We start from the raw sequence: 53,725 nt of genomic DNA, 5'->3' as shown, positions 1-53,725 counted from the left end.
CAATGGGATGTCACAACGCCGCTGGCTCATCGGCGGCCTGGCCGTGGCGGCACTGGCGGCCGTGCTGTGGGCGGCCTATCGCCCGCGCCCGCTGGTGGTGGAAACCGCTACCTTGGCCGAGGGGCGCTTTGAGCAGGTGATCGAGGAAGACGGCCGCCTGCGCCTGCAGCAGCGCTACACCGTCACCGCGCCCACGGCGGCGCAACTGCAGCGGCCCACCCTCAAGGTGGGCGACGCGGTGCAGGCGGGCGACGTGGTGGCGGTGCTGGCGCCCTCGGCGCCGTCGATGATCGACGCGCGCACCCGCGGCGTGCTGCAGGAGCGTGTGGGCACCGCCGACGCCTCGCTGGCCGCCGCCGTGGCCAACGTCAAACGCCTGCAGGCCGCGCTGGCCCAGGCCACGCTGGAGGCCGAGCGCGCCGATCAACTGGCCAAAGACAACTTCATCGCCGCTTCGGCGCGTGACCAGGCCCGCCTGGCACGCGAGGCCGCGCAGCAGGCGCTGCGCGCCGGCCAGGCCCAGCAAGCGGCGGCCGACCATGCACTGGGCGAGGCCCGCGCCGCGTTGCAGCGCGCCCAGCCCGGCAGCGGTGCTGTGGCGCAAGGTCTGTGGTCGCTCACCAGCCCGGTCACCGGCCGTGTGCTCAAGCTGCACAAGGAAAGTGCCGAGCCCGTTGCCGCCGGCCAGCCGCTGCTGGAGATTGGCGACACCGGCGCGCTCGAAGCCGTGGTGGACGTGCTCTCGGGCGACGCGCCGCGCATCCCGCCCGGCGCCGTGGTGCAACTGGCCACCGGCCGCGCCCAGCCGCCGCTGGCCGGCACCGTGGCACGCATCGAACCCCAGGCCTTCACCAAGGTCTCGGCCCTGGGTATCGAGGAGCAGCGCGTCAACGTCGTCGTGGCGCTGGACGCCAAAGCCGACGACCTGCAGCGCCTGGGCGACGGCTTCAGGGTGGACGCGCGCATCACCCTCTCGGCACAGGACGGCGCCCTGCTCGTGCCCTCGGCCGCGCTGGTGCGCCAGGGCGACGGCTGGCAGGTCTTCGTGGTCGAAGGCGGCAAGGCACGCACCCGCACCGTTACCTTCAAGGACCGCCACGCCGACAGCGCCTGGGTACAGGATGGCCTGAAGGCCGGTGATGTGGTGATCCTGTATCCCGGTAGCGCGATGACGGATGGTCGGCCGGTACGGGTGAGGTCAGCGCCTTGATACAGGCGGCCAGGGGGATGGAGGCGATGGCAGTCATGCACGTGATATCGCAGGCAGAATCGCACCATGACAGAACCTTCACCACCCGCTGACCAGCCACGCAACCCCCTCCACGGTGTGACGTTGGAGGCCATGGTTCGCGCCCTGGAGGCGAACTACGGTTGGGATGAGCTGGCGCGAAGAATTCCCATCCGCTGTTTCACACACGACCCTAGCGTCAATTCCAGCCTGAAGTTTCTTCGCAAGACGCCCTGGGCCCGCGACAAGGTGGAGGGCCTGTATCTGTTCATGTTGCGGGAGGCCCGCCGATCGGGGCGGGGTTAGGTCAGGCCAGAAGCGCCTGTTGCTTCACCACTTACTGCACGATCTCGTCCGCCGGCCCGCGGTGCGCCTTGGACGTTTGCGTGGCTGCGCTGCCCACAGCGGCGCCCATCACCAGCACGATGGCCAGCCATTGCAGTGCGGTCAGTTGCTCGTCGAGGATCAGCAGGCCCAGCAGAGCGGCCACAGCGGGCTCCAGGCTGATCATCACGCCGAAGGCGCCGGGCGTCAGGCGCTTGAGGGCCACCATTTCGAGCGAGATGGGGATGGCGCTGGAAATGGCGGCCACCACCAGACCCAGGGCCAGCACGCCGGGTTGCAGCAGGTCGGCACCCGCATGGGCGATGCCAAAGGGCACCACCGTGAGGGCGGCCACGCTCAGGCCCAGGGCCACCGAGTGCCCGGCGTGCAGATGCCCCACGCGCTTGCCGAACACGATGTAGGTGGCCCAGCAGAAGGCGGCCGCCAGCGCATAGGCCACACCCACCGGGTCCAGTGTGCTCACGTCATGGCCGAGGGGCAGCAGCAGGCCCAGCCCGGCGATGGCCAGCGCGATCCACACAAAGTCGATGCGGCGGCGTAAGCCGAAGCAGGCCACGGCCAGCGGCCCGCTGAACTCGATCGCCACGGCCACACCGAAAGGAATGGTCTTGAGCGACTGGTAGAACAGCAGGTTCATGAAGCCCAGCGCCACGCCGTAGCGCAACAGGCTGATGGCATCGGCGCGGCTGAGCGCCCAGCGCCAGGGTCGCCAGATCAGGAGCATGAGCAGGGCCGAGAAGCCGACGCGCAGCGCGGTGGTGCCCAGCGAGCCCACTTGCGGAAACAGTTGCTTGGCCAGTGAAGTGCCCAGGCCCAGCGCGGTGACCGAGCCGAGCACCGCCAGCAGGGGCAGCGCCTGCGCCCAACGGGAAGAAGCGTTCATGTGTCAGCAGAGACGACCCGCCGCCGGGCCGCCCCAAGGCGGGTCAGCCCCCTTGGGGGGCAGCGACCCGCGCAGCGGCGGAGCGTGGGGGCGCTCATTCGAGGGGGACGGTCAGCCGCTTGATGACCGCTTGGGTGTCCGGCCGCACGCCGCGCCACCATTCAAAGGCCTCGGCCGCCTGCTCCACCAGCATGCCTACGCCGTCCACCAGTTGTGTCACGCCAGCGGCGCGGGCCTGCTTCAGGAAGGGTGTCAGGCCCTTGCCGTACACCAGCTCGTAGGCCAGTGCGCCGGGCGCGAACACGCCGGCGGGCAGTGGCAGCTCGGCCTGCGAGAGGCCGGTGGAGGTGGCGTTGAGCACCACGTCGAAGCTTTCACCGGCCAGGTCGGCGTAGCCACCCGTCTGCAGCGTGGCGTGGGCCGCGAAGTCGGCCTTGAGTTCGTGCGCCTTGTCGGCACTGCGGTTGGCCACCGCCAGCAGGGCCGGGTGCTGCTGCGCGATCGGCAGGATGGCGCCGCGCGTGGCACCGCCCGCGCCGCAGATGAGCACGCGCTTGCCGGTCAGCAGCACGCCCAGGTTGCGCTGGATGTCGTTGACCAGACCCAGGCCATCGAAGTTCTGGGCGTAAATGCGGTCAGCCTCGAACTTCAGGGCGTTGACTGCGCCAGCCAGTCGCGCCGACTCCATGGGGTCGGTGGCGATGTCGAAGGCCTGCAGCTTGAAGGGCAGAGTGACGTTCATGCCCCGGCCGCCGGCCGCAATGAAGGCGCGCACCGTGTCGGCAAAACCGTCCAGCGGTCCTTCGATGGCGGTGTATTCGATGTCCTGCCCGGTGGCTTGCGCGAACAGGCCGTGGATCAGGGGCGACTTGCTGTGAGCAATGGGTTTGCCGATGACGGCGTAGCGGTCGGTCATGGTGGGGTTCCGGGATTGCATCGATTGTCCCTCAAGCCGGCGGGTGATCCGCTCCCCTGCAAGGTTGGTCACATCGGGCTAACATGCCTTCATGAACACGCCCGTATCCCTGCGCATCGACTTCGTCTCGGACATTGCCTGCCCTTGGTGTGCCGTGGGTCTTTCGGCCCTGGAGCGGGCCCTTGAGCGACTGGACGGCACCGTCAGCGCCGAGCTCCATTTCCAGCCCTTCGAACTCAATCCCCAGATGGGGCCGGAGGGAGAAGATGTCACTGAGCACCTGACGCGCAAATATGGCAGCACCAGCGAGCAGCAGGCGCAGATCCGCGAAACGATCCGCCAGCGCGGCGCGCAGGAGGGCTTTGCCTTCAACGCGGAAGGCCGCGGCCGGATCTGGAACACGTTCGACGCGCATCGGCTGCTGCATTGGGCCGGAGAAGAGGGGGCACCCGTCCAGCAGCACGCCCTGAAGAAGGCCCTGCTGGTGGCCTATCACGGCCGCGCCGAGAACCCGTCGGACGCTACGGTGCTGCTGGCCTGCGTCCGGGAGGTTGGCCTGGACGAAACCCGTGCCCGGGCCATCCTGGCGGGTGACGACTTTGCCGATGAGGTGCGCGAGCGCGAGCAGTTCTACACCAGCCACGGCATTCATTCGGTGCCGGCGGTCATCATCAACGAACGCCACCTGATCTCGGGCGGGCATCCCTCCGAGAGTTTCGAGCAGGCCTTGCGGCAGATTGCACAGCAGGCCTGACTCGCCCGGGTCAGTCGCGCAACGTCAGCGCTTTGGCAATCTTTCCCCGTTTGACCGTGGGACGCGGCACGGGGCAGGGCAGGTGCTCGAACCAGCGGCGCACATCGTCCTCCACGCACAGCCCGTGCATGTAGTTGTAGATGGCCTTGCGCAGGCCCTGTCCCAGCACATCGTGGTCCACGCCGGGTGGCATGGGGGTGGGGTCGATGAAGCCAATGTCGTTTTTGGCGAAGCTCACCTCGGGCAGCGGGATGAGTTCGATGCCGTAAGCGGCCGGGTCCATTCCCACCGGTGAGTGCACCGTGCAGCTGAAACGGTGGAAGAAACCACTCTGGATGCAGCCGTTTTCGAACAGCTGACGCACGTATTCCAGCGCGTCCACGGTGTCCTGCAGCGTCTGTGTGGGAAAGCCGTACATCAGGTAGGCGTGCACCAGGATGCCGGCGTCGGTGAAGCCTTTGGTGACGCGGGCCACTTGCTCGACCGACACGCCTTTCTTCATGAGGTTGAGCAGCCGGTCGCTGGCGACCTCCAGGCCACCGCTCATGGCGATGCAGCCGCTTTGTGCCAGCAGCTCGCTCAGCTCGGGCGTGAAGGTCTTCTCGAAGCGGATATTGCCCCACCAGCTGATCTGCAGGTCACGGCGGATCAACTCCTCTGCAAGCGCCTTGAGCGACTTGGGCGGTGCTGCTTCGTCCACGAAATGGAAGCCCGTCTGACCGGTTTCCTCGACGATGCGCTGGATGCGGTCGGCCAGCGTGGACGCGGTCGCGGTTTCGTAGCGGCCGATGTAGTCCAGGCTCACGTCGCAGAAGCTGCATTTCTTCCAGTAGCAGCCATGCGCCACGGTCAGCTTGTTCCAGCGCCCGTCGCTCCAGAGCCGGTGCATGGGGTTGAGCATGTCCAGCAGGCTCAGGTAGCGGTCGATGGGCAGGCCGTCCCAGGTGGGCGTGCCCACATCCTCGAACGGGATGTCGGGCTCGGCCAGGTTCACATACTTCACGGCGCCGTTCTCGCGCAGGAAGGTGCGCTGCAGGCGCTGCCTGCCGCGCGCGCCGTGCAGGTGCTCGATCAGCGAGAGCACGGGCCGCTCGCCCGCGTCCAGCGTCACGTAGTCGACGAAGTCGAACACGCGCGGGTCTTTCAGCTCGCGCAGCTCCGTGTTGACGAAGCCGCCGCCCAGGCCAATGCGGATGTGCGGGTGCTGCGCCTTGATGGTCTGCGCGATGCGCAGGGCCGCGTACATGGCGCCCGGGAAGGGCACGGACAGCAGCACCAGCGTCGGCTGGTGGCGGTGGATGGCCGACAGGGTCAGGTCGTGCAGCAACTGGTCGACCAGCGTGGGTGGCTTGGCCAGCGCGTCGGCCAGCGGGTCGAAGCTGGGCTGGCTGCTGGCCAGCGACTCGGCGTAGCGCACGAACTCGAAGCGCTCGTCGGCCGCGTCGCGGATCACGTCCGACAGGTCGTTGAGGTAGAGCGTGCACAGATGGCGCGCCTTGTCCTGCACACCCAGCGCGCCAAAAGCCCAGCCCAGTGGATCGCCGCTGCCGTCGTCGACGTAGTTGTCCAGCGCGGAAAAACGCGGCCCCTCGGGCAGCAGGCCACGCGCGGCGATGCGGTAGGCCAGCGTCGAGTCGCGCCCCTGCAGGTAGGCGATCACCGGGCCAATGGTGGCGCGGTAGGCCTCGAACTGGTCGAGGAAGCTGTGCACGCTGGCCGTGCGCTGCGCCTCGGGCTGGGCGAGCGCGCAGCTGCGCAGCGCCTCCAGGCCGGCCGGCGTGAACAGCTGGAGCACCAGCGCCAGCGCCAAATCTTCCTGCACCGCGTCGATGCCGCGCGAGCGCAGGAAGCCAGTGAGGTAGGCGGTGGAGGGGTAGGGCGTGTTGAGCTGCGTCATCGGCGGGATGAGGCTCAGCACACGGAACGAGGTGCTCATGCGCTGGTCAGCGTTGCTCGGTGGCACCCTTCATTGGACCTTCCTTGGCCGAGGCGAGGTCGATGCCGACGACTCCTTGGGCGTCTGCGCGCAGCGGACCGGGGCAGGCCATGCGCACCGCGTTGGCGTCCCGGCATGCATAGCTGCGCACCACCAGCTGCAGATCCGAACAAGCGGCTGTGTAGCCATTCATGCTAAGGTCCTTTTTGCGACCGGCGGCGAAGGGTTCAATGATGCTGCCCAGGGCCGCAGCGGGTTCGAGCACCTTGCCACCGCGTGTGCGCCATTCCACCTGCACCAGCAGCGCGCCCACGTTCTTGCCGGTCTCATTCGAGATGGACCATTGCGGCATGCAAAACCCCGGGTTCTTGCCGCCTTCCTTGGCGCTGATGACGATGGCACCGGTCTGGGCCGACACCAGCGCGGGTGCAAGGAGAGCTGTGCCGACAGCGGCGGCACCCAGAGCGGCGGTCAGAAGTGAGCGAACGGACATGGCGTGTGGCACCTTTCATGGAAATGGGGTGTGGGGTGGTGCGCAGCGTGTGCGCACTTCGGTGCACCCATTGTCGTGGAATGTGCCGCTGAACCAGGACGCGCTCAACACTCCACGATGTTCACGGCCAGCCCGCCGCGCGCCGTTTCCTTGTATTTGGTCTTCATGTCCGCCCCGGTCTCGCGCATGGTCTTGATGACCTTGTCCAGGCTGACGTGGTGGGTGCCGTCGCCGCGCAGCGCCATGCGCGCGGCGTTGATGGCCTTGACCGAGGCGATGGCATTGCGCTCGATGCACGGAATCTGCACCAGGCCGCCGACCGGGTCGCAGGTCAGGCCCAGGTGGTGCTCCATGCCGATTTCGGCGGCGTTCTCCACCTGTTCGGGTGTACCGCCGAGCACCGCACACAGGGCACCCGCCGCCATCGAGCAGGCCACGCCCACCTCACCCTGGCAGCCCACCTCGGCACCGCTGATGCTGGCGTTTTCCTTGTACAGGATGCCGATGGCCGCCGCCGTGAGCAGGAAATCAACCACGCCGTCGTCGGAGGCGCTGGGGACAAAGCGGCGGTAGTAATGCAGCACCGCCGGGATGATGCCGGCTGCACCGTTGGTGGGCGCCGTCACCACCCGGCCGCCGGCAGCGTTTTCCTCATTGACCGCCAGTGCGTACAGATTCACCCAGTCGAGCACGGCCAGTGGATCGGTCAGGGCCTTCTCGGGGTGACCGGTCAGGTCACGATGCAGGCCTGGAGCCCGCCGGCGCACCTTGAAGCCACCGGGCAGGATGCCGTCGGTGGCGCAGCCACGTTGAACGCAGGCCTGCATCACGTCCCAGATGCGCAACAGGCCGGAGCGCACCTCTTCATCGCTGCGCCAATAGTGCTCGTTGACCCGCATGACGCCCGCGATGCTCAGGCCATGCTCGCGGCAGCGCTGCAACAGTTCTTCCCCGGTGCGGAAGGGAATGGGCAACTGGGTGGGGTCGGGTGCGATCACTTTCTGCCGTTCGCCATCGGCGGCCACGGCTTCGCTGACCACAAATCCGCCGCCGACCGAGTAGTAGGTCCGTTCAGCCAGCAGCGTCCCCTCCTTAGACCAGGCCGCCAGACGCATGCCGTTGGCGTGGAAGGGCAGGGGCTGGCGATAAAACGACAGGTCTTCCCGTTCATTCCACGCGATGCTGTGCTGCCCCATCAGCGCGATCCGACCTTGCTGGCGAATCGCCGAAATGGTGGGTTCCACCGACTCGATGGGGACCGTCTCTGGCTCCAGGCCGCACAGGCCGAGCAGCACCGCCTTGTCGCTACCGTGGCCCTTGCCCGTGGCCCCCAGCGATCCATGCAGACCGCACTGCACGCGAACCACCTGTTCGAGCTGGCCACTGGCCTGCAGTCCGCTCACAAACAGCCGGGCGGCCCGCATGGGCCCCACCGTGTGAGAACTGCTGGGGCCGATACCGATCTTGAAAAGGTCGAACGCGGAGATGGCCATGGGCAAGGTCCTTTCTGGCAGGCTCAGGCGGTGGCAGGGACCAGCAACTGGCTGGGCGCCATCGTACGTGCCTTTTCTGCGATCTGGCTGCCGATCATGTCGGCAGTGACGGCCGACAAGGTCCAGCCCAGGTGACCGTGCCCGGTGTTGTAGAAGACGTTGGCCTGTCGACCCTGCCCGACGCGCGGCATCATGTTGGGCATCATCGGACGCAGACCGGCCCAGGGCACCACCTGGCGGGTGTTCACACCCGGGAAGCACTGGTTGACCCAGTCGATCAGCGGTTTGATGCGATCGGCGCGGATGTCCCGGTTGTAGCCGTTGAACTCGGCGGTGCCGGCCACGCGGAAGCGGTCAACGCCCAGGCGGCTGGTCACCAGCTTGGTTTCATCGTCGAGCAGGCTGACCGTCGGCGCCGCCTGCTGGCTCTGTGCGTCCAGCAGGTTGACCGTGATGGAGTAGCCCTTGACCGGGTAGATGTTGACGCGATCGCCCAGCTGAGCGGCCAAGGCGCGGCTGCCCACACCGGCACAGACCACCATGGCGTCGAAGTGGTGCGGCTCCTCGCCGACGTCGGTGCGCAGCGTCACCGTGGCGCGGCGGCCGTCGCTGGAGACGCGGGCCACCTCGCTGCCCCACAGGCAGCGCACACCCAGGCGTTCGATGGCCGCCGCCAGACCGTTGGTGAACTTGTGGATGTCGCCGGTGGAGTCGCTTTCGGTGTAGAAGCCGCCGTAGTATTGGCCGGCCAGCGTGGGTTCGATGGCGCGCATCTCCTCGGGCGTGACCGCCTGGCGCGGCAGACCGCCGGCGGCCAGCAGCTTGCTCACGCTGGCGGCATGGTCGTAGCCCTTCTTGTCGCGGTAGATGTGCAGGATGCCCTCTTTCTTCAGGTCGAAGTCCACGCCCTCGGCGTCGGCCCAGCTGAAGAGGTGCTCACGTGCGGCAATCGCCAGACGAGCCGTGTCGATGGTGTTCTGCCGGTAGTGGGGAATGTTGGCGATGAACTCGGCGAACCAGCTGATCTTGTGCCAGCTCGGCTTGGGGTTGACCAGCAAAGGCGCATCGCTCTTGAGCATCCACTTGATGCCCTTGAGGATGGTGGACCAGTGGGTCCACACCTCGGCGTTGGAGGCCGACAGCTGACCGCCGTTGGCGAACGAGGTGTCCATGGCGGCGTAGCGGTGCCGCTCGAACAGGGTGACGGAGAAGCCGCGCTTGGCCAGCGCGTAAGCCGTGGTGACACCGGTGATGCCACCGCCAATGACAGCGATCGTATGCATGAGACAGGCTCCAGAACGTCAGAGGGGAAAAGCGCGCTGCGCGCACCATGCGTGCGGCGTGCGCCCCCTCTGTTTGGAACCTGAGAGATTCATGACGGCCGTGGCCGCCACTTGCTCCTGCGGTGGACCGGGTGACGGAACCCGATCGCTCTTCAGAGATGGAAACGTCGACCGGTCCTTTTGCCTGAGAGTTTCCGGGGCGGTTGCTCCTTCGGCGCCGGTTCCCCCTGCGGGGCCGGTCTCTCCCGATCGACGGAAGAAAGACGCTTATTGTGCCTGCAGTCCGATGGATTTGACGATAGCCCGGAACTGTTGCATGCCATCGGCATAGGCCTTGTCGGCTTCGGCCAGGGTTTGCGGCTTGGGCAGCAGCAGGCTGTTGGCTTCCAGCGCGGCGTGCACGGCCGGGTCGCCCAGCGTACCGGTAATGGCCTTGTGCAGCGCAGTCACCACGGGTTCCGGGGTGTCCTTCTTGACGAAGTAGCCGGTCCAGATCTTGAAGGTGAAGTCCTTGAGCTGCTTGCTCTCGCTGATCGCCGGGTACTGCTTCACGCTGTCCAGCCGCTCGCCGTTGAGCATGGCCAGCACCTTGACGCGGCCGGTCTTGTGCATCTCGTCGTACTTCTTGCCATAGGGCGTGAGGAAGAAATCGACCTGGCCGGCCATCAGGTCCTGCTCGGCGGGGGCCCCGCCCTTGTAGGGCACGTGGATTATCGGGATGCCGCTGACCTTGGACAGGTGCTCGCCCAGCAGGTGGTAGAACGAACCGGGGCCGACGCTGGCAAACGTCAGCGGCTTGCCGTCCTTGGCGGCCTTGCGCGCGTGGTCCAGGAACTCGTCCACGCTGTTCACCGGCAGGTCCTTCTTGGCGAGGAAGGCGATCTGCGCGGTGGCGATCATCTGCACCAGGCGGAAGTCCTCGCTCTTGAACTTGATGGACGAAATCGCCAGAGGCGCGAGGATCAGCTCGTTGGGTGAACCCTGGAAGATGGTGTAGCCGTCGCTGGGACCACCGAGCACCTTTGTGGCGGCGATGGAGCCGCTGGCGCCGCCCAGGTTTTCCACGATCACCGGCTGGCCCAGTTGCTTGCCCAGGGTGGTGTTGACCGAGCGTGCGATCACGTCCGACAGGCCGCCTGCAGGGTAGGGCACCATCAGCGTGACCGGTTTGGCCGGGAAGGTCTGGGCGGCGGCGGTGCCGGCCAGGCCGAGGGTGGCCAGCGCGGCGGCGGCCAGAGCGAAGTGGATGCGGATGCGGGCGTTCATGATGTGTCTCCGGTGTGGTTGTCGAGGGGCAAAAACTCAGGGGGCGGGGGAAAGCAGGTCCTGCACCAGCGCGATCCAGTAGGCTGCGCCGGGGGCAATGTTCAGGTCGTTGAAGTCGTAGGCCGGGTTGTGCACCATGCAGGCACCGGGCTCGCCGTCGACGCCGTTGCCGATGAAGAGGTAGCTGCCGGGCACGCGTTCGAGCATGAAGGCGAAGTCCTCGCTGCCGCTGACGATCGGGCCCTGCGGGTTGATCTGCTCCGCGGGGAAGTGCTTCTGCGCCACCGCCAGCGCGCGGGCGGTCTGTGTGGCGTCGTTGACCAGCACCGCGTAACCGGGCCGCCAGACGATCTCGGCGCGCACGCCGAAGCTCTCGGCCTGCAGGCGCACCAGCTCGCGGATGCGCTGTTCCACGCTGCGCCGCACCTGCGGGTCCAGCGTGCGCACGCTGATCTCCAGCCGCGCCTCGGCCGGGATCACGTTGTTGGCCTCGCCCGCGTGGATCGCGCCCACCGTGACCACGGCCGGCTGCATCGGGTCCACATGGCGCGAGACCACGGTCTGCAGCGCCATGATCAGCGAGGCCGCCGCCACCACCACGTCGGTCGCCTTGTGCGGCATGGCGCCGTGCCCGCCGTGGCCATGCAGGGTGACGGTGGCGTAGTCGGACGAGGCCATGGCCGGGCCGCCGCGGAACACCAGCTGGCCCTGCGGGATGCCCGGCATGTTGTGCATCGCAAAGATCGCGTCGCAGGGGAAACGCTGGAACAGGCCGTCTTCCATCATCTGGAGTGCGCCACCGCCGCCTTCTTCGGCGGGCTGGAAGATCAGGTTCAGCGTGCCGTCGAAGCGGCCGTGCTGCGCCAGGTGGTGCGCCGCGGCCAGCAACATGGCGGTGTGGCCGTCGTGGCCGCAGGCGTGCATCACGCCGTGCTCGCAGCTGGCCCAGGCCACGCCCGTGGCCTCGGCAATCGGCAGGGCGTCCATGTCGGCGCGCAGGCCGAGCGTGCGGGTGGAGGTGCCGCGCTTCAGTTGGCCGACGACGCCGGTGCCGCCCAGGCCGGTCGTGACTTCGTAGCCCCAGGCTCCCAGCTGGGCCGCGACCAGGGCGGCGGTGCGGCGCTCGCTGAAAGCGAGTTCGGGGTGGCGGTGGATGTCGCGGCGCACCGCGATGAACTGTTCGACGGCGGCGTCACTGAGGCGATCCATGCAAAGCGCTCCTGAAACATGAACTTTGTTGCATGTTAGGAAGCGGCTGGATTAAAGTCCAATGCATTGATCATCAACGATCCATGCATTTCGATGGAGGGTTTGAGCATGACACTGGTGCAGCTGAGGCACTTCGTGGTGCTGGCCGAACTCGGGGCTTTCGTGCAGGCGTCCAAGGCCCTGTACCTCACGCAGCCTGCGCTCACGCGCAGCATCCAGGGGCTGGAGGACGAACTGGGCGGGCGCCTGTTCGACCGGCTCGGGCGGCGCATCGGGCTCACGCCCTTCGGCCACGAAGTCCTGCAACGCGCGCGCCGCCTGGTGGCCGATGCCGAGGCGCTGAAGCAGACCGGCAAGGGCCTGCACGCGGGCCTGACCGGCACGCTGCGCATCGGCCTGAGTTCCGGCCCGGGCGCGCTGCTGTCCACGCCGCTGATGTTGCACATGGCCGAGCATCACCCCAGGCTGCGGTTGCAGATTTCGCGCGGCAATACGGCTGTGCTGGTCGACGAACTGCGCGACCAGCACCTAGACGCCGCCGTGCTGGACGTGCGCTCGGTGCGGCCGGCGGCCGACCTGGCGATCGCGCAGGTGTTCGAGCTGCCGGCCGGTTTTCTGGTGCGGCCGGACCATCCGCTGATGCAGCTCGGGCGGCCTGCGGCCATCGAGGACGTGCTGGCTTACCCCATCGCGTCCACACCGCTGAGTGACGAGGTGGCGCGCATGCTGATCGGCCGCTACGGCCCGCAGGCCAACCCCGACGACATGGTGACCCTGCGCAGCGACGAGACGCTGAACATCGTCGAGGTGGCGCGCCGCAGCCATGCGGTCGTGCTGACGCCGCGGGCCGCCGCCGAAGGGCTGGTGCCGCTGGACATGGCCCCGGCGCTGGACGCCACGGCGCGCTTCGGCCTGGTCACGCTCGGGCAGCGCCAGGAAGCGCCGGCCCTGCGCATCCTGCGCGAGTGGCTGGCCGGGTGGCTGGTCCAGAATGGGGTCGAATGAAACTCACGGCTTTGCTGATCGCGATCGAGGTGGGCGGCACGGTGGCCTTCGCCATGTCCGGACTGATCGAGGCCATGCGCAAGCGCATGGACGTGGTCGGCGTGTTCTCGGTGGCCTTCGTCAGCGCCTTCGGCGGCGGCACGGTGCGCGACCTGCTGCTCGACCGCCGTCCGCTGTTCTGGGTCGAGCACGAGGCCTACCTCTGGCTGGTGCTCGCCATGGTGATTACCGCGCCCTGGTGGCTGCGGGCCGCGCTCAAGGACGCCGGCGCGCGGCTGATGGAGTGGGCCGACGCCTTCGGTCTCGGTCTGTTCGCCATCTCTGGCACCAGCATCGCCCTGGGCGCCGGCATGTCGCCGGGCGTGAGTGTGCTGATGGGCGCCACGACGGCCATCGTCGGCGGCGTGGCGCGTGACGTGCTGTGCAACGAGGTACCCAAGGTTTACCAGGACCACCGCCCGTACGCGCTGTGTGCGGTGGCCGGCAGCATGGTCTTCCTCGGTCTCGGGGGGCTGGGACTCGGCTCGGAACTGGCGAGTCTGGCCGGCATTGCCGTGGCGACCGGTAGCCGCCTGCTGGCGGTGGCTTTCGACTGGCAATTGCCCGGCTGGCGCCTGCCGCAGAAATGAACAACGCCGGTGAGGGCAGGCCCCTCCGGCGTTGGCATTCATGAGGCCTGGGCGGTCAGGCCAGTTCGGAAACGGGCACGCAGCTGCAGAACAGGTTGCGGTCGCCGTAAACGTTGTCCACCCGGCCCACCGACGGCCAGTACTTGGTGTTGACCGCGTGGCCGGCCGCCACCGCGGCGACTTCGCGCGGGTAGGGGTGTGGCCACTCGCTCTTGAGCACGCTGGCCGCGGTGTGCGGCGCATTCTTCAGCGGGTTGTCGTCCTGCGGCCACTCGCCCTTCTCGATGCGGCGGATCTCTTCGCGGATCGCGATCATCGCGTCGATGAAGCGGTCCAGCTCCTCGCGGGTTTCGCTTTCGGTCGGTTCGACCATCAGCGTGTTGGCCACCGGGAAGCTCAGCGTGGGCGCGTGGAAGCCGTAGTCCATCAGCCGCTTGGCGACGTCCTCGGCCATCACACCGCAGGTTTCCTTGAAGCCGCGCAGGTCCAGGATGCACTCGTGCGCCACATGGCCGTTGGCCGATGCGTAGAGCGTGGGGTAGTGGTCTGCCAGGCGCTTGCTGATGTAGTTGGCCGACAGGATGGCGGCTTCGGTCGCGTGCTTCAGGCCGTCGGCGCCCATCATGCGGATGTACATCCAGCTGATCGGCAGGACGGCTGCGTTGCCCAGCGGTGCGGCCGACACGGCGCCCACGCCGCTCTTCACGCCGCCCGTCGCGTGGCCGGGCAGGAAGGGCACGAGGTCTTCGACCACGCAGACCGGACCGACGCCCGGGCCGCCGCCGCCGTGCGGGATGCAGAAGGTCTTGTGCAGGTTCAGGTGGCTCACGTCACCGCCGAACTCGCCCGGTGCGGCCACGCCCACCAGCGCGTTCATGTTGGCACCGTCCACGTACACGCGACCGCCGTGCTGGTGCACCAGGGCGCACAGCTCCTTGACCGTGGTTTCGAACACACCGTGTGTCGATGGGTAGGTGATCATCACCGCGGCCAGGTTCGCGCTGTGCTGTTCGCACTTGGCCTTGAGGTCGGCCATGTCCACGTTGCCGTTGTCGTCGCACTTGGTCACCACCACGGTCATGCCCACCATCTGGGCCGACGCGGGGTTGGTGCCGTGCGCCGACGAGGGGATCAGGCAGATGTTGCGGTGGCTCTCGCCGCGCGAGGCATGGAAGGCCTGGATCGCGAGCAGGCCAGCGTACTCACCTTGGGAGCCAGCGTTCGGCTGCAGGCTGATGCCGGCGTAGCCCGTGGCCTGGCACAGCCAGGCGCGCAACTGCTCGTCCAGTTCCTTGTAACCCTGCAGCTGGTCGGCCGGGGCGAAGGGATGCACGCCCGCGAACTCCGGCCAGGTGATGGGAATCATCTCGCTGGTGGCGTTGAGCTTCATGGTGCATGAGCCCAGCGGGATCATGCTGCGGTCCAGCGCCAGGTCCTTGTCGGACAGGCTGCGGATGTAGCGCAGCATGCCGGTCTCGCTGTGGTGGCTGTCGAACACCGGGTGCGTCATGTAGGCGCTGGTGCGGCGCAGCTCGGCCGGGATCAGCGGCTCCACGCCTTTTTCGAAGGCGTTGAAGGAGGGCAGGGCCTGACCGTCTTTGGCGAACACCGACCACAGCAGGGCAATGTCCTCGCGCGTGGTGGTTTCGTCCAGAGACATGCTGACGTATTCACCCCAGGACAGGCGAAGGTTGGCACCCTTGGACAGGGCCTTGGCGATGATGGCGGTGGCCTGGTCGCCAGCCTTCACCGTCAGGGTGTCGAAGGCAGAGTCGCTGGTCATCGTCCAGCCCAGTTGCTGCAGGCCAGCGGCCAGCACGGCGGTGTAGCTGGCCACACGCTGGGCAATTCGCTTGAGGCCCTGCGGGCCGTGGTACACGGCATACATGCTGGCCACCACGGCCGGCAGCACCTGCGCGGTGCAGATGTTGGAGGTGGCCTTCTCGCGGCGGATGTGCTGCTCGCGCGTCTGCAGCGCCAGGCGGTAGGCCGGGTTGCCGTGAGCGTCCACGCTCACGCCCACCAGACGGCCGGGCAGCGAACGCTTGTACTCGTCACGGCAGGCCATGTAGGCGGCGTGCGGGCCGCCCGCGCCCATGGGCATGCCAAAGCGCTGGGTGGTGCCGACCACGATGTCGGCGTCGAACTCGCCCGGAGGCACCAGCAGAGTCAGCGCCAGCAGATCGGCGGCCACGATGAAGGCGGCCTGTTTGGCGTGCACGGTCTGCACGTCGGTGCGCAGATCGTCGATGCGGCCGCTGGTAGACGGGTACTGCGCCAGCACGGCGAAGTAGTCGTCACCCTGAAGCGCCTCAGCCCATTCAGCGGCCGAATTCGCCAGTTTGACCGTCAGGCCCAGCGGCTTGGCACGGGTCTGGATCACCTCGATGGTCTGCGGGTGGCAGTCTCCACCCACGACAATGGTGTTGCCCTTGGCCTTGACCGAGCGCTTGGCCAGGGTCATGGCTTCGGCGGCAGCGGTGGCCTCGTCGAGCATGGACGCGTTGGCGATCGCCATGCCGGTCAGGTCGGTGACCATGGTCTGGAAATTGACCAGGGCTTCCATGCGGCCCTGCGAAATCTCGGCCTGATAGGGCGTGTAGGCGGTGTACCAGGCCGGGTTTTCCAGGATGTTGCGCAGGATCACGCCCGGCGTGTGGGTGCCATAGTAGCCCTGGCCGATGAAGTTGCGGTAGAGCTTGTTCTTCTGCGCGATGGCCTTGAGTTCGGCCAGCGCGGCAGCTTCGGTGGCCGCAGGCGGCAACTGCATGCCGGCGCTGCGCGCAATGCTGCGCGGCACGATGGAGTCGATCAGCGCGCGCCGCGAGGCCTCGCCGATGACAGACAGCATGTGGGTCTCATCGGCTTCGCTGATGCCGATGTGGCGGGCGATGAACTCGCTGGCGTTTTCGAGTTCACCCAGGGGTTTGACGGAAGGCATCAGCATGGCGCGTGTCCTGGCGGGTGGAGGCGATCAGGCGTTCTTGGAAAATGCTTCGTAGGCGGTGGCGTCCAGCAGGGCGTCCACCTGGGCCGGGTCGCTGAGCTTGACCTTGAAGAACCAGCCGGCGTTGAGCGGATCGCTGTTGGCCAGCGACGGGTCGGCGCGCAGGGCTTCGTTGACTTCGGTGATCTCGCCGCTGACGGGCATGTACACATCGGCCGCGGCCTTGACAGACTCGACCACGCCGGCCACGTCCTTCTGGGCGAAGGTCTTGCCCACTTCGGGCAGGTCGACGAACACCACATCGCCCAGCGCGTCCTGCGCGTGGTGGGTGATGCCGACGGTGGCGATGCCGCCGTCAACGGTGATCCATTCGTGGTCTTCGGTGTACTTGGTGGTCATGGTGGGCTCCGGTTAGAAAGGTTGAATCGGGGGCAGGTACGCAGCGGCGCAGGGGGTCATCCCCTGAAATAGCGGTTGGGCACAAAGGGCATGGGCGCGACTTCCATCGGCACGGCCTTGCCGCGCACCAGCGCCTGGATGCGGGAACCGACGGCGGCGAACTCGGGCTTGACGTAGCCGATGGCCACCGGTTTGTCGGCGCTGGGGCCGAGCAGGCCGCTGGTGATCTCACCGATGGTCTCGCCCTGCAGGTCCTGCAGTTCGGTGTGCTCGCGCACCGGCACGCGCTCCAGGGCGATCAGGCCGACACGCTTGCGCGTCAGGGCCTGAGTGCCGTCGAGTTGGGCCAGCACCAGATCCGAACCCGGGAAGCCGCCAGCGCGCTCGCCGCCGGTACGCCGCACTTTCTGCATGGCCCAGTTGAGCGCGGCCTCGACCGGGGTGGTCGTCACGTCGATGTCGTTGCCGTACAGGCACAGGCCGGCTTCCAGGCGCAGCGAATTGCGCGCGCCTAGGCCGATCGGCTTGACCTCAGTCTGCGCCAGCAGGGCGCGGGCGAAGGCGTCGGCGCGGTCGGCCGGCAGGGAGATCTCGAAGCCATCCTCGCCGGTGTAGCCGCTGCGGGTGATGTACAGATCGCCCCCGTTCCAGGTGGCGGGCATGCCGGTCATGAACACCAGCTGCTCGACACCCGGCAGCAGGCGGGCCAGCGCCGTTACAGCCTGCGGACCCTGCAGGGCGAGCAGGGCGCGGTCGAATTGGGGGGTCACGGTACAGCGGCCGCCAATGCGCGCCTGGATGTGTGCCAGGTCGCCATCCTTGCAGGCGCCGTTGACGATGACAAAAATGTCCGAACCGCGGTTCACGAACATCAGGTCGTCGATGATGCCGCCCTGGTCGTTGAGCAACAGGCCGTAGCGCTGCTTGTTCACGCCCAGGCCGATCACATCGACCGGCATCAGGCTCTCGAACGCAGCGGCCGCATCCGGGCCGGACAGGGTCAGCTGGCCCATGTGCGACACGTCGAACAGACCGGCGGCACTGCGGGTATGGTGGTGCTCGGCCATCAGGCCGGCGGGATACTGCACCGGCATGGCGTAGCCGGCAAAGGGCACCATGCGGGCACCGAGTTCAAGGTGCAGCGCGTGCAGCGGGGTCTTGTGCAGATCGTTCAGGTCGGACATGGCGGACTCTTGACATGGGGCAGTGGCCGCGAGCCATGGCTGCGCGGGACAAGCACGGTGCATCCGTGCGCTGCCCCACTGTCCGCTTTACCTGAGAGATTCGCGCGGGCGATGCCGCACTTGCTCCTTCGGTGGGCGGTCTGCAAGACCACCTCTCTCCAGTGGGGGACACCAGCCAGCGGCCGATGTTTGCCAGTCCTTTTGCCTGAGCGTTCAGGGCCACTTTCGCGACCGCCTGCGCCTTCGGCGGCTGCCCGGGGGCAGCACTCTCCTGACCTGCCGAGTGTACCGGATTCGGGTCCGGGCGGGGTCAGGCCGCCTGCTCCAGCAGGGTCGCCGGCAGCAGCCTGGCCAGGCGCTCGCTGATGCCGTCGGCCCGGCTGGGGCCTGCCAGCGCTTCAATGTCGCTGATCAGTGCACGGCCCACGGCCAGCATGGCGGCCGGTTCCCTGGCCTGGCGCAGGGCGTCGCGGTACCGCTGGGCCAGCACCGGATCCCGCCGGGCGAACATGCGTTCGCTGATGTCAAACAGGAACATGCGCGCCGTGGCCAGCGATCGGGTACCGGCAAACTGGTCGCCGTGGCCACCTTCTTCGGACGGTGTCTGTCGGGCCGGCACAGCTTTGGCAACTGTCGTACGGGGAGAGGTCCTGACCAGGTAGCCTTGCTCGATCAGATGCTCGATGAGCGTGGCACCTGCGCCGCCGAACAGGCCAGCCAACCCTTCTTCGTCCTGTTTGCCATCGGCCAGCAGCAGCAGGGACCGCTCCCGCTGGCCGAGCGTGCGGCTGCCGGGTTTGAGTTCTTCCTTTGCTTTCTCGGTTCTGGTCAGCATGGTGTTCTCCGTCAACGGACACCGAATCTGCCAGCCGTACGTGTCAGGTGTATGAAAAAGTAACGCCGGCGTGAGGCCGGCGTTCTGCAGGGAGAGAAGGCTTACTTACATGCCCGCGTAGGTGGGGCCGCCGCCGCCTTCGGGTGTGACCCAGACGATGTTCTGTGTCGGGTCCTTGATGTCGCAGGTCTTGCAGTGCACGCAGTTCTGTGCGTTGATCACCAGCTGGTCCTGTCCGTCCTTCTCGACGAACTCGTACACCCCGGCCGGGCAGTAGCGGCTCTCGGGGCCGGCGTACTTCGCCAGGTTGATCTTCACTGGCACGCTGGCGTCCTTGAGCGTCAGGTGTGCCGGCTGGTTCTCCTCGTGGTTCGTGTTGGACATGAACACGCTGGAGAGCCGGTCGAAGGTGATCACGCCGTCCGGTTTCGGGTAGGCGATCTTGGGCATCTCGGCCGCCGGCCTGAGCTTGGTGTGGTCCTTGGTCGTGTTGTGGATGGTCCAGGGCGGCACGCTCACACCCACCTTGGGCAGGAACCAGTGCTCCACGCCGGTCATCAGTTTGCCCATCAGCGGGCTCTTCTTGAACCAGTTCTTGAAGTTGCGGTAGGTCCAGAGCTCCTCGTGCAGCCAGCTGGCCTTGAAGCCGGTTTCGAACGCGGTGAGTTCGTCGGACTGGCGGCCGGCGACCACGGCTTCAAACGCCGCCTCGGCGCACAGCATGCCGCTCTTGATGGCCGCGTGGCTGCCCTTGATGCGCGCAGCGTTGAGGAAGCCGGCGTCGCAGCCGACCAGCGCACCGCCCGGGAACACCGTCTTGGGCAGGGCCTGGGGGGTGCCGTTGTTCAGGGCGCGGGCACCGTAGCCCAGGCGCTTGCCGCCTTCGATGTGCGCCTTGATGGCCGGGTGGGTCTTCCAGCGCTGCATTTCCTCGAACGGGCTCATCCAGGGGTTCTGGTAGTCCAGACCGATGACGTAGCCCAGCGTGACCTTGTTGCCTTCGAGGTGGTACAGGAAGCCACCGCCGAAGGTATCGTCGCCCAGCGGCCAGCCGGCGGTGTGCACCACCAGGCCAGGTTTGGCCTTCTCGGCCGGGATTTCCCACAGTTCCTTGATGCCGATGGCGAAAGTCTGAGCGTCCTTGCCGGCGTCCAGCTGGTACTTGGCAATCAGCTGCTTGCCCAGGTGGCCGCGGGCGCCTTCGGCGAACACCGTGTACTTGGCATGCAGCTCCATGCCGATCTGGAAGTTTTCGGTCGGCTCGCCGTCCTTGCCAATGCCGAGGTTGCCGGTGGCCACGCCCTTGACCGAGCCATCCTCGTTGTACAGCACCTCGGCGGCGGTGAAGCCGGGGAAGATTTCCACGCCCAAGGCTTCGGCTTGCTCACCCAGCCACTTGGTGACGGCACCCAGGCTGATGACGTAGCAGCCTTCGTTGTGGAAGTTGCGCGGCATCAGCCAGTCGGGCGTGCGCTGGGCACCGGTTTCCGACAGCACCAGCAGGTCGTCACCGGTGACCGGCTGGTGCAACGGGGCACCCAACTCTTTCCAGTTGGGGAACAGCTCGGTGATGGCCTTGGGGTCCATCACGGCGCCGGACAGGATGTGGGCGCCGGGTTCCGAGCCTTTTTCCAGCACGCAGACGTTGATCTCGCCGCCTTTTTCGGCGGCCAGTTGCTTGAGGCGGATCGCGGTGGACAGACCGGCCGGACCGCCACCAACGACGACCACGTCGTACTCCATGGCTTCGCGCGGGCCGAACTGGGCAAGGATCTCGTCTGGTGTCATGGGGGTCTCGCAGATAATGGTTTTCAGATCGGTTCCACCAGCACAGGCGGATGTCATCGGGCGGACAGCATTTTATGTCGATCAGCCGCAAAATCGAACGACCGTGCTAATTTGATGTTTCAGGAGATTATCCCGTGTCCTATCAAATCGACCTTTCGGGCCGTGTCGCCCTGATTACCGGCGCCTCCGGCGGTCTCGGTGAGCAGTTCGCCAAGACGCTGTCCAAGGCGGGTGCCGCGGTGGTGCTGGCCAGTCGCCGCACCGACCGTCTGATGGCCTTGCGTGCCCACATCGAGGCCGAAGGCGGGGATGCCCACGTGGTGGCAATGGATGTGACGGATCTGGCCTCCATCAAGGCGGCGATTGCCCATGCCGAGACGGAGGTGGGGCCGATCGACATCCTGGTCAACAATTCCGGTGTCAGCACCACGCAGCGTCTGCAGGACGTGACCGAAGAGGATTACGACTTCGTCCTGAACACCAACACCAAGGGTGCCTTCTTCGTGGCCCAGGAAGTGGCCAAGCGCATGCTGGCGCGTGCCAAGGGGCAGGCGCCGGGCACCTGGGTGGGGGGGCGCATCATCAACATCGCCTCGATGGCGGGCCTCAAGGTACTGCCGCAGATCGGCATCTATTGCATGAGCAAGGCGGCAGTGGTTCAGATGACCAAGGCCATGGCGGTGGAATGGGGCAAGTTCGGCATCAACGTCAACGCCATCTGTCCCGGCTACATCGACACCGAGATCAACCACCACCACTGGCAGACCGAGCAGGGCCAGAAGCTGATCAACATGCTGCCCCGCAAGCGGGTAGGGCAGCCCGCCGACCTTGATGCGGTGCTGGTGATGCTGGCCAGCAACGAAAGCCATTTTGTCAACGGTGCGGTGATCGCGGCAGATGACGGTTTCGGCGTCTGAGCGTTTGCCGGCGGCCCTGCCGCCGGGCATGGCGGCTGGTGTCGCGGCGGGTCTGGGGGCCGGTGCCTTCTGGGGGACGACCTTCGTCGCGCCGCTGATTGCGCCTGGCTTTTCGTCGGCCGACTACACCGCCGGACGTTTCGTGGCCTGTGGCCTCTTTTCCCTGGCCTGGCTGCTCTGGCAGTCCCTGCGCGCGCCCACCGGGCAGCGCCGGGCCCTCTGGCCGGACGCGGCGCAGGCTTGGGGCGCGCTGTGGCTCAGCGTGCTGGGCTACACGGGTTACTACCTGCTGCTGGTCTACGGCATTGCCGACGCTGGCGCCGCGCTGCCGGCGTTGATCATCGGGACCTTGCCGGTGTGGATGATGCTGCTGGGCAAGCCGGACCACCTGCGCTGGGCTGCCCTGGCGCCCGGCTTGCTGCTGACCGCCGCCGGCATGGTGCTGATGATGGACGCCACCGCCAGTGAGCTGGAGGCCAGTGGTTCCGGCCACTTCTGGCGCGGTGTCCTGCTGGCCATCGGGGCCATGCTCAGCTGGCTGGCCTTCGGTCTGCTCAACGCCCGCTGGATCCGCAGTCATCCGGGTGTCTCGTCAACGGCCTGGGCCAACTGGCTGGGCCTGGCGGCCGGGCTGGGGGGGCTGGTGCTGTGGCTGGGCTGGGGTACCGAATGGAGCGAACTGGTGGCCCGCCCGGGTTTTGGCGCGTTCGTGCTGGTCTGCGCCTTCACCGGCATCGGCTCGGCGTGGATCGCGTCGGTGCTGTGGAACGTGGCCTGCCGGCGACTGAGTACCAGCCTGGCCGGGCAACTGGTGGTCAGCGAGACCGTGTTTGCCCTGATCTACGCGTTTGCCTGGCTCGGTGACTGGCCCGAGACCACCCAGCTGGTGGCCTGTGCCATGTTCCTGCTGGGCGTGGTGGCCTCGATCAGGGCACACCGCTGAGGCCGGCCCGAGGCATCGACACAAGGAGACTTTGGTGAAACTCGAATTGCCTGAAGACAAGAAACTGGTGCATACCATCGTCGTCCCGATCCGCTGGGGCGACATGGATGCCATGGGTCATGTGAACAACACGATCTACTTCCGCTACATGGAGATCGCCCGGCTGGACTGGTTCTTCGGCATGGGCCTGCCAGCCGATCCCAAGGGCGAAGGCCCCGTGATCGTCAACGCGTTCTGCAACTTCATCCGGCAGTTCGAGTTTCCGGGGGAGGTGCTGGTGCGCACCTATGTGGGGGCCATGGGGCGCACCTCCTTCGACACCTTCCACGAGATGCTGCGCACCGACGATCCGGACACGGTCTATGCCAACGGCGGCGCCACCGTGGTGTGGGTGGATTTCCCGAAGCAGAAATCGGTGCCGATGTCTGACCAGGCTCGCGCGCTGATCGAAGCGGCCGGGGGGCCGCCCCGACTCACTTCGACTTAGGGACGCGTCCCATCAGGTAGAACTCGGGGTTGGGCATCATGCCGCTGAAGCTCGCCATGCGGTTGGACAGGCCGAAGAAGGCGGTGATCGCGGCAATGTCCCAGGCGTCCTCGTCGCTGAAGCCGTGCGCATGCAGGGCTTCGAAGTCGGCGTCTTCGATTTCGTCCGAGCGCAGGCACACCTTCATCGCAAAGTCGAGCATGGCCCGCTGGCGCGGGGTGATGTCCGCCTTGCGGTAGTTCACAGCCACCTGATCCGCCACCAGAGGTTTTTTCTCGTAGATACGCAGGATCGCACCGTGGGCCACCACGCAGTACAGGCAGTGGTTCGCGGCACTGGTGGTGGTGACGATCATTTCACGGTCACCCTTGCTCAGGCCCGAGGTGCGGCCCACGGTCTCGGGCGTCATCAGCGCATCGTGGTAGGCAAAGAAGGCGCGCCACTCGGCCGGCCTGCGGGCCAGCGCCAGGAAAACGTTGGGCACGAAACCCGCCTTCTCCTGCACTTCCAGGATCTTGGTCTTGAGGTCTTCGGGCAGGGTGTTCAGGTCGGGCAGGGGGTAGCGGGGCGTCTGGCTCATGGCGCGTGTCTCCAGTTTCAGGGTCCATAAAGAAAGTGAGCTTATCCTTGCGCCTTGACCGATCTCTGACACTTGGGGAACAGCACATGCAGGATGAGCAATACCACCGTGGCCTGGCCACACGCCGGCAAGTCATTGGTGACGATTTCGTGGACCGTGCACTGGCCGGGGCCACCGATTTCACCCAGCCGATCCAGGACCACATCTCACGCGCTGCCTGGGGCGATGTCTGGCAGCGCGACGGCCTGGACCGAAAGACCCGCAGCCTGATTACCGTGGCCATGCTGACCGCGCTGGGCAAGCAGCACGAGCTCAAGGGGCATGTGCGCGGTGCGCTCAACAATGGGGCCACCGCCAAAGAGATCCAGGAAGTGCTGCTGCACGCCGCCGTGTATTGCGGCATTCCCACCTCGGTCGAAGCCTTTCGCACCGCGTCTGAAGTCATCGACGCACCGCGACCCTGATTCTTTTTTTCCCTTCAAGGAGCTCATGATCATGAACACACGTCGTCAATTTGCCCTGCGCACCACCGCCGTGGCAGCCGCCATCGGCCTGGGGTCGGTCCTGTCGCTGGCGCAGGCGCAGACAGCGGTCACCACCAAGATCATGGTGGGTTTCCCGGCCGGTGGCGGCACCGATGCCATCGCCCGCATCCTGGCCGAGCGCCTGCAGGCCGAGCTGGCGGCGCCGGTGGTGGTGGACAACAAGCCCGGTGCCGGTGGCCAGCTGGCCGCTCAGGCACTCAAGGCGGCGCAGCCCGACGGGCACACCCTGTTCCTCAGCCATGACCACAGCATCACCATCCTGCCCATGGTCATGAAGAACGCAGGCTACGACTCGGGCAAGGACTTCGTGCCGGTGGCCGGCTTCGCCACCTTCGTCAATGCGATTGCGCTGTCGGCTGGCACGCCGGCCACCAGCTTCAAGGGCTATGTCGATCTGGTCCGTCAGGGCGGTGGCAAGGCCAACGTCGGCATTCCCGCGCCGGCATCGGTGCCCCAGTTCCTGGTGCAGGAGATCGCCAAAAAGAACCAGCTGGATCTGGTGTCGGTGCCGTACCGCGGCAGCGCGCCGATGATGGCCGACATGCTGGGCAACCAGATCCCCGCTGGCGTGGCGTCGATTCCCGATTTCATCGAAAACCACAAGGCGGGCAAGCTGCGCGTGGTGGCGGTGATGGGCAAGCAGCGTCAGGCCGCGATGCCCGAAGTGCCTACGTTTGCCGAACTGGGCCTGGCCGGTTTTGAGGAGGTGCCTTACTACGGGGTGTTCGCGCCCGCCGCCACGCCCAAGGCGACCCTGGAAAAGCTGGCTGGTGCCATCCAGAAGGCCATTGCGGTCCCTGAGGTCAAGGACCGGCTGACGGCCATGGGCCTGACGGTGGGCTTCATGACCGGTGAGCAACTGGCCGCACGCGAAAAGGCCTACGCCCAAGTCTGGTCGAAGATTATCAAGGACAGCGGCTTCCAGCCCCAGTGAACTGTTGACCCCCACGCTCCGCCGCTGCGTGGGTCGCTCCCCACCGAGGGGGCTGGCCTGCCTTGGGGCGGCCCGGCGGCAGGCCTTGTCGCCGCTGCATACACGTGGATGGCCGTCTAACCGGCCAGCAACCGGTGCACCAGATCGGGGGTCCTGTGGGCCTGGTACTTGCGCATCAGCCGCGCCCGGTGAATTTCCACCGTGCGGTGGCTGATGCCCAGATGCTTGCCGATCTGCTTGCTGGTCAGGCCGTCCATCAGGCAGGCGGCCACCTCACGCTCGCGCGGGGTCAGTGCGGCGCCCACCGGCCGGCGCGCGCTCAGGTCCTCGAAGCTCCAGATCCCGGCCGCGTGCGGGTCGGCCGGGTCCAGAGCCCGCCCGGTCACGTGGCACCAGAAGGTCTCGCCCTTGAAACGGCCGTCCACCCGTTGCATGATGCGTTCGTCGGCGTAGGTGCCGCCTCGGCCCAGGATGGGCACGATGCGCTCGCCGGTGCGTTCGTATTCATCGGCACTGGGGTAGAGGATGCGAAAGCTCTGTCCCACCAGCTGTTCGCGTGAGGCGCCGAAGATCTCGCACAGTGCCTGGTTGCAGTCCACCATGGTGCGCTGGCGTGAGAGCGCCAGGCCCACCGGCGCCAGGTCGAAAGCCAGTCGGTAGTCGATGTGCTCCATGGCCGGGTCCGGGTTAGTCTCTAGGTCAAACTACGTATGTGGATACGTAGTATCGTAGCGGCTTCCGATTGTTCAACCCCAGGAGTCATTCGACGTGAACAAGATCTATCCCAGCGCGGCCGAAGCCCTCAAGGGCGTGGTGGCCGACGGTCAGCTGATTGCCGTGGGCGGTTTCGGCCTGTGCGGCATCCCCGAGGCCCTGATCGATGCCCTGCGCGATACGGGCGTGAAGGACCTGACGGTCATCTCCAACAACGCCGGCGTCGATGACTTCGGCCTGGGCAAGCTGCTGACCACGCGTCAGATCAAAAAGATGATCTCGTCCTACGTGGGAGAGAACAAGGAATTCGAGCGCCAGTACCTGGCCGGCGAGCTGGAGCTGGAGTTCACGCCCCAGGGCACGCTGGCTGAGAAGCTGCGCGCCGGCGGCGCCGGCATTCCGGCTTTCTTCACCAAGACCGGCGTCGGCACGATCGTGGCCGAGGGCAAGGAACTGCGCGAGTTCAACGGCGAAACCTACGTCATGGAGCAGGCCCTGTTCCCCGAGGTGGCGCTGGTCAAGGCCGATGTGGCCGACCGTTCGGGCAACCTGCGCTTCAACCTGACGGCGCGCAACTTCAACCCGGCCGCCGCCATGGCCGGCAAGATCTGCATCGTCGAGGTCGAGCGCATCGTGGCCACCGGCGAGATTGCGCCGGACGACGTGCACCTGCCCGGCATCTATGTGCACCGCATCGTGCACAACCCGACGCCCGAGAAGCGCATCGAGAAGCGCACCACCCGCGACCGCAAAGTTTGATTGAGGAGTACGGACATGCCCTGGACCCAAGACCAGATGGCCGCGCGCGCGGCCAAAGAACTGCAGGACGGCTTCTATGTGAACCTCGGCATCGGCATTCCGACGCTGGTGGCCAACCACGTGCCCGACCACGTCGAGGTGTGGCTGCAAAGCGAGAACGGCATGCTGGGCATCGGCCCTTTTCCGTATGAGGACGAGGTGGACGCCGACCTGATCAACGCCGGCAAGCAGACGGTGACCACCATCAAGGGCTCGTCGATCTTCGGCAGCCACGACAGCTTCGCCATGATCCGTGGTGGCAAGATCAACCTGTCCATCCTGGGCGCCATGCAGGTGACCGCTCAGGGCGATCTGGCCAACTGGATGATCCCCGGCAAGATGGTCAAGGGCATGGGCGGCGCCATGGATCTGGTGGCCGGCGTCAAGCGCGTGATCGTCCTGATGGAACACGTCGCAAAGAAGAAAGACGGCACCGAAGACCTGAAGATCCTGCCCGAGTGCACCCTACCGCTGACGGGCAAGGGTGTGGTCGACCGCATCATCACCGACCTGGGCGTGATGGACGTGACGCCCGAAGGCCTGAAGCTGGTGGAACTGGCCGACGGCGTGACGCGCGAGTTCATCCAGAGCAAGACCGGCGTACCGCTGATCTGACCGGATCCGTGCATCGAAAAGCAAAAGGCCCCGTGAGGGGCCTTTTGCTTTGGTGCGATTACGCTGCGAATTCTGGAGCGGGTGAAGGGAATCGAACCCTCGTATGAAGCTTGGGAAGCTGCCGTTCTACCATTGAACTACACCCGCACAGGTGCATAGTTTACTTGAGGATGTCGCCCATGCAGACGTACTTGATCTCGACATAGTCGTCCATGCCGTGGTGTGAGCCCTCGCGGCCCAGGCCGGACTGCTTGACGCCGCCGAAGGGCACGTGTTCGGTGGCCAGGATGCCCACGTTGACGCCCACCATGCCGTACTCCAGCGCCTCGGTTACGCGGTAGATCCGGCCGATGTCGCGGCTGTAGAAATAGCTGGCCAGACCGAACTCGGTGTTGTTGGCGGCATCGATGGCCTCCTGCTCGGTCTTGAACTTGAAGACCGGCGCGAAGGGTCCGAAGGTTTCCTCGCGGGCGCACAGCATGTCGGGCGTGGCATCGGCCACCACGGTGGGCTCGAAGAACTGGCCACCCAGTCGCTTGCCGCCCACCAGCACCCGGCCACCCTTGGCCATGGCGTCCTCGACGTGACGCTGAACCTTCTCCAGAGCGGCTTCCTCGATCAGCGGGCCCTGGTTCACCCCGTCCTCGAAGCCGTTGCCGACCTTGGCGGTCTTGACCTTGGCGGCGAACTTCTCGACGAAGGCGTCGTACACGCCTTCCTGCACGTAGATGCGGTTGGAGCAGACGCAGGTCTGGCCCGCGTTGCGGTATTTGCTGGCGAAGGCGCCTTCCACGGCAGAGTCGATGTCGGCGTCGTCAAAGACGATGAAGGGGGCGTTGCCGCCCAGTTCCAGCGACATCTTCTTGACCGTGGGCGCGCTCTGCGCCATCAGGATGCGGCCGACCTCGGTCGAGCCGGTGAAGCTGATGTGGCGCACCACGTCGCTGGCGCACAGCACCTTGCCAATGGCGATCGAGTTGTCGCTGTCGGCGCTCAGGATGTTGAGTACACCGGCCGGGATGCCGGCCCGGATGGCCAGTTCGGCCGCCGCCAGGGCGGTCAGCGGGGTCAGTTCGGCCGGCTTGATGACCACCGGGCAACCGGCGGCCAGCGCAGGCGCGACCTTGCGCGTGATCATGGCCAAGGGGAAGTTCCAGGGGGTGATGGCCGCGCAGACGCCGATGGGCTGTTTGAGCACCATCAGGCGGCGGTTGTTGTCGAACTGGGGCAGGGTCTCGCCGTTGACGCGCTTGGCCTCTTCGGCGAACCATTCGACGAAGCTGGCGCCGTAGGCCACTTCGCCCTTGGCCTCGGGCAGGGGCTTGCCCTGCTCGGCGGTCATGATGCGGCCCAGGTCGTCCTGGTTGGCCATCAGCAGGTCGAACCACTTGCGCAGGACGATGCTGCGCTCCTTGGCGGTTCTGTTGCGCCAGCCCGCCCAGGCCGCATTCGCCGCGGCAATGGCCTTCTCGGCGTCGGCGGGCCCCAGATTGGCCACGTCGGCCAGCTTCAGACCCGTGGCGGGGTCATGCACGTCAAAGCGGCCGCTGCCCTTGACCCATTCGCCATTGATCAGGCCGTCGGTCTTGAGCAGGCTGGGGTCCTTCAGCAGGGCCAGGGGAGAGGTCTTCATGTCCATGGTGTCTCCAGAGGAAAATGATTCGAGAAATTATTTAACTTGTTAATCAATTGTGCCCGATGACGGGCCGCCAAGCTGTGCAAGCCGTAGCTTATCCCCTGGATCGTGCCGCCGCAGTACCGGCGGCGACGCCCGGCGCGGAGCCAATGGGGCTGCCGAAAACCAACAAAGCTGGGCAGCGGGTCGCGGCATGATGGAAAATGGAAGGTTACAGACGCCAGACCGGTGTCCTTCGACTTTCACGATCCAGACCATGACCCGTCCGATTTCCGTCGCCGACATCCGCAAATCCTTCCTGGACTTCTTTGCCTCCAAGGGCCACACCGTGGTGGCGTCCAGCCCGCTGGTGCCGGGCAACGACCCGACGCTGATGTTCACCAACTCGGGCATGGTGCAGTTCAAGGATGTGTTCCTGGGCACGGACAAGCGCAACTACGTGCGCGCTGCGTCTGTCCAGGCCTGCCTGCGTGCCGGTGGCAAGCACAACGACCTGGAAAACGTGGGTTACACCGCCCGCCACCACACCTTCTTCGAGATGCTGGGCAACTGGTCCTTTGGTGACTACTTCAAGAAGGAAAGCCTGAACTGGGCCTGGGAACTGCTGACCCAGGTTTACAAGCTGCCTGCCGAAAAGCTGTACGCCACGGTCTATCAGGAGGACGATGAGGCCTACGCCATCTGGGAAGACATCTTCGTCAAGGCAGGCTGGACGCCGGAGCGCGTGAAGCAAGAGGGCCGCATCATCCGCATCGGCGACAACAAGGGCGGCCGCTACAAGAGCGACAACTTCTGGATGATGGCCGACACCGGCCCCTGCGGACCGTGCTCCGAGATCTTCTATGACCACGGACCCGAGATCCCCGGCGGCCCGCCCGGCAGCCCCGATGAAGATGGCGACCGCTTCATCGAGATCTGGAACAACGTGTTCATGCAGTTCGACATGAAGGAAGACGGCTCGGTCACGCCGCTGCCTGCCCCCTGCGTGGACACCGGCATGGGCCTGGAGCGCCTGGCCGCCATCCTGCAGCACGTGCACAGCAACTACGAAATCGACATCTTCGACGTGCTGATCAAGGCCGCCGCGCGCGAGACCGGCACCACCGACCTCAGCAACCCCTCGCTCAAGGTGATTGCCGACCACATCCGCGCCACCTCATTCCTGATCAGCGACGGCGTGATTCCGTCGAACGAAGGCCGCGGCTACGTGCAGCGCCGCATCATCCGCCGCGCCATCCGCCACGGCTACAAGCTGGGCCAGAAGACCCCGTTCTTCCACAAGCTGGTGCCTGATCTGGTCAAGATGATGGGCGAGGCCTACCCCAACATGGCCTCACAGGCCCAGCGCATCACCGAGGTGCTCAAGGCCGAGGAAGAGCGCTTCTACGAGACCCTGGCCAACGGCATGGAGATCCTCGACGCAGCCCTGGCCGACGGCGCCAAGGTGCTGCCGGGTGAGGTGGCCTTCAAGCTGCACGATACCTACGGCTTTCCGCTGGACCTGTCGGGCGACGTCTGCCGCGAACGCGGTGTCGCCGTGGACGAGGCTGGCTTCCATGCCGCCATGGAAGCGCAGAAGGCCAAGGGCCGCGCAGCCGGCAAGTTCAAGATGGACAAGGCGCTGGAGTACAACGGCGCCGGCAATACCTTTGTCGGTTACGACCGGCTGGAAGTCCCCGCCAAGGTGGTGGCTCTGTATCTGGACGGTACCCCGGTGGCCGAACTCAAGGTGGGCCAGCAAGGCGTCGTGGTGCTGGACACCACCCCGTTCTACGCAGAGAGCGGTGGCCAGGTCGGTGACGAGGGCGTGATCACCAGCGGTGTGGCCACGTTCGCTGTGGGCGACACGCAGAAGATCAAGGCCGACGTGTTCGGCCACCATGGTGCGGTGGCGCAGGGCACACTGGCCGTGGGCGACAGCGTCACCGCGTCGGTCAACCTCGACCAGCGCGCCGCGACCATGCGCAACCACTCGGTCACCCACCTGATGCACAAGGCCCTGCGCGAGGTGCTGGGCAGCCACGTGCAGCAGAAGGGTTCCCTGGTCGATGCCGAGAAGACGCGCTTTGATTTCACCCACAACGCCCCGGTCACCGACGAGCAGATCCGCGAGATCGAGCGCCGCGTGAACGCCGAGATCGTGGCCAACGCGCCGACCCAGGCGCGGGTGATGGACATCGAATCGGCCAAGGCCACCGGCGCCATGATGCTGTTTGGCGAGAAGTACGGCGACACCGTCCGCGTGCTGGACATCGGCACCAGCCGCGAACTCTGTGGTGGCACGCACGTCAAGGCCACCGGCGACATCGGTTTCTTCACCATCACCGCCGAAGGCGGCGTGGCGGCGGGCGTGCGCCGCGTGGAGGCCACCACCGGGCTGAACGCGCTGCGCTACGTGCAGGGCATGGAAGACACGCTGGGCGGCGTGGCCGGCACGCTGAAGGTGGCACCGGGCGAAGTGCCGGCCCGCGTGGGCGCGCTGCTGGAGCAGATGCGCGAGCTGGAAAAGGAAATGAACGCGCTCAAGAGCCGCCTGGCGTCTGCCCAGGGCGACGAGCTGGTGAATCAGGCGGTGGAGGTCAAGGGCATCAAGGTCCTGGCGGCCACGCTGGCCGGCGCCGACGCCAAGGCCTTGCGCGAGACCATGGACAAGCTCAAGGACAAGCTCAAGACCGCTGCCATCGTGCTGGCCGCCGTGGATGGTGGCAAGGTTCAACTGGCCGCGGGCGTGACCGCTGACAGCGTGGGCAAGGTCAAGGCCGGCGATCTGGTCAACTTTGTTGCCCAGCAGGTGGGTGGCAAGGGTGGCGGCAAGCCCGACATGGCCATGGCCGGCGGAACCGACGCCTCGGGCCTGCCCAAGGCGCTGGCCTCGGTTGAGGGCTGGGTGGCAGAAAAGCTCTGACAGCCGGGTTTCGCCGCAGGGCCGCCCCAAGGCGAAACAGCCCCTCTGGGGGGCAGCGACCCGCACAGCGGCGGAGCGTGGGGGCTATGTGTCTGGCCAGTCCAGGCTGAGTCCGCTCTCGAATTCCCTGCGTTCGCCGGTCACCGGATCGGTGAATGCGATGGCCCGCGCCAGCAGACGAAGCGGGTCTGCGTAGTCCTCGGGTTCGCCCGGTCCCCGGCGCACCACCGGGTAGAACTGGTCACCGCAGATGGGCAGGGACAGCGCATTCATGTGCACCCGCAACTGATGGCGCTTGCCGGTCACAGGCTCCAGGCGATATCGGGCCCAGTCATGGAACTGCTCCGTTCGGTCGATGCGGGTGTGGCTGTTCGGTTCACCCTCGGTTTCGATCATCCGGTAGAAGGCCTGAGGGTCCTCCACGATGCGACTGCGATGGGTTCGGCTACCCGCCCAGGCCCCGGTCGAGGGAGCGATGGCCTCGTACAGCTTGTCCACCTGGCGCTCACGGAACATCGCCTGATAGGCGCCGCGATCCTGGGCACGGGTACTGAAGAGCACCAGCCCGGCGGTTTCCCGATCGATGCGATGCACCGGGCTCAGGCTCTCGATGCCGGTAGCCTGTTTCAGCCGTACCAGCAGCGTCTCGCGCACGAAGCGTCCGGTGGGTATCACCGGCAGGAAATGGGGTTTGTCGGCCACCAGCAGGTGCTGATCCTGGTAGACGATCCGGGCTTCAAAGGGAACCCTGGGTTCGTCGGGCAGATGCCGCCAGTAGTACAGGCGCTGCCCCCCGGCGTAGGTCGCGTCCGGTGGCACGGGATGACCTTGTTCGTCCAGCACTTCGCCGCGCGCCATGCGCTGGATCCACTCTTGCCGGGTGACCGCAGGCAGACGTTCGGCCAGGAAATCGGCCATCCGGGGCCATGGCGAGTGCGCGCCCGTGGAAGGCAGGGCCACACAACTCGCCGAGACACCGTCGCGTGAAGGAATGGTCGTTTGGCGGGCGGGACGGGCCATGGCGGCCCGGCTCAGCGGCGCACGAACACCAGGTCCCAGACCCCGTGACCGAGTTTCAGGCCACGGTTCTCGAACTTGGTCAGTGGCCGGTAGTCGGGCTTGGGGGCATAGCCGTCACTCCCCTCTGGTGTGGTGTTGGCCAGCAGCGGTTCGGCCGACAGCACCTCCAGCATCTGCTCGGCATAGGGCTGCCAGTCGGTGGCCAGGTGCAGATAACCACCGGGCTTGAGGTGCCGCGCCAGCCGGTTCACGAACGGCCCCTGGATCAGGCGGCGCTTGTGATGGCGTGCCTTGTGCCATGGGTCAGGAAAGAAGATGTGCACGCCGTCCAGGCTCTGCTCGGGCAGCATGTGGTCCAGCACTTCGACCGCGTCGTGCTGGAAGATCCGGATGTTCCCGATGTTCTGTTCACCGCACAGCTTGAGCAGCGCCCCCACGCCAGGTTCATGGACCTCGCAGCACAGGAAGTTGTCGTCCGGGCGAACCTGGGCGATCTGCGCCGTCGCACCACCCATGCCAAAGCCGATTTCCATGATCAGCGGTGCGCTGCGGCCGAAAACGGCCACCGGATCCAGTCGCTGGTTTGCGTCATAGGCCAGCAGAAACTTCGGGCCGAACTGTTCGAAGGCACGCTGCTGACCAGGGCCTACCCGTCCGGTGCGCAGGACATAGCTCTTGACCTGGCGCATGTAGGTACCGGCATCGGGCGGTGGGCGGTGGGCGTGACGGGGATCGGTCATGGCGGTGCCGTGGGACAGGGTGGGGCGCCGATTGTAAAAGGCCAGGCCCGGACCCAGGCCGCCAGTGCATCGGCGGTGGATGTGCCTCCGGGCATCGGGGTCAGACCAAGCGCGGTCGCTGCCTGGTTCATGGCAGTCAGCGGGTCGTCCAGTGCCAGGGCCTCGGCCCCATTCTGCTTGCTCAGTTTTTCCTGGTTGGGGCCGAGCACCAGGGGTGTGTGCAGGTGAGCCGGGGTGGGCAGTCCCAGCGCGCGCTGCAGCAGGATCTGGCGTGGGGTGTTGTCGGCAAGGTCCATGCCGCGAACCACATGAGTGATGCCCTGGGCGCCATCGTCCACCACCACCGCCAGCTGGTAGGCCCAGAGACCATCGGCCCGGCGCAGCACGAAATCGCCCACTTCATGTCCGACATCCTGTGACTGGGGCCCCAGCCGGCGATCGATCCAGTCCACCCGGGAGAGCGAGCCGCCGCCGACGTGAAAACGCCAGGCCCGTGCCGGGCGGCCCTTCAGGCCACCATGTTCGGGCCGGCAGGTGCCAGGGTACACGGCCGCATGGTGCCGTTCACGCGGCGTGCCCTGGCGACACAGCGCTGCCTCGATATCCTTGCGGGAGCAGGCACACGGGTAGGCACGTCCGATGGCCACCAGGCGGTCCAGTGCCTCCTGGTACAGCGCACTGCGGGCAGATTGCCAGACCACGGGTTCGTCACTGACCAGCCCGCAGCGGGCGAGCTGTTCCTGGATGTACCGGTCGGCGCCCGGGATGCAGCGCGGCGTGTCCACGTCCTCAATGCGCACCAGCCAGGTGCCTTGGTGGGCCCGAGCGTCCAGCCAGCTCGCCAGCGCGGCCACCAGCGATCCCGCGTGCAGCGGACCGGTGGGCGAGGGCGCAAAGCGTCCCCGGTACCTCACACCATCGCCAGGGCCAGCTCAAGACCCGAAACAAAAGCGTCTTCCACGCGGTGTCCCAGGCACCAGTCACCGCACAGACCCAGCCCCGACGCTTCGTCGAACAGGTGGCTCTGGCCCAGTGGTGTCTGCGTCTGTGCATAGCGCCAGCGGTGCACCACCGCATGGGCGGGTGTGGCGCGGATGCCGGTGACTTCGGCAAACGCCTTGAGCAGCTTGGCCTGCACCCGGTCTTCGCTGTCCTCCAGATGGCGGGTCGACCACTCGGGGCTGGCGTGAACGGTCCAGCGCTCGATGCTGCCCCGGCCGGGCTTGCTGCCCTCGCGCGCCAGCCAGCTGATGCGGTGATGGGTGCTCCGGGCGGCGTTCCAGTGCGGACCGAAGCTCTTCATGCCCGGTTGCGAGGCGTTGGGAAACGCGACCATCAGGGTCCAGCATGGCGCGACGGAAACCTCCGCCAGACGCTTCTGGAAGGCGGGTGCCAGCGAAGAGGCCTTGAGCAGATCGGCGGCCTGCGGATGCGGCATGGCCAGCACCACCTGGTCAAAACCGCCCAGCACCTCCTGCCCGGCTTCACCGTCCACCGACAGATCATCGGTGCGAAGTTGCCACTTCTTGCCGTCCAGCGCATCGCGCTCGATCCTGACCACCCGGTGCTGCAGCAAGGTTCGGGCGTTGAGGTCACCGAAACGTTCGGGGTGGGCCAGGGGTTCTGCCCAGTGGCCCACCAGTGCGTTCATGCCGGGTTTGGCCACGTAGTGCGGTTCCTTGGGCGGCGGCGCGCTGGCCAGCACATGACCCAACTCATCCAGGATGCGAACCGTGCTCACGCTCCAGGGACGGACCACGTCCTGGGCGTTCAGCAGCACACGCGCAAAGCGGCTGTCCCGCGCGGTGAAGTACTGGGCCCCGTGGTCGAATCCACCGAACTCGGTCCTTCGGGTGGCCATGCGTCCCCCGAACCCCCGGCTTTTCTCAATGAGGGTGACGTGGCAACCCGCCTGGACCAGGGTGCGTGCGCAGGCAATCCCGGCCATGCCGGCGCCCACCACCGCCACATGGCGCACAGGGACAGAGGCCATGTCAGTCTCGGCAACTTGGCGGGGGGAGGGGCGGCGGGGGCGTGCGTTCTGTGTGGTCATTGGGGGTGGCCCTTGCTGGCTTGGAAGATGGCAATCACTTTATCAGCGCCGACGTCGCTTGCGTTGACGAGGGTCAGGTCTGGTGGTGGTGGTGCAGCAACGCGTGCTGGGTGGTCGGATGTTGAAGACGGTCCAGCCTCCAGCGCAGGGCGCGTCCCTGGCTGCCGGCGTTGCGGGGCTGGCGCCACGCATAGTGCATCCGGATCTGCCGGCTGGGGGACTGGACTTCCTTGATCACCAGCCGTCCCGCCGCGATGAAAGGCTGTGCCAGCGGCAGCGGCAGGAATCCCGCCCCCAATCCGCGCAACTGGGCTTCGAGCTTGTGCTGCATCGATGGCACCGTCAGCACGTCCTGACCAGGCCCGATGTTGTGCGACACCCCGCGGCCGCGCTGGGTGGTGTCCGCCACCGCCACCGCCCGATAGCGCTGGCGTTCTTCGTCGCTGATCGCCCGCTCAGCGGCCGCCAGCGGATGGTGGGGCGCCACCGCAAACACGAACTCGATGTCTCCCAGCGGTGCGGTCTGGATGTCCGGTCCCATGGGCGTGACATTGGCCGCCACGCCAATGGCCAGATCGGCCTGGCCTGCCTGCAGCACCTCCAGCGTGCCCGACAGGGTCTCTGCGCGCAACCTCAGCCGCGTGGGTGCCGCCTCGGCATAGAAAGCCTCGGCCAGCTCAAACAAGGTGCCTCGGGCGATGACCGCATCGGCGGCGATGGTCAGCTCGGGTTCCCACCCGGTGGCCACGCGCTTGACGCGCCGCGCGACGGCGTCCAGCTCTTCCAGCAGGTAGCGACCTGCCCGCAGCAGCTCTGCTCCGGCTGGCGTGAGCTGCGCCCGGCGCGCGCTGCGGTCGAACAGCAGCACGTCCAGGGCATCTTCGATCTGACGGATCCGGTAGGTGAGGGCACTGGGCACCATGCCCAACTCGCGCGCAGCGGCGGCCATGCTGCCCAGGCGCGCCACTGCCTCGATCAGGCCCAGGTTCTCGGGTGACAGGGCAGCTCGCGTCGCAGAAATGGCCATGGGGGCTCCATTCGTTCAGTCTGGGTGAATGATGCCATCAAATCCGTGCAAACCACATGCAGTATTAGTTTTCGACAATCAGGCCATGCCAGTCCGATAGTGACTGTCTGCTCTCACCGGAGAAACCCAGATGATCCAGATCCGTCGATCCAATGCCCGAGGCTACGCCGACCATGGCTGGCTCAAGAGCTTCCACTCCTTTTCCTTCGCCGACTACTTCGACCCGGCCTGGATGGGGTGGGGCAATCTGCGGGTGATCAACGAGGACCGCATCGCTCCGGGCACCGGCTTCGGGACCCACGGTCACCGCGACATGGAGATCATCAGCTACGTGCTGCAGGGCAACCTGGCGCACAAGGACAGCATGGGCAACATCAAGGGCATCCCCCCCGGCGATGTCCAGCGCATGAGCGCGGGCACCGGGGTGCGCCACAGCGAGTTCAACCACGCGCCCGAGAGCGTGACCCATTTTCTGCAGATCTGGATCGAACCGGACGAGCGCGGGATTGCGCCCAGCTATGAGCAAAAGAGCTTTGCCCAGGCCGACAAGCGCGGTCGTCTGCGCAAGGTGGCCTCATGCGATGGGGACCAGGGCTCGGTCCGGATCCATGCCGACGCCACGATGTACGCCGGGCTGTTCGACGCTGGAGAGTCCGCCGAACTGGCGCTGGATCCCGGTCGCAAGGCCTATGTGCATGTGGTGCGCGGGCAGTTGCAGGTCAACGGTCATACCCTGACGGATGGGGACGCGGCCGTCATGGCGCAGGAAACGCTCATCCGTCTGGAACAGGGGCAGGACGCCGAGGTGCTGGTGTTCGACCTGGCTCCTTGAACCCTGATCGAAGTTCCTTTTTTCGTCAAACCCGGGCAGCCACTGCCCATCATCAGGAAACCAACATGGCAAAAATTGCAGTCGTCTACCACTCCGGCTACGGTCACACGCAGCGCATCGCCCAGACGGTGGCCGAGGGCGCTGACGCCGACCTGCTGGCGATCGACGCCGATGGCAACCTCAGCGAGGCCGACTGGGCCACGCTGGGTGAGGCCGACGCGATCGTCTTTGGCACCCCCACCTACATGGGCGGCCCGAGCTGGCAGTTCAAGAAATTCGCCGATGCTTCGTCCAAGGCCTGGTTCACCCGCGCCTGGCAGGACAAGTTCTTCGCCGGTTTCTCGGTCAGCGCCAGCCTCAATGGCGACAAGGGCCAGACCCTGGCCTACCTCAACACGCTGGCGGCCCAGCACGGTGGTCTGTGGATCAGTCTGGGCATGCTGCCGGCCAACCAGCTGGCGGCCACCCGCAATGACGTGAACAACCTGGGCGGGTCGGTGGGTCTGCTGGTGCAGGCGCCTTCGGACGCCGGTGCCGACAAGATTCCTCAGGGCGACGTCGACACCGCCCGCAAGTTCGGCGAGCGGGTCGCGGCCGTCGTGGCCAAGTTCAAGGGCTGAGCCTTTCGATGGGTTCATGGCCGATTAACATCCGGCCATGAAGATCATCAGCATCATTCCCTGGGCAGACTGGCTGGCGCTGGTCTGCTTTTTTTCGTTGTGGGTCGGCTATGCCTGGTTCGCCAAGGTCTGGGGCCGCCGGCGGTCCTCGTTGCTGGTGACCACCAACCGCTACCGCGCCTACTGGATGATGCAGGCGACGCAGCGTGATCCACGCATGCTCGATGGGCTGATCACGCAGACCCTGTCGAATACGCCGGCCTTCTTCTCGTCAACGTCCATCCTGGTCATCGGCGGTCTGTTTGCCTTGCTGGGCACCACCGAAAAGGCCACCGAACTGATGAGCGAGATCCCGTTTGCCCAGGCGACCACGCTCATCGTGTTCGAGTTCAAGATCCTCGTGCTGATCGCGATCTTCGTGTACGCGTTCTTCCGCTTCTCGTGGTGCATGCGCCAGTACACCTTCGTGGCGCTGGTGATCGGTTCAATGCCACCCCCCGAAGATTTCGAAGCGGGCAAGCACGACCGGCAGAAGTTTGCCGACCGCGCCGCCGCCATGGTCGGGTCCGCCGCGGAAACCTTCAACGACGGGCTGCGAGCCTATTACTTTTCCTTTGCCCTGCTGGCGTGGTTCGTGTCACCGCTGGCCATGGTGGTGTCCACAGGCATCGTCGTGGCCATCCTCTACAGCCGTGAGTTCCGCTCCGACGTGCTGCAGGTGCTCAGGGACTGAGCTTCACATCGGCTGCACGCAGGGACAGCAGCGCAAAGACCCATCCCGCCAGGGCGCCCGCCAGCGCATCCAGGGCCACGTGCTGCAGGGTGGCCAGGGTGGACCATGCAATCGCCACGCAGAAGAGGTCGCTGGCCCAGATCCATCCCCGGGGCGCCCTCATGGCGGTCAGCAGGTGGTGCATCCAGTAAGCGGCAAAAACCGCCGAGGCCACGTGCAGCGACGGGCATGCGTTGCCCGAGGCGTCGACACCCTTGAGGAACGACAGACTGGGATGCTGGGACCAGTCGATGGGAAAGTCCGGCACCTGCGTCGGAAACACCCAGAAAATGACCAGGCAGACCAGGCAGAGCAGGCTGACCCACAGGCCGAATCTCAGCAGACCGCGCAGATTGCCGATGAGCGCCGGTGCCAGTGACACATAGACCCACAGCGAGGCGTACACCGGAAAGGCCCATGGTGTGAACGGCACCCAGTGATCGATCCAGATCTCGGGCATCACCCAAGGTTCCCGGCTCGGGTTGCGCAGGATGGAGAAGTAGGCCCAGAAGAACAGCACCATGAAGGCGCTGGTGCCGACCGCCTTCAGCGGCCACAGGTACACCAGGCGCAAATACAGCTCCCGTTGCCAGGGCAGCGGTGAAATGGTTTTGTCAGATGTCGGTGGCATGCGTGAGACGGTTGGCTGGCACCGATGATATCGAGGGCATGCCCTGTGACGGGCGTTCGCAGGCCGGCAGATACAATAAAAGGTTTTCCAGGGACGGCATCAGGGAGCCGTCTGGCCCTTGTCTGCGTCGATAGGCCCACCATGAATTCCAACGAACTGATACAGAACTTCCTTCGGGATCGCCTGGGTGTGGAGCCCGAGCGGGTGGTCGAGGAGGCTGAGCTGGCAGACCTCGGGGTGGACTCACTGATGCTGGCCGAATTGATGTTCGAGGCGGAGGACCGTCTGGGCATTTCCATTGGCTCCGACGAGGGCGTCCCCCGGACAGTCGGGGACATGAAGGCAGTCATTGAACGCCTGCTGGCGGCCAAGCAGGCGAGGGCATGATGCACCGCCGCGTTGCGGTCACTGGTCTGGGGGTGGTGAGCCCCTACGGTGGCGACCTGAATGATTTTTTCGACAGGCTGGTCAACGGCGAGTCGGCTGTCGCGCATCTTCAGACGCAGGACGTGCCCCGTCCGCTGTCCATGCCCTTTGTCCGCTGCACCGGCTTCGATGCCGATGCGGTGCTGGGCAAACCACTGGCCTCGATGATGGAGCGTTTCTCACACCTGGGTCTGGCCGCCGCCTTCGATGCCTGGGCGGATGCCGGCCTCGAGCGTCAGGTCGACAACCCCGACACCCGCGAGAACTGGGGTTGTGTGTGGGGGACCGCCCTGGGCGGGATTCTGGCGTTTGAACGTGGCTACAAGGACATGTGGCTCAACGGGCGCGAGCGCCTGTCGCCCCTGGCAGTGGTCATGGGCATGAACAATGCCGTCAACGCACATGTGTCCATGCAACTGGGCCTGGGCGGGGTGAGCTCCAGCCACACCGCGGCCTGTGCGTCCTCGGCGATCGCGATTGGCGAGGCTTTCCGGCGCATTCAGGCGGGCGATGCCGATGTGATCGTCACCGGTGGATCGGATGCCTCTCAGACCTATGGCGTGGCGCGTGCCTGGGAGGCCATGAGGCTGATTGCTCCCGGAGAAGGCGATGCGGCCGCGCAGGCCTGCCGGCCGTTCGCCTCGGATCGTCGAGGCCTGGTGCTCGGTGAGGGCGCAGCGGCCCTGGTGCTGGAGGACTGGGATCATGCCCAGGCGCGCGGCGCGCGCATCCACGCCGAAATGGTGGGCTACGGGGCCAGCTGTGACCACAGCCATCTGGTTCGACCGGACGCCCGGGGACAGATCCGGGCCATTCGCTCGGCGCTCATGCAAGGCGCGCTGGCGCCGGAAGACATCGACTACGTCAACGCCCACGGCACCGCCACGCTCGAGGGCGACCCGGTGGAGATCCGTGCGCTGCGCGAGGTCTTCGGCGAGCATGCACCGCGTCTGCCGGTCAGCGCGACCAAGTCCATGCATGGCCACCTGCTCGGCGCGGCCGGTGCCATCGAAGCCTTGACCACCGTGATGTCGCTGGTGCGTCAGGCCCTGCCACCCACGGCACACCTGGCGGGTCGGATCGACCCGGCCTGTGAAGGGGTTGACCACCTTCTGGAAGGCCGTCGTGATGTGCCCGTGCGTGCGGCCCTGTCCAACTCCTTTGCGTTCGGTGGCAGCAATGCCGTGCTTGCCTTCCGTGCCACCAACCTCACCAGATCCATTTGAACGACATCATGACGCAAGCCCAAGCCTTTCCGTCGCCAGAACAGCTCATGCCCGAGGTGGCCGCCCTCATCGTCGAGGCCCTGAACCTGGAGGTGCAGCCGCACGAGATCCAGCCCGATGATCCGCTGTACGGGGAGGGCCTGGGGCTGGATTCGATCGACATGCTGGAAATCGCCCTGGTGGTGTCCAAGCGCTACGGCTTCCAGCTGAAGTCGGACAACGAGAACAACCACCGGATTTTTGCCTCGTTGCGCGCCTTGAGCGAGCATATCGCCAGCCAGCGCACACAATGAGCGATTCGGGAGGGTCGGCAGCCTGGCGCACCGTGCTGGCGGTGCTGCTGGTGGTAGGTTGGGCCGTCTCGGCACACCTGGCCAGTGCCGGTATCGGACCCGCCGACCTGCACACGGTGGTGGCCGTGGCACCGCTGGTCGCGGCCGCCCTCATCGCCGCCTGGCATTCCCCCTGGCGCTTTCCGTCGACCGTTTTGTTGGCCCTGGTGTCGATCGGCGCGCTCGCCTGGGGCTGGACATGGCTCAGCAGCCATGTGGCGTGGCTCTACTACTTGCAGCACCTGGGGACGCATCTGGCGCTGGCCGCCTGGTTTGGTCGGTCACTGGCCAGCGGGCGCGAACCCGTGGTCACGGCCATGGCACGCATGATCTTTGGCGACACCTTGTCCGAGCGCAAACGCGGCTATACCCGGGGCGTGACCCTGGCGTGGGCGCTCTTCCTGCTGGGCAACGCGCTGGTGTCCACCCTGCTGTTCGCCTTCGCGCCGCAGGAGATCTGGTCCGTTCATGCCAACCTGCTGACAGGACCCCTCATCGGGGCGTTCTTCCTGGCCGAGATGCTGGTGCGGCGCGTGGCCCTGCCGCCCCAGGAGCGTCCCGCGCTCGGTGACATCGTGCGAGCCTACCGGGCGCGCAGTGGCTCGGCAGATCTGTCGTCCAAACCCGGCGCAAAAACGTGATGCGTGCACTGCCCCTGATCAGCGACCGATCGCCCGACGACGTGCTGGCGTGGCGCCCCGATGGACCGGTGAGTGTGGGTCTTTACCTGTCGCAGGTGCGTTCCCTGGCCGATCGGCTGCCCGACAGCCGCTGGATCGTCAATCTGTGTGAGGATCGCTACCACTTTGCGGTGCTGCTGGGCGCCTGTGCGCTCAGCGGCCGCGTGAGTCTGCAGCCATCGTCGCAGTCCGCGCAGACACTCCAGCAACTGGAGGCCGCCTACCCGGGTTCGATTGCGGTGACCGACGACCCCGGCGTCTCTAGCGCCTCGCGGATGATCCCGCTGCCGGCGCTCGATGCGCTGCCGGTTCACACCGACGCGAACATGCCCCTCATCCCGGAGGACCGCACGGTCGCCATTCTGTTCACTTCGGGTTCCACCGGTTCGCCGCAGCCACATGCAAAGACGTGGGGCAAGCTGGTGGCCAATGGACAGGCAGAGGCCAGGGCGCTGGGTCTGATCGGCCAGTCGCGGGTCCTGGTGGGCACGGTGCCTGTTCAGCACAGCTACGGTTTCGAATCCACCTTTCTGCTGGCCCTGCACGGGGGGTGTTCCTTCTGGAGTGGCAAGCCTTTCTATCCGCAGGATCTGGCGGACGCCCTGTCCAGGGTACCCGCGCCGCGGCTGGTGGTGACCACGCCGTTCCATCTGGCCAGTGTCATGGCTTCAGAACTGCCCATGCCCCCGGTGGACCGGTGGCTGTCGGCTACCGCGCCCCTCAGCGCCGAGCTGGCTGCCAGGGTGGAAGCGGCCAGCGGCGCGCCGGTGCACGAAATCTACGGATCGACCGAGTCTTCGCAGCTGGCCACGCGCCGAACCTGCCATGGCCCGGCCTGGACCCTGATGCCCGGTGTCCGTCTGGAGCAGGAGGGCGACATCACATGCGCCATCGGTGGGCACGTGGAGGGCAAGGTGCCTTTGTCCGACCTCATCGAGGTGTTGCCCGACGCCCGTTTCGTGCTTCACGGACGACACGCGGACATGGTCAATCTGGCGGGCAAGCGGACTTCGCTGGCGTACCTGAACCACCAGTTGTGTGCCATCGAAGGGGTCAGGGATGGGGCCTTCTACCTTCCCAGGGATGACGCGGAAGACAGGGTGGGGCGGCTGGTGGCCTTTGCCGTGGCGCCAGGATTGGACCGCCAGACCCTGCTGGCCGCGCTGCGTCACCGGATCGATCCGATTTTCATGCCCAGGCCGCTCATGCTGGTCGAAGCGCTGCCCCGCAACAGCACGGGCAAGCTGACCCGGCAGGCGCTGGAGCAGCTTTTGGAGGCACGGGCACCCGCCCGTGAGGCCGATGCAGGCTGAATGGCAGGTGCCGGCGGACCATCCGGCCTTCGCCGGACACTTTCCTGGCCGGCCGATCGTGCCCGGCGTGGTGCTGCTGGACCGTGTGCTGTGGATGGCCGGGCGTGAGCGAGGCTTCACCGGGTGGACGGTGGCCCAGGCCAAGTTCCTGCGCCCGGTGGCGCCCGCGGAGATGCTGGTTTTCCGGTTGATGGACACCCCTCGGGGAGCCCTGGGTTTCGAGATCCGCTGTGGTGATGAACTGGTGGCCACCGGGGTGCTGCAGCAGGAGGTCCGGTGACCGGCACTGACGCGGCCTGGAGGCACCAGAAGGAGCGCAGTCATGCCTGGCTGCTGCGTTTGATGGTCTGGTTTTCGCTGCGCGCGGGCAGGCCGCTGGGCCGGCTGGTGCTGCGGGTGGTCGCGGCCTATTTTGTCCTGTTTGCGCCCACAGCCCGCCGGGCCAGTCGCCTGTACCTTGGCCGCGCGCTGGGTCGCCGTGCCACATGGCGGGACATCTACCGGCATGTGCTCTGGTTTGCCTCCACCATCCACGACAGGGTGTTCCTGCTCAACGACGGTGACCGCCAGCTGGAGGTCGAGGTCGTTGGTGCGGATGTGATCGATGACGCGGTGCGCAGTGGCCAGGGAGCGCTTCTGGTGGGCGCGCATCTGGGCAGTTTCGAGGTACTTCGCGCCATGGGTCGGCACCGGGCCGGCCTGCGCGTGGCGATGGTCATGTACGAGGACAACGCCCGCAAGGTCAACGACACCCTGCGCGCCATCAATCCCCAGGCGATGCAAGATATCATTCCCCTGGGGCGGATGGAGTCCATGCTGGCCGTGAAGGACAAGCTGGATGATGGTTACCTGGTGGGCATTCTGGCGGACCGGTCCCTGGAGGACGGTGACGGCCAGGAACTGCCCTTCCTCGGTCATCCGGCCCGGTTCCCGATCGGCCCCTGGCGCCTGGCGGTCATGTTGCGACGCCCGGTGTTCTTCATGGCGGGCCTGTATCTGGGTGGCAATCGCTACCAGGTGCGTTTTGAACGCCTGGCGGATTTCTCTTCCATTCCCCGCGAACGGCGGCAGGCCGAGATTGACGAGGCCATGCGCCGGTATGCGGCCAAGCTCGAGGCCCTGGTGCGCGAGTCCCCCTGGAACTGGTTCAACTTCTACGATTTCTGGCAGTACAAATGAATTTCCGTGGCTTCCTGGTCCTGCTGTGGGCCGTTGTCTCCGTGACGGCGCAGGCGGCTGCCTTCGACATCGATCAGCTCATGAGCGACCTGGCCCAGCACAAGGGTGGCAAGGCCCGCTTTGTGGAAACGCGAACCATGGCCCTGCTGGACAGGCCGTTGCAGTCCAGTGGGGAGATGCGTTACCTGCCGCCCGACCGGCTTGAAAAGCGCACGGTGGAGCCGTTCGCCGAAACCGTGGTGCTGGACAAGGACACACTGAGTGTGGAGCGAGACCGGCGCCGCATGACCATTCAGGTGGCGAGCCGACCGGAGGCCCAAGCCTTTGTCGAGAGCGTGCGCAGTACCCTGTCGGGCAACCGCCGATCGCTGGAAAAACACTACCGGCTCGAACTCCAGGGGGCCCGGCAGGACTGGTCCCTGGTGCTGCTGCCGGTTGACACCGCCGTGGCGGCCCTGATCAAGCGCATCACCGTGACGGGTCAGGGCAATCAGGTGCGCCGCATCGAGTACTTGCAGGCCGACGGTGACCGGTCCGAGCTGAGCATCGAGCCCATCGCCGAATGACGCGCACCGCCGTCAAGGTTCTGCTGCTGTGGCTGCTGGCGATGATCGCTGGCGTGGCCTGGATCACCCAGACCCGGTTCACGGCCGACATGTCCTTTTTCCTGCCCGCCGATCCCAGCCCGCAGCAGGAGGTGCTGGTCGGTCAGATGAAAGACGGGGCGGTCTCGCGCCTGCTCATGCTGGGTATCGAGGGTGGCGATGAGGCCTCACGTGCCCGTGCATCGATGGCCTTGCGTCAGGCGCTGATCGATGGTGGACATTTCCTGTCGGTCCAGAATGGTGAGGTCGAAGGCCTGCAGGCCGAGCGTGACTTCCTTCTGCGCTACCGCTACCACCTCAGTCCTGCCGTCGCGCCGCAGCGCTTCACGTCCGAAGGCCTGCGCGAATCGATCGACAAGACGATTGGCGTGGTCAGCTCGCCGGTGGGCTACCTTTTCAAGCCCTACCTGCTGCAGGATCCCACCGGCGAAATGATCGAGATCCTGTCGCGTCTGCATCCGGGCAGCGAGCCGGAGACGCGCCAGGGCGTCTGGATGTCGCGTGATGGTCAACGGGCCTTGCTGCTGACCCAGACCCGGGCTTCCGGCGCCGACACGGACGGACAGGAGCAGGCCATGGAAGCCGCGCGCGCGGCCTTTGCGGGCTTGCAGACCGATCCCGCCCTTCGAGGGCTGTCGCTCACGATGTCCGGACCAGGCCTGTTTGCGGTCAAGGCGCGCGAATCGATTCGCAGCGAGATTTCGCGCATCTCGCTCATGAGTTCCATTGGTATCGGGCTGTTGCTGCTGTGGATCTACCGCTCCCCCAGGGCCATGGCCTTCGGCTTGCTGCCGGTCACTGCAGGCACGGTGGCGGCCATCGTGGCGGTGGATCTCGTGTTTGGCACGGTCCATGGCATCACCATCGGCTTTGGCGCGGCGCTGATCGGCGAGTCGGTGGACTATGCCATCTACTTTTTCGTCCAGTCCGGCCGCGTAGGCATTCAGGCTTGGCGGGAGAGTTTCTGGCCCACCATCCGTTTGGGTGTGATGACATCGATTGCCGGTTTCGGGGCTTTGCTCTTTGCCGGTTTTCCGGGCCTGGCTCAGCTGGGGGTCTACGCGCTGGCGGGCATCATCACCGCGGCGCTGGTGACCCGCTTCGTGCTGCCCGCCGTGGCGGGGGAGGGTGTGCGGGTGGCACCGACCGGACCGCTGGCACACACCACACAGCGCTGGCTCGACCACGCGTGGCGCCTGCGCTGGCCCATGCTGGTGCTGGCGTTCGTGGCCCTGGCTTACCTGGTCCAGCAACGCGACACACTGTGGGGTCGGGACCTGTCCGCGCTGTCGACCGTGACCGATGAGGAGGCACAGGTGGACGCGCGCCTGCGTGCCGACATCGGTGCGCCGGATGCGCGCTACATGGTGCTGGTGTCCGCGCCGGGACGCGAAGCCGCCCTTGAGGCGGCCGAGGAAGCCTCTCGCCGTCTGGATGGCCTGGTGGCCAGCGGTGACATGGCGGGCTATGACAGCCCGACGCGTTTTCTGCCCAGTGAACAGGTGCAGCGCCAGCGCCTGGACAGCCTGCCACCCGCGCAGGCCATGCGGGCCGAGCTGCAACGGGCACTGGAAGGGGCGCCGTTGTCGGCATCGCGGCTCGAGCCCTTCCTGCAGGCGGTGGAGGCGGCGCGTCACTCGCCGCTGCTGCAGCGGTCCGATCTTGACGGCACCGCCATGGCGCTGGCGGTCGATTCGCTGATGTCGCAGTCGGGCGATCAGTGGAGCATCGTGCTGCCCCTGCGTCCCACCGTCCTGGACGACGGGCAGCCGTCCGACATCGATGGTGCCCGTGTCCGTCAGGCTCTGGATGGCACCTCGGCGTTGTTCATCGATCTCAAGGCTGAGTTTGAATCCCTATACGCCGATTACCTGGGCCAGGCCATCGCCCTGTCCCTGGCCGGGGTGGCGCTCATCACGCTGATGCTGGCGTTCACGCTCCGATCGCTGCGGCGACTGGTCCGCATGATGCTTCCCCTTTTCATGACCGTGGTCTTGCTCATGGCGGGCCTGCATCTGGGCGGATCGTCCATCAACATGCTCCATTTGGTGGGGCTGCTGATGGTGGTGGCCGTCGGTTCCAACTACACCCTGTTCTTCGACACCATGGATGAAGATGGCGGACTGGCACCGGATGTGTGGTCGTCCATGACGGTGGCGGTGGTCACGACACTGATCGGCTTTGGGGCGCTGGCCGTCTCCCATGTACCGGTGCTGCGGTCCATTGGCGGGGTGGTGGCGCCGGGAGTGGTCATCGTGCTCGTGCTGGCCGCCGCCTTCATCACGCCACGGCGGGTGTCGGACCGATGAGTCAGGGTGTCCGGGCGGGTCAGGCGTCCGCTGTCCTGGTGCTGCTGCCGGGCGCGAAGATGCATCCCGACGACGTCATCCGCGCCGGATGGCATGACATCCTGCGGGAGGCGGGTCTGGACCTCGACCTGCATGTGCCGGATCTTCACCTCGATCCTGCCGGACAGGTGGATGCCCTGGCGCATCTGGCGAACGAGCACCTGGCGAGCTTGCGGCAGCGTTATGCACGGCTCTGGCTCGGCGGCATCTCTCTGGGCGGCTTGCTGGCACTGCTGCAGGCTCAGCGTGATCCTGCCGGTCTTCAAGGCCTGTGCCTGTTTGCCCCCTATCCGGGCAGTCGCCTGACCACCAACGCCATCGAGCGCGCCGGCGGGCTGGAGGCGTGGGTCCCCGATGATGCCCAGCGCGACGATGTGGAATTCCAGCTGTGGCTGAACCTGCGTGAGGGTCGGCCCTCGCTGCCCTCCTTTCTGGGGTTCGGTCGGGATGACCGATTCGCCGGTACCATGCGCCCGTTGGCTCAGCGCCTGTCCCGATCCACCGTACATGAAGTACCGGGTGGACATGACTGGTCCGCCTGGGACCCGCTGTGGCTGACCTGTCTGGCCTGGTTGTCCGAGCATGGAGTGGGCAAACGATGAGCAGGACCTGGAAACCTTCTGCCTTCCTCACCGGATCGGCTGCCCTGCATGCGGTGGCAGCGGTCGGTGCGGCCGCCGTACCTGGTGCGTGGCCATGGGCGCTGGGTGCGGTGGCGGCCAACCATGCCCTGATCACCGCCGTGGGTCTGTTGCCACGAACGGACTGGCTCGGGCCGAACATCACCCGGCTGCCCGATGCCTCGGTTCCTGAGGGGGGCGGGCGGGTGGCGCTGACCATTGATGACGGTCCTGATCCGCAGGTCACACCGCAAGTGCTCGATCTGCTTGACGAATGCGGGATGGTCGCCAGCTTTTTTCTGATCGGCCACCGTGCGCAGCGGTATCCGGCGCTGTGCCAGGAGATCGTGGCCCGCGGCCATCGGGTCGAGAACCACGGTCACAGCCACTCCCATGCGTTCTCCCTGTTCGGTCCATCGCGCATGCGGCAGGACATTGCGCGTGCACAGGGCGTGCTGTCGGACCTGACCGGCCAGGCGCCGAGGTTCTTCCGTCCGACTGCCGGTCTGCGCAACCCGTTTCTAGATCCGGTGCTGGCGCAACTCGATTTGCGGCTGGCGGCCTGGACACGGCGTCCCTACGACACCCGTGACCCTCACCCTGAGCGGGTGCTGGCGCGCCTTTGCCGAGGGCTGGCTGACGGCGACATCCTGCTGTTGCACGATGGCCATGCGGCACGCACGGCTGAGGGCCAGCCGGTGATTCTGTCCGTGATCCCCATGCTGGTGCAGCGGCTGACGCCCAACCTGCGCACGGTTACCCTGCACGAGGCCATTGATTGAACCCATCCCATTCCCTGCCACCAGGTCTGCTGGATCTGGCTGCCGAGCGCTTTCGGCGTGCCGACCGGTTTGCGTACCACTATGCCCGCGGCAAGCTCGGGGGCGATGTGATTTTTGCCGAACTGCTGCGGCGCGGCCTTCTGCCAGCGTCGCCCAGGCTGCTGGACCTGGGCTGTGGTCAGGGCAGCCTGTTTTCCTGGCTGCTCGCGGCCCAGGACCTGCATGCGCAGGGACAATGGCCCGCCGATTGGCCCGCACCTCCTTCTCCCGCGCAGTTGCGCGGGGTCGAGCTGATGCCCCGCGATGTCTGGCGTGCCGCCCGTGCGTTCGGCGACCAACATCCGGTGGTGCGCGTGGAGCAGGGCGACATGAACCAGGTCGACTTCGGCGAGGTGGATGTGGTCACCATTCTGGATGCGCTGCATTACTTCGACCACGCCCTGCAGCGGCGTGTGCTGGAACGCATCCGCGACGCCGTGGGGCCGGGCGGCCTGTTCATCACGCGGGTCGGAGATGCTTCGGCGGGCCTGCCATTCAAGCTGTCCAACTGGGTGGATCACCTGGTGACCTTCTCGCGCGGCCACCGGTTGCCCCGCCTGTATTGCCGCAGCCTGGCAGACTGGCGGGCCCTGCTGCGCGATGTCGGCTTCGACGTCCAGAGTGTGCCGATGAGTGGCGCCTTGCCTTTCGCGAATGTCATGCTCGTCTGTCGGGTACCGGGGCAGGATCCCGCTATCACCTAAGATCAGGGTTTTGACTTTGCTGGACAACGTGTCTCCCCTGCAGATTTCGGCCTCTACCCTCAGTACCTGCCTCGGGCATGGCCTGGATGCCCACCGGCTTGCCCTGCGGGAAGGGCGCAGCGGACTCAAGCCCTGCGACTTCGAGACGGTGCGACTGGATACCTGGATCGGCGAGGTCGACGGCATTGACGCGGTGACCGTGCCGTCCGCGCTGTCCGAATTTGACTGCCGCAACAACCGGCTGGCCCTGCTGGGGCTGCATGCAGACGGATTCGCCGACCGGGTGCGCGAGGCGGTGGATCGCTACGGACCCGCCAGGGTGGGCGTCTTCCTGGGCACCAGCACGTCGGGCATTCTGGAGACCGAGATCGCCTACCGCCATCGCGACCCCGTCTCTGGTGCCTTGCCGTCGTCACTGAGCTATCACGGATCGCACAACCCGTTTTCGGTGACCGATTTCACACGGCGGTATCTGGGCTTGGAAGGCATGGCGCTGACCATCTCGACCGCCTGCTCGTCCAGTGCCAAGGTCTTCGCGGCCGCTGCCCGGCAAATGGCGTTGGGCGTGATCGATGCCGCGGTGGTCGGTGGCGTGGATAGCCTCTGCCTGACCACGCTCTACGGCTTTGCGTCCCTGCAACTGACCTCGACCCAACCCTGTCGTCCGTTTGACCCGGCCAGGGACGGCATTTCCATCGGCGAGGCGGCGGCCTTCGCCTTGCTCGAGCGCCCGGGAACCGGTCCACGGAGCAACGATGCGTCAGGCTGGCTGCTGGGTGTCGGCGAATCCAGTGATGCGCATCACATGTCTGCCCCGCACCCCCAGGGTCTGGGCGCCCGCCTGGCGATGGAGGCCGCCCTCCGTGCCGCAGGCTTGCAGCCGTCCGATATGGATTACATCAACCTGCACGGCACCGCCACGCCCGCCAATGATGCGGCGGAAAGCCTGGCCGTCTCGGGTCTGTTTGGCGACCGTGTGCCATGCAGTTCCACCAAGGGCGCCACCGGTCATACCCTGGGCGCAGCCGGTGCCGTGGAAGCGGTGGTTGGCCTGCTCTCCTTGGCCGATGGATGGCTGCCGGGAAGCCCCGGTACCGTCGACTTCGATCCGGTGATGGGGATTGACTACCGCCGGCAAGGGGGGGCTGCCAGGATCCGGACGGTGCTGAGCAACTCCTTCGGATTCGGAGGCAGCAACTGCGCCCTGATCCTGGGAGTGCCCCAATGACCACCACGCCCGATATGCAGGTCTGGATCGATGGCGTCGGGTTCATCGCGCCCGGCATGCCCGATTGGCCTTCGGCCCGCGAGGTCCTGGCCGGCCGGCAGCCCTGGGTCTCCGCGCCATCCGTTCTGCCGCCACCGCTGCTGTTGCCACCGGCCGAGCGGCGTCGGGCCAGCCGGGTCATTCGTGTGGCTCTGGCGCTCGGTCAGGAAGCCGTCACCCATGCAGGCGCCAACGCTGCCGACCTGGCCACGGTGTTTGCCGCTTCGGGCGCGGATGGCCACAACTGCCATGCGCTGTGCGAACAGCTGGCCAGCGACGATCGCCAGATATCCCCGACGCGGTTTCACAACTCGGTGCACAACGCCGCTGCCGGCTACTGGGGCATCGCCACGCACAGCATGGCACCTTGTCAGGTCATCTGCGCCGGCGATGGCAGCTTTGGCGCCGGCCTGCTGGATGCCGTCTCCCAGGTGGTGGTCGACCGACGACCGGTGCTGCTGGTGGTTTACGACAGCGAGTATCCCGAGCCTCTGCATGCCAAGCGGCCGATTCCCGATGCGGCCGGCGTGGCACTGGTGCTGTCGCCACAGCCCTCTGGCCATTCGCTGGCGAATATGTCCCTGCGGTCGGCGAACGGACTCGAGCTTGCCCCATGGTCCGAACCCGGACTGGAGAGCCTGCACAGCCAACTGCCTTCCATGCGCGCGCTGCCGTTGATACAGGCGCTGGCCTGCGGGCGATCGGGGACCGTGCTGACCGATTACCTGCCGGGATTCCCGCTGGCCCTGGACCTGCAGCCATGCTAGACCACGCCTGGATCGCGGCGCACATCCCGCACCAGGGTCGCATGTGCCTGCTGGACCGTGTCCTGTCCTGGGATGAGCAGCAGGTGTGTTGTGTGGCCCAGGGGCACCAGGCCGCGGACCACCCGCTGCGGGCCGAAGGCCGACTGGGCATCGCTGCCGGCATCGAGTACGCAGCCCAGGCGATGGCCGTGCATGGCGTACTGCTGGCTGGCGGCGGACACCCCCTGGGTGTGGGTTACCTGACCAGTGTGCGCAACGTTTGCCTGCACGCCGACCGCCTGGACGATGTGCCTGGGGAATTGACGGTACGGGCCACGCGACTGTCGGGCGATGATGCCCTCATCCTTTACCAGTTTGACCTCACTGCCGGTGACCGCTGCCTGATCGAGGGCCGCGCATCGGTGGTGCTTGACGCCCATTGATCATGAGTCCACGTTCCGCTTCGCCTGCTGTTCGCCGAGCCCTCGTCACCGGCGGCAGTGGCGGTATCGGTGCCGCCATCTGCGAGCGCCTGGCTGCTTCCGGGTTCGAGGTCATCGTCCACGCCAACCGTGGGCTTGAACGGGCGCAGGTCCTGGCCGAACGTCTGGGGCAGGCAGGTGCGCGCGCCCAGGCCGTGGCTTTTGACATCACCGACCGCGAGGCCACCGCCCAGGCCCTGGAGCGACTGATCGCCGACGGCCCCATCCAGGTCCTGGTCAACAACGCCGGGATTCACGACGACGCCGTGTTTCCAGGGATGACCGGTGATCAGTGGGACCGCGTGGTCGATGTGTCCCTGAACGGCTTTTTCAATGTCACCCAGCCGCTGACGCTGCCCATGATTCGCACCCGCTGGGGTCGCATCATCAGCATCTCGTCGGTGGCTGCCGTGGCCGGCAATCGCGGGCAGGTCAACTACGCGGCGGCCAAGGGGGCCCTGCATTCGGCCAGCAAGGCCCTGTCGCTGGAGTTGGCCAGCCGGGGCATCACCGTCAACGTGGTGGCCCCCGGCATCATCGACAGCGGCATGGCCGAAGGTCAGTTCAGCCCTGAGGTCATCCGGCAGATGGTGCCGATGCAGCGGGCCGGCCAGCCGCAGGAAGTAGCCGATCTGGTGGACTTTCTGGCCTCGGATCGGGCAGGCTACATCACCGGGCAGGTGATCTCGGTCAACGGCGGGATGATCTGAACCCGCCGATCAGGCGGCTCGCCGAATGCTGGCCAGTCGCGGCTCCACCATGGGGATCGTGATCATGGTGCTGGCCACCGCCATCAGCAGCAGGGCGGTGAAGGTGCCGCTGCTGATGATGGCCCGATCCAGCAGCACATTCGCAAAGATGATCATGATGAGGGCCTTGGTCTGCAGCAGCCAGCCGATCAGGCTCGCTTCGCCAGGGCCCCACCTCAGAATGCGACCGGCCAGGTGAACACCGATGAGCTTGCCGGTCACCGCGGCCGCCAGCAGAAGGGCCGCGGCCAGCAGCACATCCAGGCCGCCCATGGTCCAGCTGGTCCTCAGGCCGGTGGACAGGAAGAACACCGGCATCAGCGTCAGCAGCACGTGGTGACGAAGCAGGTCCATGCGGTCCTGGTCAAACCAGTGGGCGTCGAGCACGGCCCCGGCCAGAAAGGCGCCCACCATGAAGTGCAGACCAGCCCAGTCGGCGCCGAGGGCACACGCGGCCAGCCAGATCAGGGCCAGGTACCAGCGGTCTTGTTCTGTCACGCGGACCATCAGTCGCCGGAAGGCCAAGGCCGCCAGCACAAAGGCCAGCAGGAACGCCATCTGCCGGCCCACGCGCGCCCAGTCCATCACGATCAGGGCCAGCACCCCCCAGATCGCCAGATCATCCAGGCTGGCGTACCGCAGGATGCGCTGCCCCAGCGGGTGGCGCAGCAGTTCGAGCTTCTCCATGAACAGGATCAGGATAGGCAAGGCCGTGACCGCGCAGGCCATGCCCACACCGAGGACGAACTGCCAACGCTGTGCCTGCGGCCCGAGCCAGCCGGGCCAGGCCAGCATGACCATGGCGGCCCCGCAACCCAGCAGCATGGGCATGCCCAGGGCCAGTCCCGCGGTGATGCCACTTTCG

At 66.4% G+C, this 53,725-nt stretch carries 55 protein-coding genes, 1 tRNA gene and 3 riboswitches (2 of these 59 running past the window's edge); of the genes, 32 read left to right on the top strand and 24 right to left on the bottom strand.

Annotated elements, in window-relative coordinates; all coding sequences use genetic code 11:
* Positions 1-1,210, top strand: the 3' portion of a protein-coding gene (locus ACFQNJ_RS01860) for an efflux RND transporter periplasmic adaptor subunit (protein WP_382253384.1). 17 nt of this gene lie to the left of the window's left edge; only the last 1,210 of its 1,227 coding nucleotides appear in the window; the start codon falls outside the window, past its left edge; the stop codon is at positions 1,208-1,210.
* 66 nt (positions 1,211-1,276) lie between these two features.
* A complete protein-coding gene (locus tag ACFQNJ_RS01855; protein WP_374638925.1) occupies positions 1,277-1,534 on the top strand; it encodes a VF530 family protein in 258 nt (85 codons plus the stop codon).
* A gap of 31 nt (positions 1,535-1,565) precedes the next feature.
* On the opposite strand, the gene ACFQNJ_RS01850 is transcribed toward ACFQNJ_RS01855, so the two are convergent.
* Together ACFQNJ_RS01850 and aroE are read right to left on the bottom strand one after the other, a co-directional pair.
* Positions 1,566-2,456, bottom strand: a complete 891-nt coding sequence (locus tag ACFQNJ_RS01850) for an EamA family transporter (RefSeq protein ID WP_382253382.1) — start codon at positions 2,454-2,456, stop codon at positions 1,566-1,568.
* A gap of 94 nt (positions 2,457-2,550) precedes the next feature.
* A complete protein-coding gene (gene aroE / locus ACFQNJ_RS01845) occupies positions 2,551-3,372 on the bottom strand; it encodes a shikimate dehydrogenase (protein WP_382253380.1) in 822 nt (273 codons plus the stop codon).
* 91 nt (positions 3,373-3,463) lie between these two features.
* On the opposite strand from aroE, the gene ACFQNJ_RS01840 reads away from it, so the two are divergent.
* The gene (locus tag ACFQNJ_RS01840; protein WP_382253378.1) at positions 3,464-4,126 is read left to right on the top strand and encodes a DsbA family oxidoreductase; all 663 of its coding nucleotides are present in this window, start codon (positions 3,464-3,466) and stop codon (positions 4,124-4,126) included.
* Positions 4,127-4,136: 10 nt separating this feature from the next.
* On the opposite strand, the gene ACFQNJ_RS01835 is transcribed toward ACFQNJ_RS01840, so the two are convergent.
* From ACFQNJ_RS01835 to ACFQNJ_RS01810, 6 genes are all read right to left on the bottom strand, one after another.
* Positions 4,137-6,062, bottom strand: a complete 1,926-nt coding sequence (locus ACFQNJ_RS01835) for a B12-binding domain-containing radical SAM protein (protein WP_374638929.1) — start codon at positions 6,060-6,062, stop codon at positions 4,137-4,139.
* Positions 6,063-6,069: 7 nt separating this feature from the next.
* The gene (locus tag ACFQNJ_RS01830; protein ID WP_382253376.1) at positions 6,070-6,555 is read right to left on the bottom strand and encodes a hypothetical protein; all 486 of its coding nucleotides are present in this window, start codon (positions 6,553-6,555) and stop codon (positions 6,070-6,072) included.
* Positions 6,556-6,659: 104 nt separating this feature from the next.
* Entirely contained in the window at positions 6,660-8,048 is a 1,389-nt protein-coding gene (locus ACFQNJ_RS01825; protein ID WP_382253374.1) for an L-serine ammonia-lyase, read from the bottom strand.
* A gap of 23 nt (positions 8,049-8,071) precedes the next feature.
* Positions 8,072-9,331, bottom strand: coding sequence for a D-amino acid dehydrogenase (locus ACFQNJ_RS01820; protein WP_382253372.1), 1,260 nt, complete (start codon positions 9,329-9,331; stop codon positions 8,072-8,074).
* Positions 9,332-9,493: 162 nt separating this feature from the next.
* A riboswitch (glycine riboswitch) is annotated at positions 9,494-9,589 on the bottom strand.
* Between the two features lie 9 nt (positions 9,590-9,598).
* Positions 9,599-10,597, bottom strand: coding sequence for a tripartite tricarboxylate transporter substrate binding protein (locus tag ACFQNJ_RS01815; RefSeq protein WP_382253371.1), 999 nt, complete (start codon positions 10,595-10,597; stop codon positions 9,599-9,601).
* A gap of 36 nt (positions 10,598-10,633) precedes the next feature.
* The gene (locus tag ACFQNJ_RS01810; RefSeq protein WP_382253369.1) at positions 10,634-11,806 is read right to left on the bottom strand and encodes a M20 aminoacylase family protein; all 1,173 of its coding nucleotides are present in this window, start codon (positions 11,804-11,806) and stop codon (positions 10,634-10,636) included.
* A gap of 108 nt (positions 11,807-11,914) precedes the next feature.
* On the opposite strand from ACFQNJ_RS01810, the gene ACFQNJ_RS01805 reads away from it, so the two are divergent.
* Complete coding sequence (locus tag ACFQNJ_RS01805; protein ID WP_382253367.1) at positions 11,915-12,811, top strand: LysR family transcriptional regulator; 897 nt, start codon at positions 11,915-11,917, stop codon at positions 12,809-12,811.
* On the top strand, positions 12,808-13,440 hold the full coding sequence (locus ACFQNJ_RS01800) for a trimeric intracellular cation channel family protein (RefSeq protein WP_382253366.1): 633 nt from the start codon (positions 12,808-12,810) through the stop codon (positions 13,438-13,440). Before ACFQNJ_RS01805 ends, ACFQNJ_RS01800 begins: the two co-directional genes overlap by 4 nt.
* Before the next feature lie 55 nt (positions 13,441-13,495).
* Here ACFQNJ_RS01800 and gcvP read toward each other — a convergent pair whose 3' ends face one another.
* The 5 genes from gcvP to ACFQNJ_RS01775 form a co-directional block, all read right to left on the bottom strand.
* Positions 13,496-16,387 (bottom strand): aminomethyl-transferring glycine dehydrogenase, encoded by a 2,892-nt coding sequence (gcvP, locus tag ACFQNJ_RS01795; RefSeq protein WP_382253364.1) that lies wholly within the window; start codon positions 16,385-16,387, stop codon positions 13,496-13,498.
* 27 nt (positions 16,388-16,414) lie between these two features.
* Positions 16,415-16,786, bottom strand: a complete 372-nt coding sequence (gene gcvH / locus ACFQNJ_RS01790) for a glycine cleavage system protein GcvH (RefSeq protein ID WP_382253362.1) — start codon at positions 16,784-16,786, stop codon at positions 16,415-16,417.
* Between the two features lie 56 nt (positions 16,787-16,842).
* Positions 16,843-17,970 (bottom strand): glycine cleavage system aminomethyltransferase GcvT, encoded by a 1,128-nt coding sequence (gene gcvT / locus ACFQNJ_RS01785; RefSeq protein ID WP_382253360.1) that lies wholly within the window; start codon positions 17,968-17,970, stop codon positions 16,843-16,845.
* 68 nt (positions 17,971-18,038) lie between these two features.
* Positions 18,039-18,142, bottom strand: a riboswitch (glycine riboswitch).
* An 11-nt stretch (positions 18,143-18,153) separates the two neighbouring features.
* Positions 18,154-18,254: riboswitch (glycine riboswitch) on the bottom strand.
* A gap of 26 nt (positions 18,255-18,280) precedes the next feature.
* Positions 18,281-18,805 (bottom strand): hypothetical protein, encoded by a 525-nt coding sequence (locus ACFQNJ_RS01780; protein WP_382253358.1) that lies wholly within the window; start codon positions 18,803-18,805, stop codon positions 18,281-18,283.
* A gap of 105 nt (positions 18,806-18,910) precedes the next feature.
* Positions 18,911-20,593, bottom strand: coding sequence for an electron transfer flavoprotein-ubiquinone oxidoreductase (locus tag ACFQNJ_RS01775; RefSeq protein ID WP_382253356.1), 1,683 nt, complete (start codon positions 20,591-20,593; stop codon positions 18,911-18,913).
* A gap of 134 nt (positions 20,594-20,727) precedes the next feature.
* Between ACFQNJ_RS01775 and ACFQNJ_RS01770 the strand changes: the two genes are divergently transcribed.
* Genes ACFQNJ_RS01770 through ACFQNJ_RS01760 form a run of 3 tightly spaced genes read left to right on the top strand, consistent with a single transcriptional unit; the run spans position 20,728 to position 22,940 of the window.
* Positions 20,728-21,510 carry an SDR family oxidoreductase gene (locus ACFQNJ_RS01770; protein ID WP_382253354.1) on the top strand — a complete coding sequence of 261 codons (783 nt, stop codon included), beginning with the start codon at positions 20,728-20,730 and terminating at the stop codon, positions 21,508-21,510.
* On the top strand, positions 21,491-22,453 hold the full coding sequence (locus ACFQNJ_RS01765; RefSeq protein ID WP_382253353.1) for a DMT family transporter: 963 nt from the start codon (positions 21,491-21,493) through the stop codon (positions 22,451-22,453). The genes ACFQNJ_RS01770 and ACFQNJ_RS01765 overlap by 20 nt, the downstream gene beginning before the upstream one ends.
* A 34-nt stretch (positions 22,454-22,487) precedes the next feature.
* Complete coding sequence (locus ACFQNJ_RS01760; protein WP_374638945.1) at positions 22,488-22,940, top strand: acyl-CoA thioesterase; 453 nt, start codon at positions 22,488-22,490, stop codon at positions 22,938-22,940.
* On the opposite strand, the gene ACFQNJ_RS01755 is transcribed toward ACFQNJ_RS01760, so the two are convergent.
* On the bottom strand, positions 22,927-23,520 hold the full coding sequence (locus tag ACFQNJ_RS01755; protein WP_382253351.1) for a peroxidase-related enzyme: 594 nt from the start codon (positions 23,518-23,520) through the stop codon (positions 22,927-22,929). The two genes, ACFQNJ_RS01760 and ACFQNJ_RS01755, sit on opposite strands and share 14 nt — an antisense overlap.
* Positions 23,521-23,606: 86 nt before the next feature.
* Here ACFQNJ_RS01755 and pcaC point away from each other — a divergent pair, with 86 nt between their 5' ends.
* Positions 23,607-23,984, top strand: coding sequence for a 4-carboxymuconolactone decarboxylase (gene pcaC / locus ACFQNJ_RS01750; RefSeq protein ID WP_382253349.1), 378 nt, complete (start codon positions 23,607-23,609; stop codon positions 23,982-23,984).
* A 25-nt stretch (positions 23,985-24,009) separates the two neighbouring features.
* The gene (locus ACFQNJ_RS01745; protein WP_382253347.1) at positions 24,010-24,999 is read left to right on the top strand and encodes a Bug family tripartite tricarboxylate transporter substrate binding protein; all 990 of its coding nucleotides are present in this window, start codon (positions 24,010-24,012) and stop codon (positions 24,997-24,999) included.
* A gap of 116 nt (positions 25,000-25,115) precedes the next feature.
* Here ACFQNJ_RS01745 and ACFQNJ_RS01740 read toward each other — a convergent pair whose 3' ends face one another.
* Positions 25,116-25,673 (bottom strand): LuxR C-terminal-related transcriptional regulator, encoded by a 558-nt coding sequence (locus ACFQNJ_RS01740; protein WP_382253346.1) that lies wholly within the window; start codon positions 25,671-25,673, stop codon positions 25,116-25,118.
* 94 nt (positions 25,674-25,767) lie between these two features.
* Here ACFQNJ_RS01740 and ACFQNJ_RS01735 point away from each other — a divergent pair, with 94 nt between their 5' ends.
* On the top strand, positions 25,768-26,472 hold the full coding sequence (locus tag ACFQNJ_RS01735; protein ID WP_374638951.1) for a CoA transferase subunit A: 705 nt from the start codon (positions 25,768-25,770) through the stop codon (positions 26,470-26,472).
* A gap of 15 nt (positions 26,473-26,487) precedes the next feature.
* Positions 26,488-27,126 carry a CoA transferase subunit B gene (locus tag ACFQNJ_RS01730; RefSeq protein WP_382253345.1) on the top strand — a complete coding sequence of 213 codons (639 nt, stop codon included), beginning with the start codon at positions 26,488-26,490 and terminating at the stop codon, positions 27,124-27,126.
* A 73-nt stretch (positions 27,127-27,199) separates the two neighbouring features.
* On the opposite strand, the gene ACFQNJ_RS01725 is transcribed toward ACFQNJ_RS01730, so the two are convergent.
* Positions 27,200-27,273: transfer RNA gene (locus ACFQNJ_RS01725), tRNA-Gly, on the bottom strand.
* 13 nt (positions 27,274-27,286) lie between these two features.
* The gene (locus tag ACFQNJ_RS01720) at positions 27,287-28,765 is read right to left on the bottom strand and encodes an NAD-dependent succinate-semialdehyde dehydrogenase (protein WP_382253344.1); all 1,479 of its coding nucleotides are present in this window, start codon (positions 28,763-28,765) and stop codon (positions 27,287-27,289) included.
* Positions 28,766-29,018: 253 nt separating this feature from the next.
* On the opposite strand from ACFQNJ_RS01720, the gene alaS reads away from it, so the two are divergent.
* Positions 29,019-31,667: an alanine--tRNA ligase gene (gene alaS, locus ACFQNJ_RS01715; RefSeq protein ID WP_382253342.1), complete on the top strand. Its 2,649-nt coding sequence runs from the start codon at positions 29,019-29,021 to the stop codon at positions 31,665-31,667.
* Positions 31,668-31,751: 84 nt separating this feature from the next.
* On the opposite strand, the gene ACFQNJ_RS01710 is transcribed toward alaS, so the two are convergent.
* From ACFQNJ_RS01710 to ACFQNJ_RS01690, 5 genes are all read right to left on the bottom strand, one after another.
* Positions 31,752-32,687 (bottom strand): pseudouridine synthase, encoded by a 936-nt coding sequence (locus tag ACFQNJ_RS01710; protein ID WP_382253340.1) that lies wholly within the window; start codon positions 32,685-32,687, stop codon positions 31,752-31,754.
* An 11-nt stretch (positions 32,688-32,698) separates the two neighbouring features.
* Entirely contained in the window at positions 32,699-33,427 is a 729-nt protein-coding gene (gene trmB / locus ACFQNJ_RS01705) for a tRNA (guanosine(46)-N7)-methyltransferase TrmB (RefSeq protein ID WP_382253339.1), read from the bottom strand.
* Positions 33,424-34,341 (bottom strand): tRNA glutamyl-Q(34) synthetase GluQRS, encoded by a 918-nt coding sequence (gene gluQRS / locus ACFQNJ_RS01700; RefSeq protein WP_382253337.1) that lies wholly within the window; start codon positions 34,339-34,341, stop codon positions 33,424-33,426. The genes trmB and gluQRS overlap by 4 nt, the downstream gene beginning before the upstream one ends.
* Entirely contained in the window at positions 34,338-35,420 is a 1,083-nt protein-coding gene (locus tag ACFQNJ_RS01695) for an NAD(P)/FAD-dependent oxidoreductase (protein ID WP_382253335.1), read from the bottom strand. The genes gluQRS and ACFQNJ_RS01695 overlap by 4 nt, the downstream gene beginning before the upstream one ends.
* 133 nt (positions 35,421-35,553) lie before the next feature.
* Positions 35,554-36,507, bottom strand: coding sequence for a LysR family transcriptional regulator (locus tag ACFQNJ_RS01690; RefSeq protein ID WP_382253333.1), 954 nt, complete (start codon positions 36,505-36,507; stop codon positions 35,554-35,556).
* Positions 36,508-36,637: 130 nt separating this feature from the next.
* Here ACFQNJ_RS01690 and ACFQNJ_RS01685 point away from each other — a divergent pair, with 130 nt between their 5' ends.
* From ACFQNJ_RS01685 to ACFQNJ_RS01675, 3 genes are all read left to right on the top strand, one after another.
* Positions 36,638-37,339: a pirin family protein gene (locus ACFQNJ_RS01685; RefSeq protein WP_382253331.1), complete on the top strand. Its 702-nt coding sequence runs from the start codon at positions 36,638-36,640 to the stop codon at positions 37,337-37,339.
* Positions 37,340-37,404: 65 nt separating this feature from the next.
* Positions 37,405-37,959 carry a flavodoxin family protein gene (locus ACFQNJ_RS01680; RefSeq protein WP_374638961.1) on the top strand — a complete coding sequence of 185 codons (555 nt, stop codon included), beginning with the start codon at positions 37,405-37,407 and terminating at the stop codon, positions 37,957-37,959.
* 37 nt (positions 37,960-37,996) lie between these two features.
* A complete protein-coding gene (locus ACFQNJ_RS01675) occupies positions 37,997-38,692 on the top strand; it encodes a DUF599 domain-containing protein (protein ID WP_382253329.1) in 696 nt (231 codons plus the stop codon).
* Here ACFQNJ_RS01675 and ACFQNJ_RS01670 read toward each other — a convergent pair.
* Positions 38,682-39,362, bottom strand: a complete 681-nt coding sequence (locus ACFQNJ_RS01670; protein WP_382253327.1) for a phosphatase PAP2 family protein — start codon at positions 39,360-39,362, stop codon at positions 38,682-38,684. The genes ACFQNJ_RS01675 and ACFQNJ_RS01670 overlap by 11 nt on opposite strands.
* A gap of 141 nt (positions 39,363-39,503) precedes the next feature.
* On the opposite strand from ACFQNJ_RS01670, the gene ACFQNJ_RS01665 reads away from it, so the two are divergent.
* From ACFQNJ_RS01665 to fabG, 16 genes are read left to right on the top strand one after another with little or no spacing between them, the layout of a single operon-like run.
* Positions 39,504-39,749 (top strand): acyl carrier protein, encoded by a 246-nt coding sequence (locus tag ACFQNJ_RS01665; RefSeq protein WP_374638964.1) that lies wholly within the window; start codon positions 39,504-39,506, stop codon positions 39,747-39,749.
* Complete coding sequence (locus ACFQNJ_RS01660) at positions 39,746-41,014, top strand: beta-ketoacyl-[acyl-carrier-protein] synthase family protein (protein WP_374638965.1); 1,269 nt, start codon at positions 39,746-39,748, stop codon at positions 41,012-41,014. Before ACFQNJ_RS01665 ends, ACFQNJ_RS01660 begins: the two co-directional genes overlap by 4 nt.
* 8 nt (positions 41,015-41,022) lie before the next feature.
* Positions 41,023-41,307 carry a phosphopantetheine-binding protein gene (locus tag ACFQNJ_RS01655; protein WP_374638966.1) on the top strand — a complete coding sequence of 95 codons (285 nt, stop codon included), beginning with the start codon at positions 41,023-41,025 and terminating at the stop codon, positions 41,305-41,307.
* The gene (locus tag ACFQNJ_RS01650; RefSeq protein ID WP_382253324.1) at positions 41,304-41,987 is read left to right on the top strand and encodes a COG4648 family protein; all 684 of its coding nucleotides are present in this window, start codon (positions 41,304-41,306) and stop codon (positions 41,985-41,987) included. The genes ACFQNJ_RS01655 and ACFQNJ_RS01650 overlap by 4 nt, the downstream gene beginning before the upstream one ends.
* A complete protein-coding gene (locus ACFQNJ_RS01645) occupies positions 41,987-43,339 on the top strand; it encodes an AMP-binding protein (protein ID WP_382253322.1) in 1,353 nt (450 codons plus the stop codon). The genes ACFQNJ_RS01650 and ACFQNJ_RS01645 overlap by 1 nt, the downstream gene beginning before the upstream one ends.
* Positions 43,329-43,619 carry a 3-hydroxyacyl-ACP dehydratase FabZ family protein gene (locus tag ACFQNJ_RS01640; RefSeq protein WP_374638969.1) on the top strand — a complete coding sequence of 97 codons (291 nt, stop codon included), beginning with the start codon at positions 43,329-43,331 and terminating at the stop codon, positions 43,617-43,619. Before ACFQNJ_RS01645 ends, ACFQNJ_RS01640 begins: the two co-directional genes overlap by 11 nt.
* On the top strand, positions 43,616-44,518 hold the full coding sequence (locus ACFQNJ_RS01635; protein ID WP_382253320.1) for an LpxL/LpxP family acyltransferase: 903 nt from the start codon (positions 43,616-43,618) through the stop codon (positions 44,516-44,518). The genes ACFQNJ_RS01640 and ACFQNJ_RS01635 overlap by 4 nt, the downstream gene beginning before the upstream one ends.
* The gene (locus tag ACFQNJ_RS01630; RefSeq protein ID WP_374638971.1) at positions 44,515-45,084 is read left to right on the top strand and encodes a LolA-related protein; all 570 of its coding nucleotides are present in this window, start codon (positions 44,515-44,517) and stop codon (positions 45,082-45,084) included. Before ACFQNJ_RS01635 ends, ACFQNJ_RS01630 begins: the two co-directional genes overlap by 4 nt.
* Complete coding sequence (locus ACFQNJ_RS01625) at positions 45,081-47,432, top strand: MMPL family transporter (RefSeq protein WP_382253318.1); 2,352 nt, start codon at positions 45,081-45,083, stop codon at positions 47,430-47,432. Before ACFQNJ_RS01630 ends, ACFQNJ_RS01625 begins: the two co-directional genes overlap by 4 nt.
* The gene (locus ACFQNJ_RS01620; RefSeq protein WP_382253316.1) at positions 47,429-48,073 is read left to right on the top strand and encodes an alpha/beta hydrolase; all 645 of its coding nucleotides are present in this window, start codon (positions 47,429-47,431) and stop codon (positions 48,071-48,073) included. Before ACFQNJ_RS01625 ends, ACFQNJ_RS01620 begins: the two co-directional genes overlap by 4 nt.
* Positions 48,070-48,873, top strand: a complete 804-nt coding sequence (locus ACFQNJ_RS01615) for a polysaccharide deacetylase family protein (RefSeq protein WP_382253314.1) — start codon at positions 48,070-48,072, stop codon at positions 48,871-48,873. The genes ACFQNJ_RS01620 and ACFQNJ_RS01615 overlap by 4 nt, the downstream gene beginning before the upstream one ends.
* Complete coding sequence (locus ACFQNJ_RS01610) at positions 48,870-49,616, top strand: class I SAM-dependent methyltransferase (protein WP_382253312.1); 747 nt, start codon at positions 48,870-48,872, stop codon at positions 49,614-49,616. Before ACFQNJ_RS01615 ends, ACFQNJ_RS01610 begins: the two co-directional genes overlap by 4 nt.
* A 28-nt stretch (positions 49,617-49,644) precedes the next feature.
* The gene (locus ACFQNJ_RS01605) at positions 49,645-50,844 is read left to right on the top strand and encodes a beta-ketoacyl-[acyl-carrier-protein] synthase family protein (RefSeq protein WP_382253629.1); all 1,200 of its coding nucleotides are present in this window, start codon (positions 49,645-49,647) and stop codon (positions 50,842-50,844) included.
* Positions 50,841-51,650, top strand: coding sequence for a beta-ketoacyl synthase chain length factor (locus ACFQNJ_RS01600; RefSeq protein WP_382253310.1), 810 nt, complete (start codon positions 50,841-50,843; stop codon positions 51,648-51,650). The genes ACFQNJ_RS01605 and ACFQNJ_RS01600 overlap by 4 nt, the downstream gene beginning before the upstream one ends.
* Positions 51,644-52,072 (top strand): hotdog family protein, encoded by a 429-nt coding sequence (locus ACFQNJ_RS01595; RefSeq protein ID WP_382253308.1) that lies wholly within the window; start codon positions 51,644-51,646, stop codon positions 52,070-52,072. The genes ACFQNJ_RS01600 and ACFQNJ_RS01595 overlap by 7 nt, the downstream gene beginning before the upstream one ends.
* A 2-nt stretch (positions 52,073-52,074) precedes the next feature.
* Positions 52,075-52,821 carry a 3-oxoacyl-ACP reductase FabG gene (gene fabG, locus ACFQNJ_RS01590; RefSeq protein WP_382253306.1) on the top strand — a complete coding sequence of 249 codons (747 nt, stop codon included), beginning with the start codon at positions 52,075-52,077 and terminating at the stop codon, positions 52,819-52,821.
* Between the two features lie 9 nt (positions 52,822-52,830).
* Here fabG and ACFQNJ_RS01585 read toward each other — a convergent pair whose 3' ends face one another.
* Positions 52,831-53,725, bottom strand: partial view of a cation:proton antiporter gene (locus ACFQNJ_RS01585; RefSeq protein WP_382253305.1) — the 3' portion only. Its footprint extends 293 nt past the window's final position; only the last 895 of its 1,188 coding nucleotides appear in the window; its start codon lies off the right edge, out of view; its stop codon occupies positions 52,831-52,833.

This window comes from Hydrogenophaga bisanensis (assembly GCF_042665135.1).
Lineage (GTDB): Bacteria > Pseudomonadota > Gammaproteobacteria > Burkholderiales > Burkholderiaceae_C > Hydrogenophaga > Hydrogenophaga bisanensis.
The sequence above is the reverse complement of the archived record's forward strand: the minus strand, read 5'-3'. Positions and strand labels throughout refer to the sequence as shown.

What these genes read in the sequence shown, in the direction of transcription:
- ACFQNJ_RS01780 (WP_382253358.1), bottom strand. Translation starts at nt 18,805, where the DNA reads ATGCTGACCAGAACCGAGAAAGCAAAGGAAGAACTCAAACCCGGCAGC.
- ACFQNJ_RS01835 (WP_374638929.1), bottom strand. Translation starts at nt 6,062, where the DNA reads ATGAGCACCTCGTTCCGTGTGCTGAGCCTCATCCCGCCGATGACGCAG.
- gcvP (WP_382253364.1), bottom strand. Translation starts at nt 16,387, where the DNA reads ATGCTGATGCCTTCCGTCAAACCCCTGGGTGAACTCGAAAACGCCAGC.
- gcvT (WP_382253360.1), bottom strand. Translation starts at nt 17,970, where the DNA reads ATGTCCGACCTGAACGATCTGCACAAGACCCCGCTGCACGCGCTGCAC.
- fabG (WP_382253306.1), top strand. Translation starts at nt 52,075, where the DNA reads ATGAGTCCACGTTCCGCTTCGCCTGCTGTTCGCCGAGCCCTCGTCACC.
- ACFQNJ_RS01775 (WP_382253356.1), bottom strand. Translation starts at nt 20,593, where the DNA reads ATGACACCAGACGAGATCCTTGCCCAGTTCGGCCCGCGCGAAGCCATG.
- ACFQNJ_RS01680 (WP_374638961.1), top strand. Translation starts at nt 37,405, where the DNA reads ATGGCAAAAATTGCAGTCGTCTACCACTCCGGCTACGGTCACACGCAG.
- ACFQNJ_RS01640 (WP_374638969.1), top strand. Translation starts at nt 43,329, where the DNA reads ATGCAGGCTGAATGGCAGGTGCCGGCGGACCATCCGGCCTTCGCCGGA.
- ACFQNJ_RS01695 (WP_382253335.1), bottom strand. Translation starts at nt 35,420, where the DNA reads ATGGCCTCTGTCCCTGTGCGCCATGTGGCGGTGGTGGGCGCCGGCATG.
- ACFQNJ_RS01855 (WP_374638925.1), top strand. Translation starts at nt 1,277, where the DNA reads ATGACAGAACCTTCACCACCCGCTGACCAGCCACGCAACCCCCTCCAC.
- ACFQNJ_RS01820 (WP_382253372.1), bottom strand. Translation starts at nt 9,331, where the DNA reads ATGCATACGATCGCTGTCATTGGCGGTGGCATCACCGGTGTCACCACG.
- ACFQNJ_RS01805 (WP_382253367.1), top strand. Translation starts at nt 11,915, where the DNA reads ATGACACTGGTGCAGCTGAGGCACTTCGTGGTGCTGGCCGAACTCGGG.
- ACFQNJ_RS01660 (WP_374638965.1), top strand. Translation starts at nt 39,746, where the DNA reads ATGATGCACCGCCGCGTTGCGGTCACTGGTCTGGGGGTGGTGAGCCCC.
- ACFQNJ_RS01630 (WP_374638971.1), top strand. Translation starts at nt 44,515, where the DNA reads ATGAATTTCCGTGGCTTCCTGGTCCTGCTGTGGGCCGTTGTCTCCGTG.
- ACFQNJ_RS01665 (WP_374638964.1), top strand. Translation starts at nt 39,504, where the DNA reads ATGAATTCCAACGAACTGATACAGAACTTCCTTCGGGATCGCCTGGGT.
- ACFQNJ_RS01685 (WP_382253331.1), top strand. Translation starts at nt 36,638, where the DNA reads ATGATCCAGATCCGTCGATCCAATGCCCGAGGCTACGCCGACCATGGC.
- ACFQNJ_RS01740 (WP_382253346.1), bottom strand. Translation starts at nt 25,673, where the DNA reads ATGGAGCACATCGACTACCGACTGGCTTTCGACCTGGCGCCGGTGGGC.
- trmB (WP_382253339.1), bottom strand. Translation starts at nt 33,427, where the DNA reads ATGACCGATCCCCGTCACGCCCACCGCCCACCGCCCGATGCCGGTACC.
- ACFQNJ_RS01710 (WP_382253340.1), bottom strand. Translation starts at nt 32,687, where the DNA reads ATGGCCCGTCCCGCCCGCCAAACGACCATTCCTTCACGCGACGGTGTC.
- ACFQNJ_RS01645 (WP_382253322.1), top strand. Translation starts at nt 41,987, where the DNA reads ATGCGTGCACTGCCCCTGATCAGCGACCGATCGCCCGACGACGTGCTG.
- ACFQNJ_RS01720 (WP_382253344.1), bottom strand. Translation starts at nt 28,765, where the DNA reads ATGGACATGAAGACCTCTCCCCTGGCCCTGCTGAAGGACCCCAGCCTG.
- ACFQNJ_RS01755 (WP_382253351.1), bottom strand. Translation starts at nt 23,520, where the DNA reads ATGAGCCAGACGCCCCGCTACCCCCTGCCCGACCTGAACACCCTGCCC.
- ACFQNJ_RS01850 (WP_382253382.1), bottom strand. Translation starts at nt 2,456, where the DNA reads ATGAACGCTTCTTCCCGTTGGGCGCAGGCGCTGCCCCTGCTGGCGGTG.
- ACFQNJ_RS01675 (WP_382253329.1), top strand. Translation starts at nt 37,997, where the DNA reads ATGAAGATCATCAGCATCATTCCCTGGGCAGACTGGCTGGCGCTGGTC.
- pcaC (WP_382253349.1), top strand. Translation starts at nt 23,607, where the DNA reads ATGCAGGATGAGCAATACCACCGTGGCCTGGCCACACGCCGGCAAGTC.
- ACFQNJ_RS01670 (WP_382253327.1), bottom strand. Translation starts at nt 39,362, where the DNA reads ATGCCACCGACATCTGACAAAACCATTTCACCGCTGCCCTGGCAACGG.
- ACFQNJ_RS01730 (WP_382253345.1), top strand. Translation starts at nt 26,488, where the DNA reads ATGCCCTGGACCCAAGACCAGATGGCCGCGCGCGCGGCCAAAGAACTG.
- ACFQNJ_RS01825 (WP_382253374.1), bottom strand. Translation starts at nt 8,048, where the DNA reads ATGGCCATCTCCGCGTTCGACCTTTTCAAGATCGGTATCGGCCCCAGC.
- ACFQNJ_RS01655 (WP_374638966.1), top strand. Translation starts at nt 41,023, where the DNA reads ATGACGCAAGCCCAAGCCTTTCCGTCGCCAGAACAGCTCATGCCCGAG.
- aroE (WP_382253380.1), bottom strand. Translation starts at nt 3,372, where the DNA reads ATGACCGACCGCTACGCCGTCATCGGCAAACCCATTGCTCACAGCAAG.
- ACFQNJ_RS01765 (WP_382253353.1), top strand. Translation starts at nt 21,491, where the DNA reads ATGACGGTTTCGGCGTCTGAGCGTTTGCCGGCGGCCCTGCCGCCGGGC.
- ACFQNJ_RS01800 (WP_382253366.1), top strand. Translation starts at nt 12,808, where the DNA reads ATGAAACTCACGGCTTTGCTGATCGCGATCGAGGTGGGCGGCACGGTG.
- ACFQNJ_RS01650 (WP_382253324.1), top strand. Translation starts at nt 41,304, where the DNA reads ATGAGCGATTCGGGAGGGTCGGCAGCCTGGCGCACCGTGCTGGCGGTG.
- ACFQNJ_RS01840 (WP_382253378.1), top strand. Translation starts at nt 3,464, where the DNA reads ATGAACACGCCCGTATCCCTGCGCATCGACTTCGTCTCGGACATTGCC.
- ACFQNJ_RS01830 (WP_382253376.1), bottom strand. Translation starts at nt 6,555, where the DNA reads ATGTCCGTTCGCTCACTTCTGACCGCCGCTCTGGGTGCCGCCGCTGTC.
- ACFQNJ_RS01615 (WP_382253314.1), top strand. Translation starts at nt 48,070, where the DNA reads ATGAGCAGGACCTGGAAACCTTCTGCCTTCCTCACCGGATCGGCTGCC.
- ACFQNJ_RS01690 (WP_382253333.1), bottom strand. Translation starts at nt 36,507, where the DNA reads ATGGCCATTTCTGCGACGCGAGCTGCCCTGTCACCCGAGAACCTGGGC.
- ACFQNJ_RS01625 (WP_382253318.1), top strand. Translation starts at nt 45,081, where the DNA reads ATGACGCGCACCGCCGTCAAGGTTCTGCTGCTGTGGCTGCTGGCGATG.
- alaS (WP_382253342.1), top strand. Translation starts at nt 29,019, where the DNA reads ATGACCCGTCCGATTTCCGTCGCCGACATCCGCAAATCCTTCCTGGAC.
- ACFQNJ_RS01595 (WP_382253308.1), top strand. Translation starts at nt 51,644, where the DNA reads ATGCTAGACCACGCCTGGATCGCGGCGCACATCCCGCACCAGGGTCGC.
- ACFQNJ_RS01620 (WP_382253316.1), top strand. Translation starts at nt 47,429, where the DNA reads ATGAGTCAGGGTGTCCGGGCGGGTCAGGCGTCCGCTGTCCTGGTGCTG.
- gcvH (WP_382253362.1), bottom strand. Translation starts at nt 16,786, where the DNA reads ATGACCACCAAGTACACCGAAGACCACGAATGGATCACCGTTGACGGC.
- ACFQNJ_RS01600 (WP_382253310.1), top strand. Translation starts at nt 50,841, where the DNA reads ATGACCACCACGCCCGATATGCAGGTCTGGATCGATGGCGTCGGGTTC.
- ACFQNJ_RS01810 (WP_382253369.1), bottom strand. Translation starts at nt 11,806, where the DNA reads ATGGATCGCCTCAGTGACGCCGCCGTCGAACAGTTCATCGCGGTGCGC.
- ACFQNJ_RS01745 (WP_382253347.1), top strand. Translation starts at nt 24,010, where the DNA reads ATGATCATGAACACACGTCGTCAATTTGCCCTGCGCACCACCGCCGTG.
- ACFQNJ_RS01815 (WP_382253371.1), bottom strand. Translation starts at nt 10,597, where the DNA reads ATGAACGCCCGCATCCGCATCCACTTCGCTCTGGCCGCCGCCGCGCTG.